Below are 50,455 nucleotides of genomic sequence, written 5' to 3' on the forward strand. Positions count from 1 at the left end.
GGCCTGAGACCGATCCAGACACCGAGCGGGACCCAGATCAAGCTCGCGACCGCAATCAGAACCACCACGCGGACAAGGGTGACGAAGCCGCCGGCAAAGGCGATCCGGACATCGGCCCACGACAGCGTCTGGCCGAGATAGGATGCGATGTCCCAAATGCTCCAGGCGCCGATAGCGGCGATCAGGGAGAACCAGCAGAAATCGATAAGCCCGCTGACAACATTCTGTTCGCCCTGGCTCTTCGCAACCGCCCTCGGCGCAGACGGCAGCCGTAGCAGAAACAATCCGTTCCATACCGCGGCAAACGGCGCGGTCACATGCTTCAAAAGACGCGTGCGACGGATCAGCGAATAGACCCAGGAACGCGGCTTCTGCTGGCCGGCGGTCTGCTCGAAGCGGAACTTGTCTGCCCAGGCGACGATGGGGCGGAAGAGCAGTTGATCGTAGAGCAGGATCACGATTGCCATCGCGAGCACGGCCCAGCCGACGGAAACGAAATCCTGTTTGTCGATGGCAAGCGCCAGCCAGGAGCCAAGGCCGGGAAGCTGCACTGTCGTATCGCCAACCGTGATCGCCTCCGAAGCAACGACGAAGAACCAGCCGCCCGACATCGACATCATCGTATTCCAGACGAGACCAGGCGCCGCAAAGGGTGCCTCCAGTCTCCAGAAGCGCTGCCAGGCGGACAGGCGGAACCCACGGCTCACTTCATCGAGATCGCGCGGCACCGTCCGCAGCGACTGATAGAAGGAAAAGGCCATGTTCCATGCCTGGCTGGTAAAGATCGCAAAGATCGAAGCACACTCGGCGCCCATCTGGCTTCCGGGAAACAGGCCCATGAAAAAAGTAACGGTGAACGTGAGGAAGCCGAGCACCGGCACCGACTGCAGGATATCGAGAGCCGGAATGATGATTTTTTCGGCGCGCCGGCTCTTCGCGGCAAGCGTTGCAACCACGAAAGTGAAGATGAGCGAGGCAACGATCGCTGCCATCATGCGCAACGTCGTGCGCAACGCATATTCAGGCAGATAGGCGGGATCGAGCGAGGTCGGCGCAGTGGAGAGGCTCGATAGCGGCGCCCGCATCTCGCCCACCCCGTGAAGAGTGAGATAGGCTGCGGCAGCGATGAAAGCGAAGGCGGCGAGATCGTAGCCATTCGGCAGGATGCGTGCACCGGCCAACGCGGCAACGGCACTGCGCTCGCGTCGATCATTGGCAAGGAAAACCATGTATAACCCCTTGAAAACAGGATGTTACCAATAGCGCGCATCCGCATTGCGCTGCATTTGCAACGCAGCGGAAGCACTTGTTTGAAGAAATGGATTAGGCCGCTCGACGACTGCCATCCTCATCGGAGATGGCATTGCCTTCGGTCGTCCAAAAGCACTCCTGCTTCCCAGTTTGGGGATTGGTGTGCCAGACGGCAATCAGGCGCGGACGTTGAAAGGGCGCGGTCCGAGCGGGCGACGGCGAAAAAGCTGGAGCACTGAGGACAGGTGCGGCGGAAAGCTTGGTTGCGAATGTGCGTTCGCGGAAAGGAATGATGTTGTTCATGGCTCACCTCCATGGTCTGCTCGTCGGCAGATCCGTGGGCGAGCCGAACAGGACAGGCTATGCCATACCGTCGGTCGCCCGGCGTTTGCCGGAAGCGGTCCAGGTTGTTGCGATAACCATCCGGACGTGGCGCGACGCCACAGCCGGACAGCGACTAGGGTAGCTGTCCATTTGCTTCTTGATCTGTTGTTTCGTTAGCCGCTGCACCATGTTGCGCAGGCAGGGCCGTCTTGTCACACCCCTCCTGGAGCGTCAATCAAGCGATGGTGCCGTGCAACTATACCAAGGTATAGGCCTTGAAATTTCGCAGCCATCGAGCTTTGCCATTCGCGGCAAAAACCATGACTTTAAAATGACTTAGGATGCTGACGGAGCTTCGGGTTCGTCAACCCTGCTGCATCGGTTTTATCGAGAATTCCCGGCGCCCCTACGGCTCCTGCATTCTGTCCATGAAGAAGGCAGCCATCCTTCGCAACCCACAACATGCCGATCTCCGATTCAAGCTGCCAGGGTCCACGAAACCAATCCCGATTTCGATGGCGACCGATGGCTGTCCCTTATCCCCGTCAAGCAGCAGTGGCATAAGGATCCCTATCGCGAAGGTTAAAAAGGGCGGGATTCTGAGGACGGTTGTCCCAGAGAATATAAATGGTGGGCCCGGAGGGACTCGAACCCCCAACCAAGCGGTTATGAGCCGCCGGCTCTAACCATTGAGCTACAGGCCCGGCACGAGAACAGGGTTCCCGCGCTCGCGGCTCCGAAGCAATGGTTCCCCGGAAGCCGACTTGGCTCTAACCCAATTTCTCTTTTCGGACAAGGGACTGCCGTAATACCTTCACAATCAATCAGCAAAAGCGAAACTCAAGGGATTATCAACCAAGGAACGAACGATGCTACGGACGAAAACCAGAGATTTTGTTCTTGCCGCTCTTGTCAGCGCCACTTTCTTCATGCCCGCGGCTGCTGCCTTTGCCGAAGATGCCAAACCGCGCGAAGCGGTTATCACGGTCACCGGCGAGGGACATGCGGCCATCGCACCTGATATGGCGGTGGTAACGCTTGCGGTCGTCCAGCAAGCAAAGACGGCGCAGGAAGCGCTCGATCAGAACAACAAGGCTATGGGTGCTGTCTTGGCGACGCTGAAAGATGGCGGCATCGCCGAGCGCGACCTGCAGACCTCGGGTTTCTCCGTCCAGCCGCAATATACCTATCCGAATGAAAAGGATGGTCACACCCAGCCGCCAGTCCTGACAGGCTATCAGGTGACGAACGGCCTGACCGTTCGGGTGCGTGATCTCTCCAAGCTCGGCGGATTGCTCGACCAGGCGATCAAGCTCGGCATCAACCAGGGCGGCGATATCCAGTTCACCAATGACAAGCCGAACGCCGTTCTTGAAGAGGCCCGCAAGAAGGCGGTCGCCGATGCGGCGGCAAAGGCGAAGACCTTGACCGATGCCGCCGGCGTCAAGCTCGGCCGCGTCATCGCAATCCATGAAGGCGGCATTGCTGCTCCGCCGCAGCCCTATATGCGCGCCATGGCTGCCGCAGCCCCGATGGACAAGGCCGTTGCGGTCGCCACCGGCGAAAACGAATACAACGCGTCGGTGAGCATCACCTACGCAATCCAGCAGTAACTAAAGCAATTCCAGGAAAAGTGCGCAGCGGTTTTCCGTCCGGAATTGCGTAAAAACGATAAGCTGGAGCGGTTCTCAGATTCCGTAAGGAAATGAACCGCTCTAAAACAAAACCGCCCTTCGCTCAGATCCATCGAGGTCGAGCAAAGGGCGGTTCCGCGGCCCCCGCCAATAAGGCGAAAAGGTCAGAAAATGAAGAACGGGCGCGCTTGGCGCCCGTTGTGTTTATCGGCGACCGAGCATCGGGCAGCCGCGAACATTGGCAAACATCATCGTATCGGGACCGCGGCGACCGAAGCCGTCGACGACGACACGACGCGGCGTTACATCCACGACACGGGCGCGGCGCAGGCCATAGCTGCGGGCGACATCCAGAGCCTCACGCGGATCGCAGCCACGGCGACGATCGAAACGCGGCGGCGGGTTGTCGTAATCCGGCGGTGGCGGCCGATGACGGCCCGGACCGACATAGATGTCCAAGTTCTGTGCGGAAGCGAAATCCGCCGTGCCGGTCAGCGCAGTAACTGCGATGGCGATGGCAACCCCCAACTTAGCCAGCAATTGTTTCATTCTGTTCTCCATAGTGCAAAAAGGCTCCTCCCTCTTGCCAGCAACATATGCCGAGCGAGTGCCCATGAGGTAAAGGCGCGATACTGAACACGCTCAGAATCGGCCATTCATCCATTACTCACGTACAATGAACGCTAAAGGTATACCAGACGTCCGATGATAGCACAGCTTGGTAAAATAAGGCCGCCTCGCTTGCCGAGGCGGCTTTGGATCTATCGAATAGATGTGGAAAACCTGGGCAATCCAGTCACCGCTATCAGCGGCGGATGAGCGGGCAACCCCGTACGTTGGCGAAAACGATCCGATCCGGACCGCGACGGCCGAAACCTTCGACAACGACACGGCGCGGCGTGATATTGTCGATGCGAGCGCGGCGCATGCCCATGTCGCGCGCCTTCTGAACGGCGAGAACCGGCGAGCACGAGCGGCCGCGATAGTGATCGTATCGTGCCTGCTGGATGCCAGGATGAAAATCATTGGCCGATGCCGTGACACCAGTCGCAGAAACGGCGCCGAGCGCGATGAGTGCGGCAATACCTGCTTTGGCGAAAAGATTGGTCATGGGTGTTTCTCCTTCGAATCCTTGCTGCGGATTGTTGCCATCCCGATATCCGGCTCGAGGCCTTTGGGATTGAGGACACGTTATGTTGGTCAAGCTGAACCGAACGCGAATTGGCCATTCAGATTGTATTCATGGCGGTTAACGATCGGTAAACGGCAGAGTTGCAGCAAATCAGGTGGAGAGATGCAGCACGATTTCGCGCCGATGCGGCCGGTCGCGGTGCTCGAAGAGATAGATGCCCTGCCATGTGCCGAGCACCAGGCGACCGGCCATGACAGGAATACCGATCGAGACTTGCGTCAATGCCGCCTTGATATGTGCCGGCATGTCGTCCGGCCCCTCCGTCGTGTGCACGATCCAGCGCATCGACGGGTCGGAAGACGGCGGCACCAGCCGGCGGAAGAACGCATTGAGGTCGGTCTTCACATCGGGATCCGCATTTTCCTGAATGAGCAGCGAACAGGATGTGTGGCGCACGAAAACGGTCAAAAGCCCCTCGCCGCCACCGGCCGCAGTCCGCGTGAATTGCGCCGCCTGATCGGTGAACTCGTAAAGCCCCTGACCACGAGTGGCCAGCGTGATGACAGTTTGCGGCATGGCTTTTCCCGACAATAGCGATGGCGATCCGCATGACCTCGGGCGCAACGGCCGCATTGTCAAGGCCGCGCAGCCTGGCGCCTATGCTTCGACAATAATGCGGAAGCCGCCATAGATCATGCGCTTGCCATCGAAGGGCATGTTCTGCATCTCGTCCTTGAGGCGGGGATCGGCCATGACTTTTTCCAGGATCTCGTCCCGGCTCTGCCGAGACTCATAGATGATCCAGGAGAAAACCACGACCTCATCTTCCGTTGCCTGCACAGCCCGTGGGAAAGACGTCAGTTCGCCATAGGGAACGTCGTCTCCAATCGCCTCGACATAGCTGAGCGCGCCATACTCCCTCCAGACCTTCCCGGCCTTGTTCGCCAGCGTTTTGTAAGCCTCGATCTTGTCTTTCGGCACGGCGACAATAAAACCATCGACATAGGACATTTCCATCTCCTTTGCTCTATGTTCGCGTCCGAAGGACGATCGACCGCGACAATATCCGACATAGAGCACGCGCTTTCTTTGGCTACCTGGCGTTTGCCCGGGCGCGCGACGGAAGCAGCGATGCAGCCTGCCGGGAGGATACGCATGCAGATTGAGTACAGGGATGACCCAAATCCCGGAAACGAGGCTCTCAACGCACTCTGGGCGAATGCATGGGATACCCGCTCCGCCCGCGATTTTTCACCGGTCCTGTCGCGAAGCCTCGCCCATGTCGGCGCATTTTCAGGCACGCGGATGATAGGTTTTGTGAATGTCGCCTGGGATGGCGGCATTCACGCCTTCATCCTCGATACCTGCGTGGATCCCGAATTTCGAAGGCAGGGCATCGCGACCGGCCTGATCGAAAGGGCGAAGATCCTGGCTCGCGACCGGGGCGCGGAATGGCTACATGTCGACTTCGAACCGCATCTTACCCATTTCTATCGACAGGCCGGCTTCGCCCCCACCGAAGCAGGGCTGATAAGGTTGCGCGATTGAGGTCGCCAAATAGTCTTTCCGGAGCATCAGGCTAGTGCGCGGACTTGCGAGAGCAGCCAGTTGCGAAACAGCGCGGCCGATGGATTTAGCAGCGCGTTTGGCGGATAGAGCAGAATGCCTGCAGTACGGAGAGAGGAGGAAGCGGCCGTTTTCTCATGAAAATCCCGCATGATTGATTGCCGGAACCTTCATTATATACCGCCAGCTTTGAGGCGCATCTGTCTATCTTGCGAGATTGTGAGGCTCACGATAGATGCAAGATGCTCATGAATTTAGCTGGGTACGATGGGTTGCGGAGTGCTTGGGCTCGACCAATCCGCTGGCGAGATCATGCAAGAATGCCGCCGATAAAGACGAATGGAAAACGCGATACACTGCATGCGGCAAGCCCGCATTTACTGCGGGAAGTCGGATTGATAGTGGCGCTACAGATCGGCCGGAGTGACCGAGCACATCCAGCCCGCTTAAATTCTGCGAACCTCGATGGGTCTCTTTGCCTTTCGGTTTGAGCGCTTGGAGGCAGGCTTTTCACACAGCGAACATTCCGCCACCCTTAGCGTCGCCCCGAGACGCCGGCTGTCACCCTCGATGCTGTCTCGCTTGGACATTTTCATCAGCAGAGAGATCAAATCGCGGCGATGAGGGACTGAGAATCCCTCGTCTGCTCTCCGACGACCAGACAGCCGCCAGCTCAGCCGCAATCGCATCGATCAGACGCGGCACATCGCTGCTTGCCGAGCCATGCAGCGCTTCGGCCACGATCAAAACGGATCGCGTATCCTCGCGCACCGCGGAAAGACCGCTTTGCCGGTTGGTCCAGCGTCGGGCATGAGCTTGTCCGGCCGTATCGGCGAAGATGACCTCACGGGGTTCCGGGTGCTCTGTCTCGCCGGAAAAGGTCAGATAGGACTCGCTGCCGTGGGCGTGGCGGACCTCAAGATCGCCCGAGACCTTTTGAAGGTCGAAAACGGCGACGGGAATGGCGAAGGCGATGGAGATGGCATTGCAGAGATCGACGAGGGGATGCAGCCGCGGCAGCGATCCCTCCTGGCGAAAGCGACGCAGCAAAGCCTCCGAAGCGCAGCGATATTGCGTGGGCTTCATTCCCATTTTCGAAAACGCGCGCCGCCAGGCCTGAATTTCCGGCATTTCACTCTCGGAGCCTTGCTCTAGCCGCTCAGCAGCGATTGCATGATAATGGGCCACGCGATCCGTGACGGCGACATCGGCGGTGATTCCTTCGGCGAACAATACGCCGGGAACCAGCTCCGGAAACTCGCCCCACATCTCGTTCGAATGACGGAAATACATAACTTCTCCTTCTGCAGTCTCGCTTGGCGTTGCAGAAAACCTCGTCATCGTCGCGCGGTCTTGAATGAAATTGCAGAGGTGTCAGCAAGCGGCCGCATAGGCGCCCGGCGAGAGGCCGAAATTGCGCACGAAAAGCCGCGTCATGTGGCTTTGATCGGCAAAGCCACAGGCAAAGGCCGCTTCCGCCAGTGGCGTGCCGACCGCGATCAACCGCCGCGCTTCCTGGATGCGGCGTTGCAGCAGATAAGCATGTGGTGTAAGCCCCGTCGCCTTGCTGAATGCGCGCAGGAACTGGAAATGGCTTAGCCCACACACGCTGGCGAGTTCAGCAAGAGTGAAAGGCGCTGCAGGATCATCGTCAATCAATTCGCGGGCGCGACCGATGGCTGCGGGAACGGTGATATCGCGCGAACTCTGCGCTCCCTCGCTCATCACGGCGGCAACAAGGGACAACAGCAGACCATCCCGCAACAATGTATCCTGCGGCGCGGATTTGCCGACCAGAAGCGAAAACAGAGCCCTGAACTTCGCAACCAGTTCGCCATTGCGAATGACGGGTGACGGAAATTCGACCTCGCCCATCCTCCCCTCGCCGATGTCCTTCAGGAGATCGGCAATAACAAGCGGATCGAAATAAAGCATCGACCAGGCCCGGCTTTCGCCAACGGGCATGCCGTCATGCACCTCGTTTGGATTGACGCTGATCACATCGCCGGCCTCGGCCTGCACCACCCCGCGCCCGCTGAGCGAAGCCTGGGCGCCGGCCTCGATGAGGCCTATGCCGAATTGATCATGCGTGTGTTTGGGAAAGCTGTGGCCCGTTTCCGCCTTAACGGCTTCGATGCCGGCCAGCGGAGTGCGGAATATCCTGAATTGGCCGGACCTCATCCGTATCGCTTCCCCAACGAGATAGCATCCCTTCTCGGGGATGCCGGTAAAGCTTAGCGCGGCGCCGTTATGGCTGGCAATCTCAATCATCCGCGACCAGACCCATTACCTTTCCGGCGTTGCGGGCTCATCCTCCTGCGCTGTCGCCAAGGCCGCCTGCGTATTGCCGGCGACCGCCGCCGGCAGCGGCGTGCCGCGCTTGCGCTCCCGCGCCAGCGTCAGCAGACCGGAAAAGATGATGAGGACGATGCCGAAAGCCATGGGCATATCGATGCTATCGTTGAACAGCAGATAGCCGAAAACGATCGCCCAGAGCATTTGGCTGTACTGCGGCGGCGCAACCAGATTGGCCGGCGCCATATGCGCCGCATTCATCAGCAGCACGTTGCCAAGCGCGCCCAGCAGGCCGTAGCTCGCGAGAAAGATCCATTGCGTCGCGGTCGGCGCCATGACTTCCGAAAGCATGAGAAAGCCGCTGACAACCAGCGTGCCGAACAGGCCCGCGCCATAGAGCGAGATGCGTTTTTCCTTCGACCCCAGCGCGCGGTTGATGACGATCGAAATCGCGGCGGCAAGGCCACCTATCGCTGCACAGAAATGACCGATCGAAAGCTCGCGAAAGCCTGGACGAAGGACGATCAGCACGCCGACGAAACCGAGAATGACCGCCGTCCAGCGCTGCCAGCGCACATCTTCCTTGAGAAAGATCACCGAGAGGATCGTCACGAAGGACGGCAGCAGGAACAGCAGCGCAAAGGCTTCCGCCATCGGCAGCTTGGTGAAGGCGATGACGGAGCAGATCGCGCCGGTCGCGCCGCAGATGAAGCGCAGCAGCCATAAGGGGCGGTTCGATGTCTTCACCACATCGAGCCAGCCGTCCTCACGCCTCTTCAGGAACGGCACAGCGGCAAAGCCGAACAACGCGCCGATGAAGGCGACCTGATAGGAAGGAACCACGCCATGCAGGATCTTGATCGAGGCATCGCTGAAGGCAAAGACGGCATAGGCGGAAAATGCCACAAGGACGCCACGCAAGGCAGAGCGGCCGGCGGCCGCAGAACTGGAATCGGCTGTAATCGAGGACATCGGAATCGTAGAAAAATGCGACGGGAGGACACTGAATCAGTGAGATGCAGGCAATTGTATGATGAAATAGGCTGAATTTCGATTGGGCTGAAAATAAACTATTGTTTCAGGCGAGTGCTCGCGGCGACCGCCGAGCTTCAATTTCCAGCGAAGCCCAATTTCTCCAGCTGGCTCGGGGAAACATGTCCCCTGAGCGTGTAAGAGAATGCAACGACCTTCAGTGCATCACTATCTACTTCACAAGTTAGTGCCACTCTCTGAAAGCCTTTGGGAGTATCTATGACAACACCGTCGCCAACTAAGCTAGTGTCAGAAATCATGGCCGGCGATAGCGCAGAGTTTGCGAAGCTTGTAGCCCTCAGGTCGTAACCGAATTGCAGCTTCTCCTCGGACCGGCAGAGATAAAGCACTCGCTGCCGCCGCGGCATCTTCTTCCAAGCATCGTAATCACTCTTCGAAAGACGTGCCATCTCCGCACCAGAATAGAGCTTCTTGGCCTGAATGGCCCTTTTCAGCGCAACCGATTTCGGCGGTTGCGGCTCGGTGACCAATGCTGCGCCGCCGGTCGAACTGCCTTGACTGCTCGAAGCGGACTGGCTCTGAGAGCTTTGTTGCGCGGGCGAAGGCTTTACGGCCGGAACGACAATCTGCGGCGCCACGTTCGCCTCATCCTTGGCCTGCTCGGCAAGCGGCTGCTGCTGCAGATCGGCTGTCGGAGCCTGTGCTGCCTGTTGCGCCTGCGGACTGTTTGGATCAGTCGATGGGGCCTGCGGTTGCTGCACCTGTGAATCCGAAGGCTCATTGGTCGCCAAGACATCGGGTGCGGTGGAGAAGGCTTTGGCGGTGGGGTCGCTTGCAGGCTTGGCCGCTTTTGCTTGCTGGTCCTTGACGTCAGCCTGCTGCTGCGCCGCCTGCGCCTGCTGCGCTTGGGTGGCCTGGGCTTTTGCAGCAGCGTCCACCGCGGCCTTTGCCTCCGCCTGTTGCTCTGCCGAATTGTCGTTCGGCTGTTCCGAAGCCTTGGTCTGTTGCGTGGTGTTTGCGTCCTTCTGATCGCCCTTCATATCCGGAAGGGGCGTCTCCGTGGCGGAGGGTTGCTGCTCCGCCTTCTCAACGGGCTTGGCGGAGCCTGCGTCGTCAGCTTTGGGAGCTGGCTTCTCCGCCTGCTCTACCGGCTTATCGGCTTTGGCCTCCGCAGATTTGGATGCGGGCTTTTCTGCCTGCTCCTTCCCCTGAGGATCAGATTGCTTCGGCGGCTGCTCGTCCGATTTCTTTCCCCGAGGCTGCTGCGGGTCGTCCTTCGCTTCGGCCGTCTGCTGCGCCGGTTTGTCGTCAGGCTTTTGCGTTGGCTTCGGAGGCTGGTCGGGCTTCTCGTTCGCCTTCGTCGCAAGCTCCTGTTTTTCCTCCGGCTGCGGCACCAACTCGACATTGACACTTTGCTCGGGCTTCGCCTGCGGCGGTGCCGGCAGCAGCGGCAACAGGAAAATGGCGGCAAACAGGACATGCAGAAGGATCGACAGGACAAAGCCCGGCCGCATCTCCCTATCCCGTTTTTCCGCAACCTTTTCCATCGTTCAGCGGATGGCTCGCGAAGAGAAAGCAATCAAGAAGGCATAGCGCATCGATTCATTCGATCCTTAGCGGCAAACAGATCAGCGGACTTTCAGGTCACCGACATATGGTATCCGACAACATGCCAGGAAAGGGGCAGCTGTCGAAATCGAACTTGTCAGGCCGCGGAACGATCCGCAATGGCGCAAAAACAAACCTGCGTGATCGCATGGCGCGAAAACGAGTGCATCCACCATTAGAAGAACTCGTCCAATAGCTGATAATAACCTATCTTCTCTGCCTGCGGCTCAAAATCGCCATAGGCACTTAGAAACTCGGCAAGCAGATCGCTGCCGAAATTGCGTTCGATACTGCTGCAGGCGAGCGCAATATCCTGATGACGATCGGCAATTCCGAGGCGACCGCAATCGATATAACCGCTGAAGCCCGCGCCATCGGCGATGAAATTCGGAAGGCAGGCATCGCCATGGGTGACGACGAGATCGTCCGTCACAGGCCTTTTCTCCTCGAGTTCGCCGAAAAGATCCTGCCCCGACCGTCCCAACCGGGTCTCATCGAAATCATCCTCATCGACGCAGCCGGCAAGCAGGCGCGCCCTTGCCTCGCCAATTCTGTTCGCCAATCGATGATCGAAAGGGCACGCAGCGATGTCGATCGCGTGCAAACGTCGCAACGCATGCGCCAGAAGACGGACACGTTCGGCCGGCGATATCAGCTCCGCGCTGACGAGATCGCTGCCGGGAAGCGCGCTCATCAAAAGCCATTCGCGCTCGTCGTCCCTCTCATGAGCAATGATTTCCGGACAGGCAAAACCCTGAGAATTCAACCATCGCAGCCTCGCAACCTCGCCGGCCAGCTCGCCCAAAGGGTCCACAAGCTCGGTCTTGAGATAGACCGGCGCGCGTCCATCAGCCTCAAGCCGGAAAACGTGCGCCGAGGAACGCCCGAGCGCATCCTGCCGCCATTCATAACCGGCCAGCATATCGCGCAGCCGGCCGAGGATGGCGATTTCCATGAATTGCGGCTTGCTTGCCATGATCCAACCCTGCTGTCGATATCTGTCAACGAAAAGCCCGGCTCGCTTTCGCGAACCGGGCCTTGTCTCTTATACGGCCGATAGCGACTTGCGCCAGGCCTCAGCTGTCGAGGAAGCTTCTGAGCTTGCGGCTGCGGCTCGGATGCTTGAGCTTGCGCAGCGCCTTGGCCTCGATCTGACGGATACGTTCGCGCGTAACCGAGAACTGCTGGCCGACTTCTTCGAGCGTATGGTCGGTGTTCATGCCGATGCCGAAGCGCATGCGCAGCACGCGCTCTTCGCGCGGCGTCAGCGACGCCAGAACGCGCGTCGTCGTTTCGCGCAGATTCGCCTGGATGGCGGCGTCGATCGGCAGAAGCGCGTTCTTGTCCTCGATGAAATCGCCGAGGTGCGAATCCTCTTCGTCACCGACAGGCGTTTCGAGCGAGATCGGCTCCTTGGCGATCTTCAGCACCTTGCGCACTTTTTCGAGCGGCATGGCAAGCTTTTCAGCCAGTTCTTCCGGCGTCGGCTCGCGGCCGATCTCGTGCAGCATCTGGCGCGAGGTACGGACGATCTTGTTGATCGTTTCGATCATGTGCACCGGAATGCGGATCGTGCGCGCCTGGTCGGCGATCGACCGGGTGATCGCCTGACGAATCCACCAGGTGGCGTAGGTCGAGAACTTGTAACCACGGCGATATTCGAACTTATCGACCGCCTTCATCAGGCCGATATTGCCTTCCTGAATGAGGTCGAGGAACTGCAGGCCGCGGTTGGTGTACTTCTTGGCGATGGAGATGACGAGGCGCAGGTTGGCTTCGACCATTTCCTTCTTGGCAATACGCGCTTCGCGCTCGCCCTTCTGAACCATGTGAACGATGCGGCGGAATTCCGAGATGGAAATGCCGGTTTCGGTCGCAAGGTTCTGGATTTCCTGGCGGATGTCGCGGATCGTCGTGTTTTCGCTCTTGGCGAATTCCTTCCAGCCGCGAGCGGCCAGATTGCCGATCGACTTCATCCAGTTCGGATCGAGTTCGGCACCTTGATACTGCTCAAGGAAGCTGTCGCGCTTGACGCCATAGGATTCGGCAAGGCGCAACAGGCGGCCCTCGTTCTGCACGAGACGCTTGTTGATGTCGTAGAGCTGCTCGACGAGAGCGTCGATGCGGTTCTGGTTCAGCGACAGAGACTTGACCGACTTGACCAGCTCATCCTTCAGCTCCTTGTAGCGGCGCTCCTGCGCCGACGACAGCGTGCCGGAAGCCGACAGACGCTGCTCGACCTGCTGGTCCTGCAGCTTGCGCAGCTTCTTGTAGGTTTCGGCGATGGTGTCGAGCGTCGTCATCACCTGCGGGCGAAGCTCGGCTTCCATGGCTGCCAGGGAGAGGCTGGATTCGTCTTCGTCCTCTTCCTCTTCCTCGATCGGCAGGCCCTCGCCGCCGACATTGGTGATGTCGTCGTCGGAGCCGCCACCGCGGCCGCGACGGGCCTTTTCCTTTTCCTCGGCAGCCTTGCGGTCGGCCTCGATCTTCTCGGGACTCTGGAACTGCGGGGCAGCCTTGGCTTCAGGGCCGGAATAGGTGGTTTCGAGGTCGATGATCTCGCGCAGCAGTGTGGTGCCTTCGTTGAGTTCGTCGCGCCAGATAATCAGCGCCTGGAACGTCAACGGGCTCTCACAGAGGCCACCGATCATGGTCTCGCGACCAGCCTCGATGCGCTTGGCAATCGCGATTTCGCCTTCGCGCGACAGAAGCTCGACGGAGCCCATTTCGCGCAGATACATGCGCACCGGGTCGTCCGTACGGTCGGTCGGCTCTTTCTTCTTGGCGGTCGCCAGAGCGGAACCCGTCGAAGGAGCGAGTTCGCCGCCTTCGCTCTCATCGTCGCCGCCGGCATCATCATCGTCGTTCGAGGCAGCACCGGCCTCTTCGACATCCTCATCCTCGATGACGTTGATGCCCATGTCCGAAAGCATGGCCATCGTGTCTTCGATCTGCTCGGATGTCACTTCTTCGGACGGAAGAACGGCGTTGAGCTCGTCCATCGTCACATAGCCGCGCTTCTTCGCGGCCTTGATCATCTTCTTGACCGCGTCATCGGAAAGATCGAGAAGCGGGCCGTCGGAGGTGCCGTCGCGTTCGACTTCAGCTTCTTCGTTCTCTTTGACCTTTGTTGCCATCTCTATATCGTCGCTTTCCCTGACGCTGCAAACTTACATGCGGTAGAACATTTCAATCGAGCCGGCGCGCCCTGCGCCAGCCACGACTCACCGACAAACACCTACGGAATGATCTTTAATGCCCGATTAACCACGATCGCCGCTACCGGAGTGCAAAGCTGGATTGCGTCTAGGTTTCCGGCCATGGTATCAGGTGATCCGCTCGATCCAGTCTTACCGTTCTTTCCGAAGTCAAACGGTGATTCCCAGAATTTTAGTCCTCGTCAAGCTTTTCCAGCAAAAAAGCCCGTTAAATACGCGAAAAAGCCTTATCCACAGGCTCAACACGTCATAATCAATTGTTTCCCGTATTTAGGAAGTCCCCACGCGATGACAAGAGGATACTAAAGAAACCTGCGCGTTTACGGCGCCGGCATGCATGACCGATGCCGTAAAGCGACAGTTCCGATCAATTCCAGTCCATGACGACCTTGCCGGAATTGCCGGAGCGCATGGCTTCGAAACCATCGCGGAACTCATCGATGCCGATACGGTGCGTGATGACCGGAGAGACGTCGAGGCCGCCCTGCACGAAGGCGATCATCTTGTACCAGGTCTCGAACATCTCGCGGCCATAGATGCCCTTCAGGTTCAGCATCTTGAAGATGACCTTGTTCCAGTCGATCTCGAAGCCGGCCGGCGCGATGCCGAGAATGGCAATCTTGCCGCCGTTGTTCATCTTGTCGATCATGTCGCGGAACGCCGGTGCGGCGCCCGACATTTCCAGGCCGACGTCGAAGCCCTCGGTCATGCCGATGGACTTCATGACATCGGCGAGGTTCTCCTTGGAGGCGTCGACGACGTGATCGATGCCGACCTTGCGGGCAAGCGCCAACCGCGTCGGATTGATGTCGGTGATCACGACCTTGCGCGCGCCGGAGCGCTTGGCAACCATCGCCCCCATGATTCCGATCGGTCCTGCACCGGTGACAAGCACATCCTCACCAACCAGGTCGAAGGAAAGTGCCGTGTGCACCGCATTGCCGAACGGGTCGAAGATCGCGGCGATTTCATCCGGAATATCGTCCGGGATTGGTACGACGTTGGATTCGGGAATGCAGACGAATTCGCCGAAGGAGCCGGGGCGGTTGACGCCGACGCCGAGCGTGTTGCGGCAGAGATGGCCCCTGCCCGCCCGGCAGTTGCGACATTTGCCGCAGACGATGTGCCCTTCGCCAGAAACGCGCTCGCCGACGTGATACTTCGTCACCGCTGAGCCGATCTCGGCGATCTCGCCGCAGAATTCGTGACCGACGACCATCGGCACCGGAATGGTCTTCTGCGCCCATTGATCCCAGTTCCAAATGTGGACATCCGTCCCGCAAATCGCCGACTTCTTGACCCGGATCAGGACATCGTTCGGCCCGACCTCCGGAACCGGAACATGCTCCATCCACAGCCCGACCTCAGGCTTGGCTTTGACCAAAGCTTTCATCATGTTCGACATGATCGGTTCTCTCCAACCAATTCAAATGATTCCAAGTTCTTTTCCGGCTTCCGCAAAGGCCGCAATCGCCTTTTCGACATCGGCCTTCGAATGGGCGGCCGACATCTGCGTGCGGATACGCGCCTGGCCCTTGGGCACGACGGGGAAGGAAAATCCGATGACGTAGACGCCCTTCTTCAGCATCAGCGCCGCCATATCCTGCGCCAGCTTGGCATCGCCGAGCATGACTGGGATGATCGGATGATCGGCGCCGGCAAGCGTGAAACCGAGCTTCGTCATTTCGCTGCGGAAGAGCTCGGCATTGCTCTTGAGCCGCGCCCGCAAGGCGTCGCCGTTCTCGATCAGATCGAAAACCTTCAGCGATGCAGCCGCGATGACCGGCGCCAGCGTATTGGAGAAGAGATAGGGACGCGAACGCTGCCGCAGCCAATCGACGACCTCGCCTTTGGCGGAGGTATAGCCGCCCGAAGCGCCGCCGAGCGCCTTGCCGAGCGTGCCGGTGATGATATCGATCCGGCCCTCGACGCCGCAATGCTCCGCGGAGCCTCGGCCGTGGGCACCAACAAAGCCGACGGCATGGCTATCGTCCACCATGACCATCGCGCCGTATTTCTCTGCCAGATCGCAGACGCCGCCAAGATTGGCGATGATGCCATCCATGGAGAATACGCCGTCGGTCGCGATCAGCTTGAAGCGGCTGCCTTCGGCCTTCTTCAGCTCTTCTTCCAGCGCCGCCATATCGTTGTTGGCGTAACGGAAACGCTTGGCTTTCGAGAGCCGCACGCCGTCGATGATCGAGGCATGGTTGAGCGCATCCGAGATGATGGCGTCTTCCTCGGAAAGCAGCGTCTCGAACAACCCGCCATTGGCATCGAAGCAGGAGGAATAGAGGATCGTATCTTCCATGCCGAGGAAGGCGGAAATCCGCGCCTCGAGCTGCTTGTGCTCCTCCTGTGTGCCGCAGATGAAGCGAACGGAGGCCATGCCGTAACCGTAGCGATCGAGCGCCTTTTTCCCGGTCTCGGCGAGTTCCTCATTGTCGGCCAGGCCGAGATAGTTGTTGGCGCAGAAATTGAGCACGCGCGCGCCGTCGGCGACGGCGATTTCTCCGGCTTGTTTGGATGTGATCACGCGCTCGGACTTGTAAAGACCGGCTTCCTTCAAGCCGGCTAGCTCGCTGCGCAGATGGGATAGAAATTCTGAGGTCATTGTCGCATTCCGTTACTGATCATGGCGGAAACAGGCCGAGAGATAACACAGGATTAGCACACCTGCCGCATTCATCCGCGGCAAAAATGTATGAAGCCATGACGCTGGCGCGACACACCGCCACACGGCTCGAATACCGTTACCGCGATGGCGCCTCAACGGAGCATTCGCGACAATTCGCGCCTGCTGCTATTGCAAAAATTACTTGACTGAGTCCATTATTTATCCAAACGCATCACAGCGACTTGGTCCCCGGATGAGGATATCATGAGCATATTTGAGAGATTTTCGCTGAAAGGGCGGGTTGCCCTGGTCACGGGCGGCGGCCGCGGCCTGGGATTCGAGATGGCCCAGGCACTTGCCGATGCCGGCGCTCACGTCATCATCAATGGGCGAACCACAGCCACGTTGAACGCGGCGGTCAAAACTATCCGAGAGAGAGGCGGTTCCGCCGAAGCTGCCGCCTTCGACATTGCCGATCGTGAGGCGCAGCGTGCGGCGATGGCCGATATCGAAAGCAATCACGGCCGGCTCGACATATTGATCAACAATGTCGGGGCCCGCGACAGACGCCAGCTGGCAGATTTCGACGACGAGGCGATCCTCACTTTGCTCAATACGGATCTTGCCGCTTCGATCATGCTCTCCCGCGATGCCGCCCGCCTTATGAAACGACACAATCACGGGCGCCTGATCTCGGTCACATCCATCAGCGGCCAAGTCGTCATGCCCGGCGACTGCGTCTATCCCGCAGCCAAGCAGGGGCTGACAGGCTTGATGCGCGGCATGGCCGTGGAATTTGGGCCTTACGGCATCACCAGCAATGCCATCGCTCCAGGCTGGTTCGCAACGGAAACGAATGCCGCGATGGCCGCGAATGAAGAGCTGATCCCCTTCGTGCGCCAGCGCATCCCGGTCCAGCGCTGGGGGCGGCCGGACGAGATTGCCGGTGCCGCACTGTTCCTCGCCAGCGACGCCGCGTCTTTCGTCAACGGCCATGTTCTGACTGTCGACGGCGGTATGACCGTGCGCATGTAAGGCCGATATCGCAGCGCCTTCATATTCGCCCGCGAGATATCACCGACCGGTAAAATCCGAAATCACGGCGAGGAACGCGTCCCCATAGCGCTCCAGCTTCGCCTGCCCGACGCCCGAGATCCCAAGGAGAGCCTTGTGGTTCTTCGGCCGCTCGGTCGCAAAGGCAATCAGGGTCGTGTCCGGGAAAACGACATAAGGCGGCACTCCAAGCTCCTTGGCGATCCTTGTGCGTTCGGCGCGCAGCGCATCGAATAGCGCTTGTGCTTCGCCGGCAAGACCGTGTGCCTGCTTCTCCAGGCGTCCCGCCTTTTTGCCGCGCCGCCCACTCTCCGGCCGATCCTTGCGAAAGAGAACCTGCCGCTCGCGCTTGAAGACCGCCCTTGCCTCTTCCTCGAGTTTCATCGCGCCAAAGGCCGTATGATCCACGCTGATGAGGCCGCTTGCCAGCAATTGCCGGAAGATCGACTGCCAGGTGCGGGTGGGGATATCCTTTCCGGCACCGAAAACGGGCATATCGACATGGCCGAAACGCTCCGTCTTCTCGTTGACCGTGCCGATCAGCACGTCGATGACGTGACCGGTGCCGAAACGCTCGCCTGTGCGATAAACTGCCGCCAGCGCCTTGATCGCCGCTTCCGTGCCGTCCCAGGTCTCGACCGGCTTCAGGCAGGTATCGCAATTGCCACAACCGCCACCATGCGCCTCGCCGAAATGGGCAAGGATGGCCTGCCGCCGGCAGCCGGCCGTTTCGCAGATGGCAAGCAGCGCATTGAGCTTTCCCCGCTCCACCCGCTTGATCTCATCAGCCGCATTGCCCTCATCGATCATGCGCCGCCGCTGGATGACGTCGGCCATGCCGTAGGCCATCCACACCTCGGACGGTAGGCCATCACGCCCGGCGCGGCCCGTCTCCTGATAATAGGCTTCGACCGAGCCCGGCAGATCGAGATGGGCGACGTAACGCACATTCGGCTTGTCGATGCCCATGCCGAAGGCGACGGTCGCCACGAGACACAGGTCCTCCTCTTTCAGAAAAGCATCCTGGTTGGCGTCGCGGAGTGATCGATCCATGCCGGCATGGTAGGGTAGCGCACGGACGCCCTGCCCGTTCAGCCATTCCGCCGTGTCCTCGACCTTGGCACGCGAAAGGCAATAAACGATGCCGCTATCGCCGCGATGGCCATCGAGAAAGCGCAGCAATTGCTGGCGCGGCTGATCGCGTTCGACAATCTCATAGGCGATATTCGGCCGGTCGAAGCTGGTGGTGAAGACCTTGGCACCGTCAAGAGCCAGCCGCTCGATGATGTCGTCGCGGGTATGAGGATCGGCCGTCGCCGTCAGCGCGATGCGCGGCACGCCGGGAAAGAGTTCGGCAAGCTTGCCGAGATCCCGATATTCCGGCCTGAAATCATGTCCCCACTGTGAAACGCAATGCGCCTCGTCGATCGCAAAGAGCGCAATCTTCGCCCTGGCGATCATCTGCTGGAAGCCATCGGTCAGGATGCGCTCGGGCGTAACATAGAGCATATCGAGCGTGCCGTTGGAGACGGCGCGATAGACATCGCTCGCCTCCTCGCGCGACAGCGACGAGTTCAAGGCCGCGGCACGTATGCCGAGCTGCTTCATCGCCTCCACCTGATCCCGCATCAGGGCGATCAGCGGGGAGACGACGATGCCGACACCGGCACGGCAAAGCGCCGGGATCTGGAAACACAGAGACTTGCCAGCCCCGGTCGGAAACAGCACGACGGCATCGCCACCGGAGACGACGTGCTCGACCACCTGCTGCTGCTTGCCGCGAAAGGCGGAGTAGCCATAGACCGATTTCAGCACATCGAGCGGCGCAGCCCTGCCAGAGCGCGCGCCGAACAAGGCGTCATCGGTGGAAAATCGCGATTCCGGTCTATCCGGCTGTGACATTCATTCCCTACTTTCCCGCAGCGCTTTTGACACGGCCCGAGAGAACGCCGAAGCCATCGATGATCGCCTCCTGGTTTTCCAGCCGCACCGCTTCGAGCTGCACTTCCTGCAAGGCGCGCATCAGCTGCTCGATAAGCTCGCCGTCGCCATCTTCCGTCGCCTCGGCAATCGCACCCTGCAATTCGATCTTGTGCCACCGAAGGGCCTTGGAGCGTTTGTGAAGCGCAAGCGCCTGACGGTAGCCTTCGCGAGCATCCTCCATCGCGGCTGCCTCGGTTGCCGTCCATAGCCGGGCATTGCGAACCTGCTGCTCGAGGTTTTTCAGCAGCGAGCCAAAGTCCTGCTCTTCCAGCTGTTCGACCAGCCGCTCACGGGTGAGCTGAGGCCCGACCATGGCTGCGGCGATACCGAGCACGGCCGACCAGAGGCGCTGCAATTCGCGGCTTTCGTAATCGATCGCAGCGATCTCGTCATACTCGTCCTGCAACAGCAGCGGATGATTGACGATGGTCAGCGCCAGGACGCTTTCGCGCAGGCTCGGAATATCCTGATGTCCCTTGATCATGGCCGAGCGTGTCAGGCGATCGGATGCCGTCGTGCTGACTGCCGCCCGGTCGCGACCTTGCCCGCCACGGCCGCCGAAGGAACGGGCATTGCCCTCCCGAGAAAAGCCGCGCCCCTGCTGATTGCCGCCGCGCTGGAACTGCGGCTGGAAGAGCCCGTTCAGCCGCTCGCGCATGCTCTGTTGATAGTGGCGCCGAACATCCTCGTCGACGATGACGGATACGATGCGCCGCAGCCGTGCCTCGAGCTCCGCGCGCGCCTCCGGCGTCTCGAATGTGCCGCTGCCGGCCTCTCTTCCCCAGAGCAGATCGGCAAGCGGCTTTGCCTGTGCCAGAACCTTGTCGAAAGGCGCGCGCCCGTCGTGGCGCACGAGATCGTCCGGATCCTTGCCATCGGGCAGCAGCGCGAAACGGACGGTGCGGCCCGGCTTGATATGCGGCAAGGCCAGATCGGCGGCGCGATTGGCGGCGCGCATACCCGCGCCATCGCCATCGAAGCAGAGCACCGGCTCCGGCGTCATCTTCCAAAGAAGATCCAGCTGGTTTTCCGTCAGCGCCGTACCCAGCGGCGCAACGGCGTTCTCGACGCCGGCCTGATGCAGGGCGATAACATCCATATAGCCTTCGACGGCAATGATAGTTCCGGCGCCATCGGCACCCTGAGCAGCGCGGCGGGCACGGGTGAAATTGTAGAGCACGTTGCCCTTGTGAAAGAGCTCGGTCTCGTTGGAATTGAGGTATTTCGCCGGCGCGTCCGGCGACATGGCGCGTCCGCCGAAGGCGATCACCTTCTCGCGCGATGACAGGATCGGAAACATGATGCGGTCGCGAAAGCGATCATAGGAGACCGGCACATTCTCATGCACGACGAGGCCACAAGCCTCCATCTGCTCCTTGAGCACGCCCTTGCTGGCAAGATGCTCTTTCAACGCATTGCGGCTGTCGGGCGAATATCCCAGGCGGAAGGTCTCGATGGTGCGGCCGCTGAGGCCACGGTCGCGTAGATAGGCTCGCGCCCGCGCGCCATTGGCAGTCTGAAGCTGGTCCTGAAAGAACTGGGTCGCCATCTCCATGACATCGAGCAGCGACGTGCGTTCCTTCTCCCTCTTCGCCTCCATCGGATCGGCAACCGGCATAGGCACGCCGGCCATGTCGGCGATCTGCTGCACGGCCTCGGGGAAACTCAAGCCCTCCAGCTCGGTAAGAAAGCGGAAATGGTCGCCAGTCACGCCGCAGCCGAAGCAATGATAGCGCCCCTTGCGATCCTCGCAGTGGAAGCTTGGCGACTTCTCGCCATGGAAGGGGCAGCAGGCCCAGTAATCTCCGCGCGGCACGTTGGTCTTGCGCCGATCCCAGGTCACGCGACGACCGATCACGTCTGAAATCAGAACGCGGTCGCGAATCTCGTCGAGAAACGTATTGGAAAATCGCATGGCTACCTCTGGCTCGCCCCCATATAAACAGGAATGATCCGCATTGCCACGACGACTGGAGAGCCACGCACGTGTATTCACAGTCCTTTGCAGGCTATTACAACCTATCTCTTCTAATCACAACTTCGTGAACTCGCCATCGCAATCAAGGCGCAGACATCAGCGCCGCAAGCCGCTTTCAGCGTCTGCCAAGCCAGTAGATGCGTTGCCCTCAGCCAGCCGACCGGGACATTCGCCCGAATGGAAAAACAGTTTCTCTTTTAGAAAAGAGGCGAAAAAGCAAAGACTTGCACATCTTGAGGTGGATAGATGGCTGTGGACGGCGGGCGCGCAACAATCGCTGGATGCAGCGCAGATCGGACGTAGCGGCTCCTTCCGGTGGCGCATTTATGGTATGGTTTGTAAGCCGAACATTATTTTTTTGTAATTTGATTGTTGATGTGCAGCGCAATAGCGTTCTTCTCACGGGGCGAGACAAGCCGGCGAAGAAATTGCTTCGCGACGCGACATGCCGAGACGCCCCGACGGACGGGAAGCCAAAAGGTACATGGCTTTCAGTTTAGGAAAGGGAGTAAGCATTCTTATCGTACCGTTAGCCGCAGCGGCCATCTGCTACAGCAACTGATAGCTAGGCCACGACGACTAACGGCAGTGATGACAAGAATGCAGTTTACGCTGGCGCGGGATACCAGCAGCCGGCGAACATGAGGATACCTGCCCTTGCGGCAGGCGTTAAGGTTCAAATGCCCGGACTGCCGTAGCAGACGTTGGCTCTGCCGCGGAATTCAGGATTTTCAGTTAGATTCAGCAGATACTCAGGTGGGGCACCATCCCTACCCCCGGCGCCGCCCCACCTGAGTGCCTTTGCAATAGACGTTTGATTTTTGGGCCCCACCCTGCGTCATCAAACGCCTGCAAAGCGCAAGAAGGCAGGAGCTCCCCCAGCTCCTGCCTTCTCTAATTTGCGGCAATGACAACGACGAACATCCTTCATGTGGGATATCGTGTCATTTGCCCGTCGCCATCTTGACGTAGTCGATACGATCTATATTTTTTTAGAATATTAAGATATACAATCTTGACGTTCATTCTCTTCGGACAATCTGGAATTTTGTTCAGTTCATCGGAGACGGCTGCATGTCTTTATCCGCAAAAGAACTTGCTCAAGACCCCAATTTTTTCGCTGAACTCCTGAATTATACGCGAGAGATCCTCGCCACGTACAATCAGAACCAGCGAATATGCTCCGTCTTCGCTTCGCAGCAGCGCTGGCTGATGGCGCTCGCCGGTTTCGGATTATACTATGGCGGCATCGACGGAGAGCCGCCGGGCCTCCATGCGAACCGCTTCGCCACCTATGTTGTCGAGCACGAGATCGCCAGCCACAACACCGCGCTGAGTTTCTTGCAGCAAATGCTGGCCGAAGGTTTTTTGCGCTATCTGCCTGTCGCGACGGATCGCCGCGCGCGGCCAATGGAGCCGACCGAAGAAGCCGTCCAGCAGCTGACGAAATGGTTGACCATCCATCTCTCGGTGCTGGACCGGCTGGACGGCGGCCGGCGCAGCGCCACGTTCGCCAAACGCCCTGAGCTCATTGCCGCCTTGCAGCCCGCCATTTCGGCCGGCATCGTCAACAGCGACGATCTACGCCATCCGGGAGATACGTTCGATCTGTTCACATGGGTCAATTCCGGTGGCGTCATCATGGATTATCTGATTTCGCGCGTCGGGCTGGTCGACACGGCAACTCAAAGAGTTGTGGTCGGGCGAATTGCCTTCACCGACATTTGTCGCCGCTTTCTCATTTCCAGAACACATGCAAAGAGGCTGATGATCAGAGCCGCGAGAATGCAAAGCATCGGATGGACGGGCTCTTCGGGACGAAGCCAGCTTTGGCTTTCATACGGTTTCATCCAGGAATACCGGAACTATCAGGCGGAGAAATTCGCCATCATGGACGCCGCCTGGAGAAGCGCCTTCGGCTCGCCGCAAATCCGCGCGCCGAAGGCGAAACAGGTTTTTACTTCAGCAGTTCCTTGAGAATACCCGAAGCCTTGGCGAAATCCATCTGCCCGGCATAGCGCTCGCGCAGAGCAGCCACGCACTTGCCCATATCCTTCAGACCCTGTGCGCCGAGTTCGGCAACGATTGCAACGCAGATCTCGCGCACCTTCTCTTCGGAAAGCTGCTCGGGCATGAAGCCCTGAATGACGCCGATCTCCTCGCGCTCCTTGCTGGCCAGCTCGGGACGGCCGCCCTCGACATAGATCTTCTCCGACTCTTCCCGCTGCTTGATCATCTTGGCGAGCAACTGCAGGATTTCGTCCTCGCTCGCCGGCTCCTTGCCGAGACCGCGATTGGCGATGTCCTTGTCCTTGATAGCGGCAAGGATGAGACGCACGGTCGAAAGCCTCGCCGCATCCTTGGCCTTCATGGCGTCCTTCTGGGCGTTGGAAAGGGTTTCGCGGATCATCTGTGTAACTCCTTGAAGCAGGCCGGCGACGATCGCCCGCCCCCTTATTTCATCTTGCCTGTCTCATAGACCATCAGCGCCGATCAATGCAATTGCGTGCAGCCTGCCAAAACGAGGCAAATTCCCTGACGCGAAAGCAAAAGCGTGCATTGACCGGTTCGCCTTGTTTAGCTATGTCCATCACCTGCACATTAGATCGATATGAAGATCTCAAGCCGCGACCTCGGTCGCCGGCTGTACCTTGCTACAAACATGGCGGAAGCCACGGCCTCTTCAAGGTCGCGCATGACGCCGGAAACGGGATGACTATGACCGCCACAGCCCCATGGACCACCGAAAAGCCGACTGCTCTTCTCGTTCTCGCCGATGGCACCGTCATCGAAGGCAAGGGCATCGGCGCGACCGGCAAGGTCCAGGCCGAAGTCTGCTTCAACACGGCGCTGACGGGTTACGAGGAGATCCTGACCGATCCTTCCTACCTTGGCCAGATCGTCACCTTCACCTTCCCGCACATCGGTAATGTCGGCACGAACGAGGAAGACATCGAAGACCTGACGCCGGCTGCACGCCACGGCGCGGTCGGCGTGATCTTCAAAGCCGACATCACCGATCCATCGAACTACCGCGCCGCCAAGCATCTCGACCAATGGCTGAAAGCTCGCGGCATCATCGGCCTCAGCGGCATCGACACCCGCGCCCTCACCGCTTGGATCCGCGAAAACGGCATGCCGAACGGCGTGATCGCCCATGATCCGAACGGCGTCTTCGACATCGAGCAGCTGAAGGCGGATGCGAAGGCCTGGAGCGGCCTAGAAGGCCTCGACCTCGCGAAGGTCGCCTCCTCCGGCCAGTCTTCGCAGTGGTCGCAGACCCCTTGGATCTGGAACGAAGGCTACGGCGAACTCGGCGCAACCGACGCCAAGTACCATGTCGTCTGCCTCGACTACGGCGTCAAGCGCAACATCCTGCGTCTCTTCGCCGGCCTCGATTGCAAGGTCACGGTATTGCCGGCAACCGCTTCGACCGACGAAGTGCTCGGCCTCAAGCCGGATGGCATCTTCCTTTCCAACGGCCCCGGCGACCCGGCTGCGACCGGCGAATATGCCGTACCGGTCATCAAGGACCTGCTGAAGACCGAAATCCCGCTGTTCGGCATTTGCCTCGGCCACCAGATGCTCGGCCTCGCGCTCGGCGCCAAGACCGCGAAGATGCACCAGGGACATCACGGCGCCAACCATCCGGTCAAGGACTATACGACGGGCAAGGTCGAGATCGTTTCGATGAACCACGGTTTCGCAGTCGACTCGAGCTCGCTGCCGGAAGGCGTTGAGGAGACTCACGTTTCGCTCTTCGACGGCAGCAATTGCGGCCTGCGCGTCGCCGGCAAGCCGGTCTTCTCGGTGCAGCATCACCCGGAAGCATCTCCCGGCCCGCAGGACAGCCACTATCTCTTCCGCCGCTTTGTCAATCTGGTGCGCGAGAAGAAGGGCGAATCGGCCCTGGCGGAACGCGCCTGACAACGTCGATCACTTAATCGCATGAGAAAAGCCCCGGATTGATAACCAATCCGGGGCTTTTCTCTTTGTGCGTCAAGTTGGGAAGTCTCCTCGTCACATCGGTTCAGCTTGCTGAAACTTGGAGCAATTCCAGGAAAAGTGCATAGCGGTTTTCCGTCCGGAATTGCTTGAAAACAAAAGGATAGAGCGTTTTCGCGCTTCGAAGAAAAGCGGAAAGGCTCTAGGCCTGCAGACGGCGCTGCTTGACCACCTCAAGCTCACTCATCAGGATTTCCTCGAGAAACTCGAAGTCGGATTGTCCGAACTCAACGAGGCCGAACCTCAGCTTGTAGCCCCAGTTTCGGTCCTGAGTGAAATCGAGCCAGCCCAACAGAGGACGAAGCGGCTGCTCGGGCGCGTCCAGCCAATCCACATCCTTGCGATAGGCTTTTCCGCAGCCCATCTCGGCAAGATAAGGCTCGCCCTCACGGACAAAACCGATGGCGGTAAAGTTCTGGAAGCCGTCTCTTTCGCCCATTTTGACAGATGGGGAGTAGTAGACGATGCCGTCGCCCGGTTTGATACGCTTCAAAGGGGCTCGCTTGCCGTGGTTCACCTGCATGAAGCCATGCTTGCGCCCAAGGCGTACATGCTCGGCGCTAGCCACTGCCAGCCAATAGGATCTCCGCTCCGGCTCAGGCCGCCGGGACGATGTATTGGCGTGCGGGAAAAGGCGCACCGTAGCGCCTTGCTGGATGGTGTCTTCCCGCGGGAAAAGCGCGGCATCGGTACGATCGCTTGCTTTGAATGTCATGGTCGTCTCCCGTCTTTGGTATGAGACAAATATAGACGACCATGCTGTCAATTTTTGTCAGCAGTCTTGCGAACTGACAACAGACTTTCCGATGTCAGGCGGCGGCCTTCTCCGAACGCACCAGAATGTAGAAGCGCGTGCACAGCATCGCGGCCGCCGAGCCTAGGCCGAGCAGGAAGCCGAACCATATGCCGATGCCGCCGAATTGGAGCGGGAATGCCAGCAGCCAAGCCAGGAAGAAGCCGATCGGCCAATAGGCGATCAACGCCATGATCATCGGCACGCGAGCATCCTTCAGGCCGCGCAGCAGGCCGCTGGCGATCGACTGCAGCCCATCGACCAACTGGAACAGACCCGCCACGACGATCAGCGGCGCCGCATAGGCAAGCACCTTCGGCGCATCGGCGGAGGTGACATCCAGGAACCAGCTTCCGAACCATGTCGGCATGGTCGCGAACAGGATACTGCCGAGGAGCGAGATGCAGCTCGAAACGACAAGTACGACGATCGCCGCACGCTTCAGACCAAGATGATCGCCCTGCCCGTGCGCGACACCGACCCGCACCGTCGCGGCCTGGCTGAGCCCAAGCGGGATCATGAAGGCAATCGACGCCCATTGCAGCGCAATACCATGCGCTGCAAGCTCGATCGTGCCGATCTGCCCCATCAGCAACGACGCTGCCGTGAACAGGCTGACTTCGGCGAGAACTGTGACGCTGATCGGGAAACCGAGGCGGATCACGTCCCACAAGGCATGCCAATCGGGGCGCCAGAAGCGGACGAAAATCTCATAGCGGCGCGTATCCTCATGGGCTTGAACATAAGCGACGATGAAGAAGAAGCCGGCCGTCTGCACCGCGACCGACACGATTGCCGCACCGTGCAGCCCCATCGCCGGCAGGCCGAAATGGCCGAGCACGAGGATGTAGGCAAGCACCGCATTCATGACGAGCATGGCAATGGTGACCTTGAGGATGATACCGGCGCGACCGATGGCGCTCACCAAGGCGCGGATGACATTGTAGAGCAGCCCGGGCAACAGGGCGAAATGGCCGATATCGATATAGCCGCTGGCCAGCCGCGCTACATCCGGCTTCTGCCCGGCCGCCAAAAGGATCTGCTCGGAATAGAAGAAGGCAGGCTGCGCGATGAGCCAATAGGCCGTCACGACCCACAGGCCCATGCGCAGGGCTCGGCGAACCGAAGCCACATCCCCTTGACCATAGGCCTGCGCCACCAGCGGCACCACGGCAATGGAGAAGCCCGAACCGAAAATAAGAATCGTGAACAGGAACTGAGCGGCGAGCACCATGGCAGCGAGTTGCTCGGCACCGAGCCGGCCAACGATCATCACGTCTGTGGTGTTGATGCCGAGCTGCGCCAATTGCGCGCCAATCAGCGGTATGCCGAGCGCAAGAGTTGCACGAATATGTGCAGACCACGAATTATTATTGTCATGCGCGAGCGGGCGCGCAGCGAACGGCATATCCATCACGAAAACTCGATCTTTTGAAACGCGCAAACCGCCCTACCAATGCGTGCGCGAGCTTGCGGCATTATCGCAACTTAGGGCGAAAAGCCAGCCGACAAGACCGAAGTGCTAAAGAATTCATCATATCATCAAAATATCTGATGAAATTCTAGGCTGCCTCTCCGGCTTCCGATTGTGCAACCGTCGTCGGCACGGTCTTGCGGACCTTCGTCAGCAGCACCACGAGAGATATGGCAATCAGAATTGCGCTCATGATGAATGGCGCGCCGGCAAAGACCACAGGTGCCGTCGGCGCAGTATAGTAGCTGAATAGATACGGGAACAACAAAGGCCCGACAATTGCCGTGATACTCGTCAGGCTGCCAAGCGCCCCCTGTAGCTCGCCCTGCGCCGAAGGCGGAACCTTGCTGGCGGCGATGGAGCGAAGCGGCGCATCTGCGACATTTTCGATAACGGTCAGGACAACAACCGCATAGACCATCCAGCCCTGCCAAGCGAAAGCGTAGCCCATCAGGCCGAGGCAGGAGAACGCGAGCCCAAGCAACGCAGTCTTCCACTCACCGAGCAAGGGCACCAGTCGAGGCAGGACGAGGCCCATGACGATCGCCGCGCCGATACCGTATACGCCAAGGGAAAAGCCGATTTCTCCTTCGCTCCAATTATAGCGATAGGAGGTGACGAAAGCCCAAACCGCCGGATAGACGCCATGCGCCAGCCAGTTCAGGAACATCACGACGCAGACCCAGCCGATGCCATGATAACGCCGTATCTGCCTGAGCGCGCCGAGCGGATTGGCGCGCCGAATGTCGAACGGCCGGCGATTCCTAGCGTCCAGCGTTTCCGGCAGTAGGAAATAGGCGCCTACGAAATTCAAAAATGCCAAAACAGCAGCGCCGTAGAAGGGAACGCGCGGACCGAATTCGCCGAGAAAACCGCCGATGACCGGCCCAAGCACGAAGCCGACGCCGAAAGCCATGCCGATCAGGCCGAAATTCTTCGCCCGGTTCTCGTCATTGCTGATATCGGCGATGTAGGCCGAGCAGGTCGAGAAGCTCGCGCCGCTGATACCGGCGAGAATGCGGCCGACGAACAGCATCCAGTAGGAACCGGCGATTGCGCAGATGAAATTGTCGATCGCAAACGTCAGCACCGAAGCGAGCAGCAGCGGACGGCGACCGAAGCGATCGCTCAGATTGCCGATCAGTGGCGAAAACAGAAACTGCATTGCGGCGTAGGCCAGCAGCAGCCAGCCGCCTTCCGTGGCCGCGGCGCTGACGGACGCGCCGGTCAACTCTTCCAGATATTTCGGCATGACCGGCATGATGATCGCAATGCCGATGACGTCGAGGAAGAGGATGAGGAAGACGAGGAACAAGCCGCGCCGTGCAAATTTCTGATCGATCATGGAGTTGCCTTTTAGGGCTCCGTCTCCATGAAAGAGACAGAACGTGAACGAAAAACGAGGATGTTCCCTTACATAAAGATTTTAGCCGAAACAATCCGTGAACGCTTCAATCTTATTGATTTATCGACGGGTTTTTTTGATCTTTGGGCCCGCGGCGTCTATCTGTCGCGGCTGCGCCGCTGCTCGAGATTGAGGAAATCGACGAAGGCCCGCAGCGACGCCGGCATGTGTCTACGGTTGGCATAGTAAAGAAACGGGCCGGAAAACGCCGTGTCCCACTCTTCAAGGATCGGCACCAATTCACCTCTGGCGATCTGCGGCGCGAGGAACTCCCGAAAGGTTCGGATGATACCGAGGCCGGCAACGGCCGCACTGCGCTCGATCTCGATCGAATTCGTGGCAACGACCATCGAGGGAGCGATGAAGATCGTCTCTCCGTTCCTTTCGAACTCCCAGGGCGCGATCGATCCGCTCAGGAACCGATGGCGGATGCAGCGATGCTCAAGTATGTCGCGTGGATGCTGCGGGGCGCCGTTTGTGGCGAGATAGGCCGGTGCGGCCGCGGTGATGTAATGTTGTTGACGCGGCCCGATCGGCACGGCGATCATGTCCTTTTCCAGCCTCTCGTCGTAGCGAACTCCCGCATCATATCCGGCCGCCACCACATCGATGAAACTGTCTTCGGCGACGACTTCGACGGAGATTGCTGGGTATTGCTTCAGAAAACGACTAATAATATCGGGCATGACGACGATGGCGGCGACGGTCGGCACATTCAGCCGTAAAGTCCCGCCGACGCTGTCGCGGAAGCTGTTGATATCATCGAGCGCCACGGCGATCTCGCTCATGGCGGGCGTCAGGCGCTCCATCAATCGCTCCCCCGCCTCCGTCGGCGTCACGCTTCGGGTCGTGCGATTGAGCAGCCGAACCGCCAGTCGCTCCTCCAGCCGGCGGACGGCCTCGCTCAAGGACGAGGCGGAAACGCCACGCTTGCGAGCCGCTTCACGAAAGCTGCGCTCACGAGCAACGGCAGTGAAGGCGACGAGATCGGCCAGCGGCAAGTCATCCATTGTGCGAAATTCCAAACAACCCGTTTTGATTTACCTGGATTATCGCACAGGGATCAATGGAGTAAAACAGTGTCGACATAGGCTTCTGCAGATGAGTGCGCGCCTGCGCGAGGGAGAATGACGATGGAAAAGCATCAATTGGGAAAGACCGGACCGAAGGTATCGGCCCTGGGGCTCGGCTGCATGGGGATGTCGGGCATGTATGGCCCGTCCGATCGCGCCGAGAGCATCGCCACCATCCATGCGGCGCTCGATGCCGGCATCAACCTGCTGGATACAGGCGATTTCTATGGCATGGGCCATAATGAGATGCTGATCAGCGAAGCCATCAAGGGATTGAGGCGGGACGATTTCCTGCTCAGCGTCAAGTTCGGCGCCCTGCGCGATCCCGCCGGCGCCTGGCTCGGCTACGATGCCCGGCCGGCCGCGATCAAGAACTTTGTCGCCTATTCGCTGCAGCGTCTCGGTGTCGATCACATCGACATCTACCGCCCTGCCCGCCTCGACCCGAAGGTGCCGATCGAAGACCAGATCGGCGCGATATCGGATCTCATAAAGGCAGGCTACATCAGGCATATCGGCCTGTCGGAAGTGGGTGCGGATACCATCCGCCGCGCAGCCGCCGTCCACCCGATCGTCGATCTGCAGATCGAATATTCGCTGATGTCGCGCGGCATCGAGGATAAGATCCTGCCGACCTGCCGCGAACTCGGCATCGGCATCACCGCCTATGGCGTCCTCTCGCGCGGCCTCATCAGCGGCCATTGGCAGACGGACAGTGCACAGAAAGGCGATTTCCGCGCCATGAGCCCACGTTTTCAAGTTGGAAATGTCGAAAAGAACCTGGAGCTGGTGGAGGCCCTGCGAAAGATCGCGAAGACGAAAGGCGCCAGCGTCGCCCAGATCGCAATCGCCTGGGTCGCAGCCCAGGGCAAGGAGATCGTCCCGATCATAGGCGCTCGCCGTCGTGACCGCCTCACGGAAGCGTTGGGTGCGTTGTCGGTCAAATTGTCGGAAGCCGATATGGCTGCGATCGAACGTGCGATCCCCAAAGATGCCGCCGCCGGCGGCCGCTATCCCGAAGCGCAGCTCTCGCATCTCGACAGCGAGAGGTAGCAAGTTGAACACGCTGCCCGCTCGCCGGTGTTCCGGGAGCGGGCAAGCAAGATCAGACCGGATTGTTCAGCGTATCGCAATCGCTGAGCTTGCCGGAATCGAAGCCCTTCTTGAACCACTTCACACGCTGCGCCGAGGTGCCATGGTTGAAGCTGTCGGGAACGACATAGCCCTGCGTACGCTTCTGCAGCGTATCGTCGCCGATCTGCTGGGCGGCGTTCAGCGCCTCCTCAAGATCGCCGGCCTGCAATATGCCCTTCTGCTGCGTGAACTTGCCCCAGATGCCGGCAAAGCAATCGGCCTGCAGCTCGATGCGCACTGACATCTTGTTGGCGTCCACCTCGCTCATGGTGCGGCGGGCCTGATTGAACTTCGGCAGGATGCCGAGCTGATCCTGAACATGGTGGCCGACTTCATGCGCCACGACATAGGCCTGCGCGAAATCACCGGCCGCACCGAACTGATCCTTCATCTGCTTGAAGAAGGCCATGTCGAGATAGACTTTCTGATCGCTCGGACAATAGAAGGGGCCGGTCGCGGCCGAAGCCTGTCCGCAAGCCGAAGGGAAGCTGCCGGAGAACAGCACCAATTTCGGGTCCGTGTAGGTCTTCCCCATCGACTTGAAGATGCCCGTCCAGGTATCCTCGGTATCGGCGAGAACCGTCGCAACGAACTGCTTCATCTCGTCATTGGCCGGCTGGCCGCCGCTGCCACTCGAGGTACTCTGCTGATATCCGGAGCCGCCGCCCTCCAGCACACCGGTCTGCTGCAGCAGGCCTATGACATCGACGCCCATGGCTCTCAGGATCAGGAAGATCACGGCAAGGACGATGATGGTGCGAAAGCTCAAACCGCCTCCGCCTATGCCGCCGCCGGGAAAACGAAAGCCACCGCCCCCCGTACCGCCCCCGATCGGCGATGAGCCGCGTTCGTCCTCGATATTGTCGGATTGCCGACGCCCCTTCCAATCCATAGTGCACCTCCTGGCGATGCCTAAAATCAAAGTCCCTTGAGGCATTTATATATCCAGGAAGGCGGACAAAGCCAGTTGGCTATCGACAGAAGATCAGGTTAAGCGGCGGCGGTGCCACAATTCTTTGGACACAGCCCATAGAAGAACGAGCGCAATAGCTGCCAGGACAGCAAAGGGTGCAATTTCGTCGCCGGTAAAAACTATCTTGTTCATCATGCGGCCTGGAATGAACGTAAATATCCCAGCGCCGACGATCCCGCCGAAATAGAGGCCTCTGACGATCCGTTTATGTGCCTTGATATTGTGATTGCGGGCATTGACGATGGCTCCCCAGCAACCGAAGAGAACGTATAGCGAGAGCAGATGAATGGGGCTGAAGCCGTAGAACATGTTGATCTGGTGAATGAAGAAGCTCGACAGCGCCGTGATCACCATCAGGCACAGCCATATCTTGCCGAGCAGGCGATGCCCGGGCGTGCCCTTGGGTCTCAGCAGAAGATAAGCGCCAAGCAAGGCAGCCGGAACGACCGCCGCAACGTGGACCTGAATTGCGATCGGGGCATTAAGAAGCGGCTCGAAAGTCATGGTGGGGATCCGGTTGAGTTTGCCGAGCCTTTCCGCGATATTGTTGTTCTCTCAATCGAAATTGCGCGGAAAAACGGGAAAAATTCGTGGATCACACCTTTCTGCAATCCACGCTTCGCGAATTGCAGGTCGCCTGGCGCTCGCCGCGGCTCTGGGCAACCTTCGTTATCGTCGTCCTGATCTTCGCCGTAACCGGCCCCTACGGCACGTTTGCGCAGCTGAGGCCTGGAGCGCGGCTTGGCTATTGGCTCGTCCTTCATGCCATGGCCTGGTCCATAGCAATCCTTTTCTCGGTTGTGGCCGAAGTCCTCCTGCGCAAATGGATCTCGAGCATGTTCGCCCGGATGATGACGGGATCGATCATTGCCGCGCTGCCGATCGGCTTCGGCATCTCGCTCGTCGATCTGGCATTCTTCGGTACCGCGCCCACCGTGACGGGCAGCTTGCATCAATCGCTCACGTCAATACCGCTTTGCCTGCTTTTCTGTTTCCTCGCCTATATGACGATGCACCAGCAGATCGCGATTGCAGCCGAAGCACCAAACGACGAGAAGCTGGCGCCTGACCCCATAAAGACATCCGAGATAAAGGCGCTGCCCGCGCAAGCACCGATCCTGTCGCGCCTGAAGCCGGAAAATCGGGGAGCGCTCGTAAGGCTCGCCGTGCGGGATCATTATACCGAGGTTGTCACCAGCCGCGGCCGCGAACTCGTCCTCTTGCGCTTTGGCGATGCACTGATGGAACTTGGCGACACCGAAGGCATGCGCCTGCATCGATCACACTGGATAGCAACATGCCATGTCGCCGGGTTGAGACGCGATAACGGCAAGCTTTTCGTCGTTGCGCGTGACGGCACCGAAATGCCCGTGAGCCGCTCCTATGCCGAGGCGGTCCGCCGCCGTTTCGGCTAGCGGAGGCAAAGCATGCAGGATTCATGTCGATTCCGCGATTTATGGGGTTCCGTTTGCAAATACATTTGCCTATAAGCCGCTTCTAGCCTGAAAAGACTTGCCCATGCGCCCCGGCCGGTGATCTCCCACCCTGGCCGGTTTTTCGCGCAACCAAAAAACGGATGTGAGCCCATGCCGAAGCGCCAAGATATCAAATCGATCCTCATCATCGGCGCAGGGCCGATCGTCATCGGACAGGCTTGCGAATTCGACTATTCCGGCACGCAGGCCTGTAAGGCACTCCGAGAGGAAGGCTACCGCGTCATCCTCGTCAACTCCAATCCGGCGACGATCATGACCGACCCGGGCCTGGCGGATGCGACCTATGTCGAGCCGATCACCCCCGAAGTCGTCGCCAAGATCATCGCCAAGGAGCGCCCGGACGCGCTGCTGCCGACCATGGGCGGCCAAACGGCACTCAACACCGCGCTGTCGCTGAAGCGCATGGGCGTACTCGACCGCTACAATGTCGAGATGATCGGCGCCAAGCCCGCCGCCATCGACATGGCCGAAGATCGCGCCCTCTTCCGCGAAGCCATGGCCCGTATCGGCCTGGAAACGCCGCGTTCGATGCTGGCAAACGCCACCGACATCAAGGATGCCGACCGCAAGACCCACGAGGCCGAGCGCACCAAGCTCAAGGCTTCGCTCTCCGGCGCTGAGCTCGACAAGGCGCTCGACGCGCTGGAAAACCAGTGGAACCTTGGCGAGAGCGACCGCAAGCAGCGCTACATGAGCCATGCCATCGCGGTCGCCGCGCAGGCGCTCGATCACGTCGGCCTGCCCGCCATTATCCGCCCGTCGTTCACGCTCGGCGGCACCGGCGGCGGCATCGCCTACAATCGCTCGGAATTCTTCGAGATCGTCGGCGGCGGCCTCGATGCCTCCCCTACCACGGAAGTGCTGATCGAAGAATCGGTTCTCGGCTGGAAGGAATTCGAGATGGAGGTCGTCCGCGACAAGGCGGACAATTGCATCATCATCTGCTCCATCGAAAACATCGACCCGATGGGCGTTCATACCGGCGACTCGATCACCGTCGCTCCGGCGCTGACGCTGACGGACAAAGAATACCAAATCATGCGTAACGCCTCGATCGCGGTTCTGCGCGAGATCGGCGTCGAAACCGGCGGCTCGAACGTGCAGTTCGCCGTCAATCCGCAGGATGGCCGCCTCGTCGTCATCGAAATGAACCCGCGCGTGTCGCGCTCCTCCGCCCTCGCCTCCAAGGCGACCGGCTTCCCGATCGCCAAGGTCGCGGCCAAGCTCGCCGTCGGCTACACGCTGGACGAACTCGAAAACGACATCACCGGCGGCGCAACCCCGGCCTCCTTCGAGCCGTCGATCGACTATGTCGTCACCAAGATCCCGCGCTTCGCCTTCGAGAAGTTCCCGGGTGCTTCCCCGGTTCTGACCACGGCGATGAAGTCGGTCGGCGAAGTCATGGCGATCGGCCGCACCTTTGCCGAATCGCTGCAGAAGGCGCTGCGCGGTCTGGAAACCGGCCTGACCGGCCTCGACGAGATCGAAATTCCCGGCACCGAGGAAGGCGAAGGTAGCCGCAACGCCATCCGCGCCGCCATCGGCACGCCGACGCCGGATCGCCTGCGCATGGTCGCCCAAGCGCTGCGCCTTGGCTTGAGCCCGGAAGAGGTGCACGAAGGCTGCAAGATCGACCCTTGGTTCATCGCTCAATTCAAGGCCATCGTCGACATGGAAGCCCGCATCCGCGAGCACGGCCTGCCGACCGACGAAGTCAATCTGCGCATGCTGAAGGCCATGGGCTTCTCCGACGCCCGCCTCGCGACCTTGACCGGCAAGCGCCCGAAGGAAGTGGCCGAACTTCGCAATTCGCTGAACGTGCGCCCGGTCTTTAAGCGCATCGACACCTGCGCGGCCGAATTCGCCTCGCCGACCGCTTACATGTACTCGACCTACGAGACGCCTTTCGTCGGCGCCGCTCGTTCCGAAGCCCAGGTCTCCGACCGCAAGAAGGTCGTCATTCTCGGCGGTGGCCCGAACCGTATCGGCCAGGGCATCGAGTTCGACTATTGCTGCTGCCATGCCGCCTTCGCGCTGAAGGATGCTGGCTATGAAGCCATCATGATCAACTGCAACCCGGAAACGGTTTCGACCGACTACGACACCTCGGACCGGCTCTATTTCGAGCCGCTGACGGCCGAGGACGTGATTGAAATCCTGAAGATCGAGCAGCAAAACGGCGAAGTGGTCGGCGTCATCGTCCAGTTCGGCGGTCAGACGCCGCTGAAGCTGGCCGAAGCTCTGGAAAAGAACGGCATCCCGATCCTCGGCACCGCGCCGGACGCGATCGACCTTGCCGAAGACCGCGACCGCTTCCAGAAGCTCTTGATGAAGCTCGACCTCAATCAGCCGAACAACGGTATCGCCTATTCGGTCGAGCAGGCACGCCTCGTCGCCTCCGAAATCGGCTTCCCGCTGGTCGTGCGCCCGTCCTACGTTCTCGGCGGCCGCGCCATGCAGATCCTCCATTCGGAAGGCCAGTTGCAGACCTATCTGCTCGACACGGTCCCCGAGCTGGTGCCGGAAGACATCAAGCAGCGCTATCCGAACGACAAGACCGGTCAGATCAACACGCTACTCGGCAAGAACCCGCTCCTGTTCGACAGCTACCTCGCCAATGCCATCGAAGTCGACGTCGATTGCTTGTCCGACGGCACGGACGTCTATGTCGCCGGCATCATGGAGCACATCGAGGAAGCCGGCATCCATTCGGGCGACTCCGCCTGCTCGCTGCCGCCGCGCACGCTCTCGCCCGCGATGCTCGACGAGCTGGAACGCCAGGCAAAGGCCATGGCCAGGGCGTTGAATGTCGGCGGCCTGATGAACGTGCAGTTCGCCATCAAGGACGACACGGTCTACGTGCTTGAAGTCAACCCGCGCGCCTCGCGCACGGTGCCCTTCGTCGCCAAAACCATCGGCGCGCCGATCGCCAAAATCGCCGCCCGTGTCATGGCCGGCGAAAAGCTGGATGCGACCTTTGCCGCCTACGGTGAAAAGCCGGATCCGCGCAAGCTGAAGCACATTGCCGTCAAGGAAGCCGTCTTCCCCTTCGCGCGCTTCCCCGGCGTCGACATTCTGCTCGGACCGGAAATGCGCTCGACCGGCGAAGTCATCGGCCTGGATACCGATTTTGCGCTGGCCTTCGCCAAGTCGCAGCTCGGCGCCGGCGTCGAACTGCCGCGTGACGGGACGGTCTTCGTTTCGGTCCGCGACGACGACAAGCCGCGTGTCCTGCCCGCCATCCGCATGCTGGCGGAACTGGGCTTCAAGGTACTCGCAACCGGCGGAACTCAGCGCTTCCTCGCCGAAAACCGCATCGAGGCCACCAAGATCAACAAGGTGCTTGAGGGACGTCCGCATATCGAGGACGCCATCCGCAACCGCCAGGTCCAGCTCGTTATCAACACGACCGACAGCAATAAAGCGATCTCGGATTCGAAATCGCTTCGCCGGGCGACGCTGATGCAGAAGGTACCCTACTACACCACGATGGCCGGTGCCGAAGCCGCAGCCATGGCGATCAAGGCGCTGAAGGCCGGAAACCTCGAGGTTCAGCCTCTACAGAACTACTTCCAATAGGTGGGATTTGTCGGGACGGATGTGAGCAGCGATAGCCGGCTCACATCCGCCGCGGCTTCATGAGGCCAGTACGACGATCATGAGTGCCACCCCCTCACCAAGAACAGGCGATCTGGCTTCAACGGAAGCGAGTGGGGAGCAGCACTCTTTTGAGCATCGAATCTTCTGGAAATCGGCTGTCGCAATCTGCTATAGATGACAAAATGATGGCTCTACTGGTTCCGAAGCACCCCTTCGGAACCTGTTTTCTTTTGTGTGTGCGGAAGAGCAGCGCAGGGACTGAAGGATAAGGAAAATGGTTGAAAAGGTACCGATGACGCAGAACGGGTTCGTCAAGCTGCAGGAAGAACTGCGCTGGCGTCAGCAGGAAGAGCGCCCGCGAATCATCGAGGCAATTGCGGAAGCTCGCGCCCATGGCGATCTCTCCGAAAACGCCGAGTACCATGCCGCCAAGGAAGCACAGAGCCACAATGAAGGCCGCATCGGCGAGCTGGAAGACCTGACAGCACGCGCCGAAGTCATCGACCTCACCAAGATGTCTGGCTCGAAGATCAAGTTCGGCGCCAAGGTGAAGCTCGTCGACGAAGATACCGAGGAAGAAAAGATCTATCAGATCGTCGGCGATCAGGAAGCCGACGTGAAGGCCGGCCGTATCTCCATCTCCTCGCCGATCGCACGCGCTCTCATCGGCAAGGAAGTCGGCGATTCCATCGAGGTCAATGCGCCAGGCGGCGCCAAGGCGTACGAAATCCTCTCCATCACCTGGGGCTGATTGCCGGTGCGCGATCGTGATTCAGCGCATGCCTCCGATCTCCGCGAGATCGAGATCATCGCGACGAATTTCAAACGCCGGTTGTCCGGCGTTACCTCGACGATCGTGCAGCTCATCCCCAAGCAGATCGAGCTTGGCTATCATATAGCTACGCTCGGCCCTGGCCTGCCGGAGGATCTGCCCAAGCTCGGCTGGCGCAGGCTCCCAGGCCTCTGGATAAAGCCCCGCCGGCATCGCAAGCGCGTCTGGCACGCCCGCCGCAACAACGAGATGCTGGTGGGCCTGCTGCTGCGCTCCGTCCTGCGCATGCCCCTGAAGCTGGTCTTCACTTCGGCGGCGCAGCGACACCACAGCGCCTATACGCGCTGGCTCATCCGCCATATGGACGCCGTCATCGCCACCAGCACGCGCTCCGGCAGTTTCTTGCTGGTGCCGCACACTGTCATCCAGCATGGCGTCGATCTCAATCGCTTTCATCCGCCGGAAACCCCTGACGATCGGATGGCCGCCACCGGCCTACCCGGCACCTATTTGATCGGTTGCTTCGGTCGTGTCCGGCATCAAAAAGGCACCGATCTTTTCGTCAAGGCGATGATAGAGCTTCTGCCGCGCTATCCGGATTGGACGGCGATTGTCTGCGGCCGGGTCACGGCTGAACATCGCGGCTTCGGCGAAGAACTGGAAAAAATGGTCACCGCCGCCGGCCTTTCCGACCGCATCCGCTTTATGGGCGAAGTCGATGACATCAAGCCGTGGTATCGCCGCGCGACCCTTTACGTCGCCCCTTCCCGCAACGAAGGTTTCGGGCTGACGCCGCTCGAAGCCATGGCGTCGCGCACCGCAGTCGTCGCCTCCGATGCCGGTGCCTATGCGGAGATGATCGTTCCGGGTGAAACCGGCGCCGTCGTCCCTGCCGGGGACGGTGAAGCCCTGACCAGAGCTATCGGCTTCTACCTGGCCAATCCCGAGGAAGCACTGCGCCAGGGCGACAATGCCGTCCGCCATGTGCGCAGCGAATTTGCCTTGGAAAAGGAAGCGACTGCCATCGGAGACGTCTATCGGCAGCTGCTTGCCACAAACCGCTGAAGCAGCAGGTTGACGCCGAGGTCAAGCAACATGCGTCACGCCCTCAGCGCGAACCTGTCATCGTAGCCGAAATCATATTTCAACAACGCCGAAACCGGCGAATAGTTGACGAGCGAAACGCCACGCTCGACGGCCATTTTACGGGCGAGCACAAAATGCTCGACGATGCGCCCCTCGGCCCGCGCAATGCCTGAGAAAGCGGTATTCCCGCTGGTTTCGTAGAAACGAGGCTCCCGGGCGTTCGAGATATCGATGCCCAGAAAACCGATCGTTCGATGCGCGCAATATAAGGCAAATTGCAGCGTCGATACCGCGACGGACCCACCAACGAAAACGCCGCGATCCGGCACGAGCGAAAGACCGGTGGAACCCGCCGCGTCCATCTGCACATATGGAAGCTTCTTGAGGTCTTCGAGCGAGCGGCGCCGAGCGCCATAAGGCCGGCGGATGTCATCGATCAAAATGACCGTCTTGTCCCCCAGCCAGCCTCTGTCGATCTCGCAAAGTGCACGCAACACGGAAACGGAAAATAGACAGAGCGAACCGGGGGCGATTTTCTCGCGCATCATGTGGTTGTGTCGCCAGACGAAACGTTCGTCTTCGATTGCAACCGCCAGCGGCTCACTGATCCGCTCCCCTGCCAGCCTTATAGCGCCGTTCAGAAGGATAGCAGTATCGGATTCGACGCCGCTGAGATCGCAATCGCGAATGGACGGTCCTGAGCCGACAATGTAGATCATCTCGCCGGACCGTTCGCGCAACCGGTCCATTCCGACAAGACTGGCAACGTTGGCGCCGCGATAGCGCACGTAGCCCCTATCCTCTTTGCGAACGATGCTCAGCCCGGGAAACCAATCCTGGACATGGGCCAGCGAGCCGCCCAAGAACACGCGGGTGCCGGACTTGATCAGCGATCGATGCCAGGGCCGGTGCATCATCTGCCTAGAGCTCTACCAAACCCAGCTTCTTGACTTGTCGGATAGTCAACATCGTGCGCACCGTATCGACATGCTCGTTTGCCGTCAGAACCTCGATGACGAAATCCTGGAATCGGGTGAGGTTCTCTGCGACGCAGTGTAGCAGAAAATCGCTGTCGCCGGAGACCATCCATGCCTGCCGCACCAGCGGCCACGCCGCTGTCGCGCTGGCGAAAGCCTTGAGATTGGCTTCCGACTGGTGCTTGAGGCCGACCATGCAGAACGCCACGAGATCGAAGCCCAGCTTCGGGCTGTTCAACATGGCGTGATAGCCTTCGATGACGCCGGCTTCCTCAAGCTTGCGCACCCGGCGCAGGCATGGCGGCGCGGAAATGCCAACCCGATCCGCGAGTTCGACGTTGGTCATGCGTCCGTCCCGCTGGAGTTCCCGCAGAATCTTGATATCGATGGCATCGAGCTCAGCGCGAAGCACTTTCATCGCCTTTCTTTAATTCCCCCTCGCCAGCTTCTATATAAGGCACGAAAATTCGCAAGAAAGTTTCTCTTGGGTAACCGATTCTTACACAAAGCAGATTTGCTCTGTTAGTAATGCAAGGCTGCCCTTGAATAAATGCATAAGGCAATCATAAATGTAGCGGCGGATCGCGAAATCGCCTGCTTTGCGCGTTTGAAGCCACGGTTTCCCGTTCGCTGAATTGAAAGGACTGACTATGCCTGCCCGCCACACGAAGGTACTCATCATCGGCTCCGGCCCAGCCGGCTATACCGCCGCTGTTTATGCCGCGCGCGCGATGCTGCAGCCGGTTCTGATCGCCGGTATGGAACAGGGCGGCCAGTTGATGATCACGACGGATGTTGAAAACTATCCGGGCTTTGCCGATCCCATTCAGGGTCCATGGCTGATGGAGCAGATGCTGCAGCAGGCCCAGCATGTCGGGGCCGAGATCGTCAATGATCTCGTGACCGAAGTCGATACCAATCAGCGCCCCTTCGTCGCCCGCACCGACAGCGGCCAGGTCTGGACCGCCGATACGCTCATCATCGCCACCGGCGCCAAGGCGAAGTGGCTGGGCATCGAGAGCGAACAGCATTTTCAGGGCTTCGGCGTTTCCGCCTGCGCCACCTGCGACGGCTTCTTCTATCGCAACAAGGACGTGATCGTGGTCGGCGGCGGCAACAGCGCCGTTGAGGAAGCGCTCTATTTGTCTAATATCGCCAAGTCGGTGACCGTAGTGCATCGCCGCGATATCTTCCGCTCGGAAAAGATCCTGCAGGAACGCCTGTTCGCCAAGGCAAATGTCAAGGTTCTCTGGAACACCGAAGTTGCCGAGATCACCGGCACTCCGGCCAAGCCGCCAATGCCCCCGTCGGTCACGGGCGCTCGCCTGCGTGACGTGCGCACCGGCACCATCACGGACATGCCGATCGACGGTGTTTTCGTCGCCATCGGCCATGCGCCGGCGACCGAACTCTTCAAGGGCAAGTTGAAGCTCAAGGATAATGGCTATCTCTGGACCGCCGCCGATTCGACCGCGACCAGCGTCGACGGCATCTATGCTGCCGGCGATGTGACCGACGATACGTTCCGACAGGCGATCACGGCAGCGGGGATGGGCTGCATGGCGGCGCTTGAGGCGGAACGCTACTTGACCGGGCATATGCCCGTCGCCGTGGCTGCGGAGTGATGCAGCCGATGAGGGGAAGCGGCATGCCATTGGATTGGGACAAGCTGCGTATTTTTCACGCAGCTGCCGAAGCGGGCTCGTTCACGCATGCGGCGGATAAATTGCATCTATCCCAATCCGCCATCAGCCGACAGGTCAGCGCTCTCGAGCAGGATGTCGGCATCAAGCTTTTCCATCGCCATGCGCGCGGGCTGATCCTGACCGAACAGGGCGAGCTGCTTTATCGCACCGCCCATGACGTTCTGCTGAAGCTCGAAACGGTCAAGATGCAATTGACCGAAACGACCGACAAGCCGAGCGGCAAGCTACGCGTGACGACGACCGTCGGTCTCGGCCAGGGCTGGCTGACCGACAAGATCCAGGAATTCCTGCAGCTCTATCCGGATATGCAGATCCAGCTCATCCTCGACAACGAGGAGCTGGACGTGAACATGCGCCACGCAGACTGCGCCATTCGTCTGCGGCAGCCGCAGCAATCGGACCTGATCCAGCGCAAGCTCTTCACCGTGCATATGCACGTCTATGCGGCCCCCTCCTACATCAATCGCCATGGCGAGCCGCAATCGGTGGAGGATCTGGACGAGCATCGCATCATCAGCTTTGGTGAGCCGGCACCGAACTACCTGCTCGATGTCAATTGGCTTGAGATTGCCGGCAGGTCGTCCGACAACAAGCGCATACCGCATCTGCAGATCAACAGTCAGACCTCGATCAAGCGCGCCTGTTTGCTCGGCATCGGCATAGCAGTGTTGCCCGACTACATCGTCGGCCGCGACCCGGGACTCATCCAGCTTGCGATCAACGCGGACGTGCCGTCCTTCGACACGTATTTCTGCTACCCTGACGAGATGAAAAACGCAGCAAAGCTCAAGGTTTTTCGTGATTTCATTGTGGCGAAGGCCCGTAACTGGAACTTCTAGACAAAGATAAGCCACTGATAATAAACTGTTTTTGCGCCAAATATATCAGCCGCGCACATAATGCATAGCTGATATGCACAAAGCAGAGTTGAAGCCTGCCTATTTAACTACCATATCGCACTCAGCTGATGCACACGGTGGCTTTTCCTCCCAGTTCCACCGCATTGGCTGTTCCCCTCTGGAGGTTTTTAACCTTCATACCTATAGGGCCCTGGTTTACTCCGGCGGCCCTTTTTTTTGCCCTTTTTCAGCCAACCCTCCAAACGCATAACTGCCATGCACAAAAAAGCATTGCGCACTGCACAAATTAGCATCATAACGCACACAGCTGATGCACACGGTGGCTTTTCCTCCCAGTTCCACCGCATTGGCTGTTCCCCTCTGGAGGTTTTGACCTTCACACCTATAAGGGCCCTGGTTTATACCGGTGGCCCTCTTTTTTTGCCTATTTTCTAAGCACGCTTACTGTCTGTCATGCAGAAAATAATATTTTGCGCCGGTCTTGATATATCGAAAAACATCGATACATAAATCGCAATTATTCGATATTCATCCAGTGAAGATCATGGACAAGAGCGAAATCCTCAAAGCCCTGGCCCACCCGGCAAGGCTCGAAATCCTGAACCACCTCAAGGATCCGCAGACCCACTTCCCGACACAGGAACATCCGCTGGAGCTTGGCGTTTGTGCCAGTCAGTTCGAGCGCTGCGGCCTGTCGCAATCCACAGTGTCGGCCCATCTCAGCACGTTACACCGGGCCGGCCTGGTGACGACGAGGCGCCTGGGTCAGTGGATTTTCTACAAGCGCAACGAGGAGACCATCGCGGCATTCCTCGAAGCCATGCAGAAGGAACTCTGAACATGCCTCTTGCACGCCTCGTTCTCGCACTCAGCTCCTTCGCCACCTCACATCCCAAGGATGAGGCCCTCGCCTCCTCCTGATCCCTCTCCTCTCCTCCTCCCGCCCCCAAAGAAAGGACGAACCATGACCAAACTGTTCGAACCGACGAAGCTAGGCGACATCTCGCTTGCCAACCGCATCGTCATGGCACCGCTGACACGCAATCGCTCCCCGAATGCCGTGCCGAACGAGCTGAACGTCAAGTACTATGCTCAGCGCGCCACCGCCGGCCTGATCATTACGGAAGCGACCGCAATCACCCATCAGGGTCAGGGCTATGCCAACGTGCCGGGCCTTTACACCAAGGAAGCGCTCGACGGCTGGAGGAAGGTGACGGACGCCGTGCACGCCAATGGCGGCAAGATCGTCGTACAGATGTGGCATGTCGGCCGCATCTCTCACACCACTCTGCAGCCGAACGGCGGCAAGCCGGTATCCTCGACTTCCAAGCGCGCTGAGAATTCGAAGACCTATCTGGTCAACAGCGACGGCACCGGCGGCTTTGCAGACGTCTCCGAACCGCGCGCGCTCGAAACCTCGGAAATCCCCGGCATCGTCGAGGACTATCGCAAGGCCGCCCGCGCTGCGATCGACGCCGGCTTCGATGGCATCGAGATCCACGGCGCCAACGGCTACCTGCTCGATCAGTTCCTGCGCAGCGATGTCAATGATCGTACCGACCAGTATGGCGGCTCGATCGAAAATCGCGCCCGCTTTCTCTTCGAGGTGGTCGATGCCATTACCAAGGAAATCGGTGCGGGCCGCACGGCAATCCGCATTTCGCCGGTCACGCCATCCGGCGATGCCAGCGACGCAGCTCCGCAGCCGCTGTTCACCTATGTCGTCGAAGGCCTAGCGAAGTACGGCCTCGCCTATATCCATGTCGTCGAAGGCCAGACCGGCGGCAAGCGCGACTTCCTGCCCTTCGACTATGAAGCCCTGCATGCAGCCTATAAGGCCGCAGGCGGCAAGGCCGGCTGGATGGTGAACAACGCCTATACCCGCGAGATGGCGATCGAAGCCGTCGAAAGCGGCAAGGCCGATGTCGTCGCTTTCGGCAAGCCCTTCATCTCCAACCCGGATTTCGTCCGCCGCCTGGAGGAAGACGCGCCGCTGGCCCAATGGGATCAGGCAACGCTCTATGGCGGAGGCGCCAAGGGCTATGCCGATTATCCGACGCTGGACGAAGCTGCTTAAGCCCCTGCCGAGACGGATCTCGTCACCAGCCGCCATGCACCAGGCGCTGGCTGCAATGCCGACAAAAAAAGCCCCGCAACGAAATGTTGCGGGGTTTCTCTGTTCAGGTAGTTGAAAATCGGCAAGGCACAACCGAATTAACTGGCATATGCGCTTCAAGCGCCCATCCCGACCTGCAATAAAGCCGAAACATGTTTGATCCTTATGTCGACCGTTGGTCGCTGATGCCGGACGGTGACCCCATCATCACCCATTCCAGCCATCTGCTGCCCGTCCTCTGGCGAGGCAAAGCCGCCATGCTCAAGATCGCTTTGGATGTCGATGAGAAGTTCGGCAATCGAGTGTTGCGCTGGTGGGACGGCGACGGCACCGCTTTCGTCTACGAGCATGACGACGCTGCTGCCCTTATGGAGCGTGCGACCGGAGAAGGCGCGCTGCTCACCATGGCGATGGAAGGCGAGGACGACGAGGCAAGTCGGATCATGTGCCGCACAGCGGCGAGGCTGCATTCCCCGAGGGCGAAGCCGCTGCCATCGGATCTGGTGCCTCTGGATCGCTGGTTCCGGGAACTCGAACCGGCGGCCCGCATCCATGGCGGCATGCTTGCCGCCTGCTCGGAGGTCGCCCAGCACCTGCTCGCAGATCAGCGCGACCAGACCGTATTGCACGGCGATATCCACCACGAGAACATTCTCGACTTCGGCCCCCGCGGCTGGCTCGCCATCGATCCCAAGCGAGTCCATGGCGAGCGCGGCTTCGATTTCGCCAATATCTTCTGCAATCCCGAGCTGCCCACCGTCATCAAGCCGGGCCGCCTGCAGCGGCAATTGCCGATCGTCTGCGCTCAAGCAGGCCTTGAGCCGAAACGCCTGCTGCAATGGATCATCGCCTATGCTGGCCTTTCGGCAGCATGGTTTCTGAGCGACGGCGATACGAAGAATGCGGATTCCGATCTCACCGTCGCAGGCATTGCCTTTGCCGAACTCAATGCCTGACCAGCGGCTCATGCCGCCGGCAGGCAGCCGATTGCTGCAAGACTTGCCCTCACCGCCTCGTCCATCGGCGTATGCGGCTCCTCACCGAGTGCAGCCAGCAGCTTGTCGTTTCTCATTTCCAACGGCACGTCCCAAAGATAGCTCATCTCCCGCAGTTCGCGCATGAAGGGAACGAAGGGGGCTGCCAAAGGCACGATCCACCAGGGAAACGCCTTGACCTTGATCGAACGTCCGAGCGCGCGCCGCACGGCATCGATCATTCGGGTGCCATCTCCGTCCCAATGGCCGCGCATGTGATATGCGGCGAAGACCGGCAGTTCATCGCCTTTCTCGATCAGCCGGATCATCGTCTCGGCAACGTCAGGCAGATAAGCCCATTGATGGCCGACGCCACGCTTGCCGGGATAGGTCACCGAGCTGATCAACTTGCCCGGCGTCACCATGGCCTGCGAGAACCAGCTGTTGGCGCGGGAGTCGCCGAAGAAATCTCCGGCACGAACGATGATAACAGGCGTGCCATCCTGCTCCGCGGCCGCTTTCAGGCGCCGTTCCATCTGCACGCGGATGGCGCCTTTGCGGGTCTTCGGCCGCTGTGCGCTATCCTCGGTGACATTGGGAAAGACATCGGGGCCGAAATTATAGACCGTACCCGGCAGCACGATCCGCGCACCGACCGCCTTTGCCGCCGCGATCGTATTGTCCAGCATCGGCAAAACGAGCTGCCCCCAGTTGCGGTAGCCGGGCGGGTTGACCGCATGCACGATGACATCGGCTCCATCGGCTGCCTTCAGGACATCCTCGGCCTGCATGGCGTCGCCCTGGACCCAATCAAAGTAAGGCTGGCGGCGAGAGGCTTCGGCAGCATTACGCCCCAAAGCTCTAATGCGCCAGCCGCGAAGGGCAAGCCCCTGAGCAACGGCACCACCAATGCCGCCGGTCGCGCCGAGTATCAAAGCTGTTTTTGCATTTTCTGTCTGGTTGCTCATGGTCATCTCCATCGGGTTCGATGGACTGACTATGCCTAGCGATCTCGATAAACGAAATTGCCAAAAAATCTGCAGATGATATACATAAATGTATGGTATCATCATCTGAACCAAGTTGGGATTTCTACCGCACCTTTCTCGCCGTGCTCGAACACGGCTCACTGTCGGCGGCAGCCCGTGAACTCGGGCTGACGCAGCCGACGGTCGGCCGGCATATCGATGCATTGGAGGAATCTGTCGGGGCCGAACTGTTCACCCGTTCGCAACAGGGCCTATTGCCGACCGATGCCGCCCTCGTCCTGAAACCCTATGCGGAGACGCTGGCCAGCACGACCGCTGCCCTGCTGCGGGCGGCCTCCGGTTCGAAGGACAAGGTCAGCGGTACGGTGCGCATCAGTGCCAGTGAAGTCATCGGAACAGAAGTATTACCGCCGATCCTCGCTGACCTGCAGGCTAAATATCCCGAACTGGTCGTGGAATTATCGGCTTCGGATGCGGTGGAGGATCTGCTGCAGCGCGAGGCCGATATTGCCGTGCGCATGGTCGCGCCGGCGCAAGAAGCCTTGCTGGCCCGGCATATCGGCGTCATCTCACTCGGCCTCTTTGCCCATCGAAGCTACATCGCACGGCACGGCAAGCCGGAAACGGTCGAGCAACTGCGCCTGCATAAGCTGATCGGCTTCGATCGTCAGACGGCCTACATCAGAATGATGATGAAACGTTACCCGTTCCTCGACGGCGTCCGTCTCAGCTTTCGCTCCGATCACAGCACCGCCCTGCAGAATGCCCTGCGCGCAGGCATCGGCATCGGCTTCTATCAAACGCCTTTGGCGAGACGCGACGCAAACCTCGTACACCTGCTGCCCGAAGTCGAGGTAGCGATCGACACTTGGGTCGTCATGCACGAGAACCTCAAGACGTCTCCGCGTTGCCGCGTGACGTTCGACGCTCTCGTTACGGGATTGCTGGACTATGTCAGGGGAAGCGAAACGGAGGATCAATCATGATCGCTGGAGCGGCGGAGCCGGTGCCGCATAACACAAGCTGGCCCGTGGACTTCGAGCGCATCCGCGAAAAACTTGCACAATTGCCCACGCCCTACCTCATGACGATAGATCATATCAGCAGAACACCCCTTCCCGGCCTAGCCGAGAAGCGTCACTTCATCGACGCGATCATCGAAAAGACAATCGGCCGCGGCGGGCCTAAAACATGCCACGCAAAAGCGTGCGGTGGCTTTGCGACAACGGCAGGCAAGAGATCAAAGACCTGAGCGCGCAAGACGCGAGTCCAAACGATCGCGACGCGCTTCAGGCGCCGGGAGCCGTGTCGATCGGTGGGAAATGCACCTGACCGTCGATGACTTCCGTTTCCGGTCGGTCGCCGCCATCGGCATATTCCTCATGCCATTTGCCGCTCTCGTCCTGCCAGCTGATTTCGGCCGAGTCGCCTTCAACCTGCTGTTCGGCCGCCACGATTCTGGCTGCCTCCACCGCCTCGGAATGTGTCGGAAACGCTTCCGAATAAACATCACGGAAACGATAAGCCCATCCACCGTCATGCGGCACGATTTCGTAAACGACCTTGACCATTCAAACCTCCTTCTCATCTGCCAAGACCTTTGGGTCCGGATGTTACCGGCAAGGTCGCGTGCATCTGAGACGGATTTCGAGTATGCCGCGACGTTTGTGGGTTGGGCAGACACCTATTCACGCAGTATTCCATTAAACGACACAGACTGCAAATCGTGCTCTGCCATTGCACGCTTGATGTGCGAAATCATTGATTTAGAGTGCAACCGTGAATCGGCATGAAGGTGGGGAAAGTGATTACGGCAAACTGGTTCAGGCAGGAAAAAGCCCTCTTGGTGGCAGTGGCGATTGCGGTCGTTACCTATGCTGGCGAGCATTCCATACTGGAAATGGGACAGGCGGCATCGATGGCCGCGGCAGCGGCATTGATCGCAACGATTGTATTGGTCTCCATGCGCGTTGCTCACCATGCAGAGACGCTTGCTGTGAAAGTCGGAGACCCCTACGGCACGATGATCCTGACCCTCTCGGCCGTCGCCGTGGAAGTCATCATCCTTGCCATCATGATGAGCGGCGAGAGCTCGCCGACGCTCGTACGCGACACGATCTACGCTGCTGTCATGCTCGATATCAACGGCATCCTCGGCCTCGCCGCGCTTCTCGGCGGGCTGAAGCATGGCGAACAGCCCTATAACGACGATTCCAGCAGGACCTACGGCGTGATGATCCTAACCGCCATGGGCATCTCGATGATCGTGCCGGAATTCATTCCCAGCGTGAAATGGCACTATTATTCCGCCTTCACCATCTTCGCGATGATCGCGCTCTACGCGCTGTTCCTGCGCATGCAGGTGGGCAGGCACAGCTATTTCTTCAGCTACAGCTATCCGCGCACGGAAAAGAAGCTCTCGGCATCCGAGGAACATCACGCGGAAGAGCCCACCACGACATCGATCGCGACGATCCTGATCGGCGTCGTCCTGATCGGCGTGCTGGCGGAATTCATGTCCGCTTTCATGGATACCGGCCTGAGAGGCACGGGCGCGCCGCCCGCCATCGCCGCAATCGTCGTGGCCGCCATCTCCGCAGCACCGGAAATTCTGACGGCCTTGCGCGCCGCGCTCAGAAACCGCATGCAGGCGACGGTGAACATCGCCTTGGGCGCCTCACTATCGACAGTCATTCTGACCGTGCCCGTCATGGAGGCGATCGCGCTCTATACCGGCCAACCCTTCATGATGGCTATGTCGCCGGTGCAGACCGTTATGGTGATGATCACGCTGATAGTCGCCGCCATCAACCTCAACGACGGCGAAACCAACGCCATCGAAGGCATGACCCATTTCATTCTCTTTGCCACCTTCATCATGCTGACGGTGCTCGGCCTTTGATTCCAATTTCAAGGACCTACGCCGACAGGCGGACTCAAATTGCGAAGCGCTTGAATCAGTTGATGAGCTTGAAGCCTGCAGTCTGAATGCAAAAAAGCCCGCCATTTCTGGCGGGCTCAGACTGCTGACAAACCTCTGGCTTTGGCCGGAGGTTTTTGATTCAATGGGACATGTTGAAGAAACCTGCTGCCGAACAGACGGCTCTCGAGATGGTGACGCTCGACAGCCTGGTGCCGAAAGATCATCTGCTTCGCAAGATCGATGCGGTGATCGACTTTACTTTCATCCATGATCGCGTTGCGGGATTGTATTGCGCCGACAACGGCCGGCCGCCGCTCGATCCGACATTGATGTTCAAGGCGCTGTTCATCGGTTATCTTTTCGGCATCCGCTCGGAACGTCAGCTGGTGCGCGAGATCGAGGTCAATGTCGCCTATCGTTGGTTTCTTCGGATGAAGCTGACGGATG

General features: G+C 59.5%; 46 protein-coding genes and 1 tRNA gene (1 of these 47 running past the window's edge). 19 read left to right on the top strand and 28 right to left on the bottom strand.

The window, feature by feature from the left end; translation table 11 throughout:
- The 3 genes from GA0061102_RS16620 to GA0061102_RS16630 all read right to left on the bottom strand — a co-directional run.
- Window positions 1-1,229: the 5' portion of an ABC transporter permease gene (locus tag GA0061102_RS16620; protein ID WP_092850954.1), read on the bottom strand. The gene continues 532 nt to the left of window position 1, outside the view; 1,229 of the gene's 1,761 nt are visible here — the first part of the coding sequence; its start codon is at window positions 1,227-1,229; its stop codon lies beyond the left edge, outside the window.
- A 94-nt stretch (window positions 1,230-1,323) separates the two neighbouring features.
- Window positions 1,324-1,554 (bottom strand): hypothetical protein, encoded by a 231-nt coding sequence (locus GA0061102_RS16625; protein WP_092850958.1) that lies wholly within the window; start codon window positions 1,552-1,554, stop codon window positions 1,324-1,326.
- A gap of 649 nt (window positions 1,555-2,203) precedes the next feature.
- Window positions 2,204-2,279 (bottom strand) — tRNA-Ile (locus GA0061102_RS16630).
- A 165-nt stretch (window positions 2,280-2,444) separates the two neighbouring features.
- Between GA0061102_RS16630 and GA0061102_RS16635 the strand changes: the two genes are divergently transcribed.
- Entirely contained in the window at window positions 2,445-3,188 is a 744-nt protein-coding gene (locus GA0061102_RS16635) for an SIMPL domain-containing protein (RefSeq protein WP_092850964.1), read from the top strand.
- A gap of 225 nt (window positions 3,189-3,413) precedes the next feature.
- On the opposite strand, the gene GA0061102_RS16640 is transcribed toward GA0061102_RS16635, so the two are convergent.
- The 4 genes from GA0061102_RS16640 to GA0061102_RS16655 form a co-directional block, all read right to left on the bottom strand.
- Complete coding sequence (locus tag GA0061102_RS16640; RefSeq protein WP_092850968.1) at window positions 3,414-3,758, bottom strand: hypothetical protein; 345 nt, start codon at window positions 3,756-3,758, stop codon at window positions 3,414-3,416.
- Window positions 3,759-4,014: 256 nt separating this feature from the next.
- Window positions 4,015-4,320 (bottom strand): hypothetical protein, encoded by a 306-nt coding sequence (locus GA0061102_RS16645; protein WP_092850970.1) that lies wholly within the window; start codon window positions 4,318-4,320, stop codon window positions 4,015-4,017.
- Between the two features lie 171 nt (window positions 4,321-4,491).
- Window positions 4,492-4,917 carry a secondary thiamine-phosphate synthase enzyme YjbQ gene (locus tag GA0061102_RS16650; protein WP_092850971.1) on the bottom strand — a complete coding sequence of 142 codons (426 nt, stop codon included), beginning with the start codon at window positions 4,915-4,917 and terminating at the stop codon, window positions 4,492-4,494.
- Window positions 4,918-4,998: 81 nt separating this feature from the next.
- Entirely contained in the window at window positions 4,999-5,352 is a 354-nt protein-coding gene (locus GA0061102_RS16655; protein WP_092850973.1) for a DUF1428 domain-containing protein, read from the bottom strand.
- Window positions 5,353-5,496: 144 nt separating this feature from the next.
- On the opposite strand from GA0061102_RS16655, the gene GA0061102_RS16660 reads away from it, so the two are divergent.
- Entirely contained in the window at window positions 5,497-5,889 is a 393-nt protein-coding gene (locus GA0061102_RS16660) for a GNAT family N-acetyltransferase (RefSeq protein WP_092850978.1), read from the top strand.
- A 579-nt stretch (window positions 5,890-6,468) separates the two neighbouring features.
- Here GA0061102_RS16660 and GA0061102_RS16665 read toward each other — a convergent pair.
- The 8 genes from GA0061102_RS16665 to GA0061102_RS16700 all read right to left on the bottom strand — a co-directional run bounded on the left by GA0061102_RS16665 (window position 6,469) and on the right by GA0061102_RS16700 (window position 16,635).
- On the bottom strand, window positions 6,469-7,200 hold the full coding sequence (locus GA0061102_RS16665) for a B3/B4 domain-containing protein (RefSeq protein ID WP_092850980.1): 732 nt from the start codon (window positions 7,198-7,200) through the stop codon (window positions 6,469-6,471).
- 81 nt (window positions 7,201-7,281) lie between these two features.
- Complete coding sequence (locus GA0061102_RS16670; RefSeq protein WP_092851088.1) at window positions 7,282-8,088, bottom strand: AraC family transcriptional regulator; 807 nt, start codon at window positions 8,086-8,088, stop codon at window positions 7,282-7,284.
- A gap of 105 nt (window positions 8,089-8,193) precedes the next feature.
- Window positions 8,194-9,174 carry a DMT family transporter gene (locus GA0061102_RS16675; protein WP_092850981.1) on the bottom strand — a complete coding sequence of 327 codons (981 nt, stop codon included), beginning with the start codon at window positions 9,172-9,174 and terminating at the stop codon, window positions 8,194-8,196.
- A gap of 137 nt (window positions 9,175-9,311) precedes the next feature.
- Entirely contained in the window at window positions 9,312-10,649 is a 1,338-nt protein-coding gene (locus tag GA0061102_RS16680) for a DUF930 domain-containing protein (protein ID WP_245298033.1), read from the bottom strand.
- A gap of 329 nt (window positions 10,650-10,978) precedes the next feature.
- Entirely contained in the window at window positions 10,979-11,779 is an 801-nt protein-coding gene (locus GA0061102_RS16685) for an APH(3')-II family aminoglycoside O-phosphotransferase (protein ID WP_208858658.1), read from the bottom strand.
- Window positions 11,780-11,879: 100 nt separating this feature from the next.
- Window positions 11,880-13,940: an RNA polymerase sigma factor RpoD gene (gene rpoD / locus GA0061102_RS16690; RefSeq protein ID WP_092850985.1), complete on the bottom strand. Its 2,061-nt coding sequence runs from the start codon at window positions 13,938-13,940 to the stop codon at window positions 11,880-11,882.
- 448 nt (window positions 13,941-14,388) lie between these two features.
- Window positions 14,389-15,426, bottom strand: coding sequence for an L-threonine 3-dehydrogenase (gene tdh / locus GA0061102_RS16695; RefSeq protein ID WP_092850990.1), 1,038 nt, complete (start codon window positions 15,424-15,426; stop codon window positions 14,389-14,391).
- A 21-nt stretch (window positions 15,427-15,447) separates the two neighbouring features.
- Window positions 15,448-16,635, bottom strand: coding sequence for a glycine C-acetyltransferase (locus GA0061102_RS16700; protein ID WP_092850992.1), 1,188 nt, complete (start codon window positions 16,633-16,635; stop codon window positions 15,448-15,450).
- A 267-nt stretch (window positions 16,636-16,902) separates the two neighbouring features.
- On the opposite strand from GA0061102_RS16700, the gene GA0061102_RS16705 reads away from it, so the two are divergent.
- On the top strand, window positions 16,903-17,673 hold the full coding sequence (locus GA0061102_RS16705) for an SDR family oxidoreductase (RefSeq protein ID WP_092850997.1): 771 nt from the start codon (window positions 16,903-16,905) through the stop codon (window positions 17,671-17,673).
- A gap of 39 nt (window positions 17,674-17,712) precedes the next feature.
- Here the strand turns inward: GA0061102_RS16705 and recQ are convergent, their stop codons facing one another.
- The gene (gene recQ, locus GA0061102_RS16710) at window positions 17,713-19,593 is read right to left on the bottom strand and encodes a DNA helicase RecQ (protein WP_092851001.1); all 1,881 of its coding nucleotides are present in this window, start codon (window positions 19,591-19,593) and stop codon (window positions 17,713-17,715) included.
- A gap of 7 nt (window positions 19,594-19,600) precedes the next feature.
- On the bottom strand, window positions 19,601-21,589 hold the full coding sequence (gene dnaG / locus GA0061102_RS16715) for a DNA primase (RefSeq protein WP_092851005.1): 1,989 nt from the start codon (window positions 21,587-21,589) through the stop codon (window positions 19,601-19,603).
- Window positions 21,590-22,726: 1,137 nt separating this feature from the next.
- Here dnaG and GA0061102_RS16720 point away from each other — a divergent pair.
- Complete coding sequence (locus GA0061102_RS16720; RefSeq protein WP_167667997.1) at window positions 22,727-23,629, top strand: hypothetical protein; 903 nt, start codon at window positions 22,727-22,729, stop codon at window positions 23,627-23,629.
- Here the strand turns inward: GA0061102_RS16720 and GA0061102_RS16725 are convergent.
- Window positions 23,610-24,062: a GatB/YqeY domain-containing protein gene (locus GA0061102_RS16725; RefSeq protein WP_092851007.1), complete on the bottom strand. Its 453-nt coding sequence runs from the start codon at window positions 24,060-24,062 to the stop codon at window positions 23,610-23,612. The genes GA0061102_RS16720 and GA0061102_RS16725 overlap by 20 nt on opposite strands.
- A gap of 308 nt (window positions 24,063-24,370) precedes the next feature.
- Between GA0061102_RS16725 and carA the strand changes: the two genes are divergently transcribed.
- Complete coding sequence (carA, locus tag GA0061102_RS16730; protein ID WP_092851011.1) at window positions 24,371-25,579, top strand: glutamine-hydrolyzing carbamoyl-phosphate synthase small subunit; 1,209 nt, start codon at window positions 24,371-24,373, stop codon at window positions 25,577-25,579.
- Between the two features lie 220 nt (window positions 25,580-25,799).
- Here the strand turns inward: carA and GA0061102_RS16735 are convergent, their stop codons facing one another.
- From GA0061102_RS16735 to GA0061102_RS16750, 4 genes are all read right to left on the bottom strand, one after another.
- Window positions 25,800-26,372: an EVE domain-containing protein gene (locus GA0061102_RS16735; RefSeq protein WP_092851015.1), complete on the bottom strand. Its 573-nt coding sequence runs from the start codon at window positions 26,370-26,372 to the stop codon at window positions 25,800-25,802.
- A 94-nt stretch (window positions 26,373-26,466) separates the two neighbouring features.
- Complete coding sequence (locus tag GA0061102_RS16740; RefSeq protein ID WP_092851020.1) at window positions 26,467-27,864, bottom strand: MATE family efflux transporter; 1,398 nt, start codon at window positions 27,862-27,864, stop codon at window positions 26,467-26,469.
- 148 nt (window positions 27,865-28,012) lie between these two features.
- A complete protein-coding gene (locus tag GA0061102_RS16745; RefSeq protein WP_092851025.1) occupies window positions 28,013-29,269 on the bottom strand; it encodes a TCR/Tet family MFS transporter in 1,257 nt (418 codons plus the stop codon).
- Window positions 29,270-29,427: 158 nt separating this feature from the next.
- Window positions 29,428-30,339, bottom strand: coding sequence for a LysR family transcriptional regulator (locus GA0061102_RS16750; RefSeq protein ID WP_092851027.1), 912 nt, complete (start codon window positions 30,337-30,339; stop codon window positions 29,428-29,430).
- Between the two features lie 123 nt (window positions 30,340-30,462).
- Here GA0061102_RS16750 and GA0061102_RS16755 point away from each other — a divergent pair, with 123 nt between their 5' ends.
- Window positions 30,463-31,455 carry an aldo/keto reductase gene (locus tag GA0061102_RS16755; protein ID WP_092851029.1) on the top strand — a complete coding sequence of 331 codons (993 nt, stop codon included), beginning with the start codon at window positions 30,463-30,465 and terminating at the stop codon, window positions 31,453-31,455.
- A gap of 52 nt (window positions 31,456-31,507) precedes the next feature.
- On the opposite strand, the gene ypfJ is transcribed toward GA0061102_RS16755, so the two are convergent.
- Both ypfJ and GA0061102_RS16765 read right to left on the bottom strand, forming a co-directional pair.
- Window positions 31,508-32,428 (bottom strand): KPN_02809 family neutral zinc metallopeptidase, encoded by a 921-nt coding sequence (ypfJ, locus tag GA0061102_RS16760; protein ID WP_092851031.1) that lies wholly within the window; start codon window positions 32,426-32,428, stop codon window positions 31,508-31,510.
- Window positions 32,429-32,521: 93 nt separating this feature from the next.
- The gene (locus tag GA0061102_RS16765; protein WP_092851033.1) at window positions 32,522-33,013 is read right to left on the bottom strand and encodes a DUF2306 domain-containing protein; all 492 of its coding nucleotides are present in this window, start codon (window positions 33,011-33,013) and stop codon (window positions 32,522-32,524) included.
- 86 nt (window positions 33,014-33,099) lie between these two features.
- Here GA0061102_RS16765 and GA0061102_RS16770 point away from each other — a divergent pair, with 86 nt between their 5' ends.
- The 4 genes from GA0061102_RS16770 to GA0061102_RS16785 all read left to right on the top strand — a co-directional run bounded on the left by GA0061102_RS16770 (window position 33,100) and on the right by GA0061102_RS16785 (window position 39,442).
- A complete protein-coding gene (locus tag GA0061102_RS16770) occupies window positions 33,100-33,924 on the top strand; it encodes a LytTR family DNA-binding domain-containing protein (RefSeq protein WP_092851036.1) in 825 nt (274 codons plus the stop codon).
- A gap of 171 nt (window positions 33,925-34,095) precedes the next feature.
- Window positions 34,096-37,584, top strand: a complete 3,489-nt coding sequence (gene carB / locus GA0061102_RS16775) for a carbamoyl-phosphate synthase large subunit (RefSeq protein WP_092851038.1) — start codon at window positions 34,096-34,098, stop codon at window positions 37,582-37,584.
- Between the two features lie 295 nt (window positions 37,585-37,879).
- Window positions 37,880-38,356: a transcription elongation factor GreA gene (gene greA, locus GA0061102_RS16780; RefSeq protein WP_092851041.1), complete on the top strand. Its 477-nt coding sequence runs from the start codon at window positions 37,880-37,882 to the stop codon at window positions 38,354-38,356.
- A gap of 6 nt (window positions 38,357-38,362) precedes the next feature.
- On the top strand, window positions 38,363-39,442 hold the full coding sequence (locus GA0061102_RS16785; RefSeq protein ID WP_092851098.1) for a glycosyltransferase family 4 protein: 1,080 nt from the start codon (window positions 38,363-38,365) through the stop codon (window positions 39,440-39,442).
- 35 nt (window positions 39,443-39,477) lie between these two features.
- Here GA0061102_RS16785 and GA0061102_RS16790 read toward each other — a convergent pair whose 3' ends face one another.
- Both GA0061102_RS16790 and GA0061102_RS16795 read right to left on the bottom strand, forming a co-directional pair.
- A complete protein-coding gene (locus GA0061102_RS16790; RefSeq protein WP_092851043.1) occupies window positions 39,478-40,380 on the bottom strand; it encodes a glycosyl transferase in 903 nt (300 codons plus the stop codon).
- A gap of 4 nt (window positions 40,381-40,384) precedes the next feature.
- Window positions 40,385-40,852 carry an Lrp/AsnC family transcriptional regulator gene (locus GA0061102_RS16795; protein WP_034476732.1) on the bottom strand — a complete coding sequence of 156 codons (468 nt, stop codon included), beginning with the start codon at window positions 40,850-40,852 and terminating at the stop codon, window positions 40,385-40,387.
- A gap of 238 nt (window positions 40,853-41,090) precedes the next feature.
- Here GA0061102_RS16795 and trxB point away from each other — a divergent pair, with 238 nt between their 5' ends.
- From trxB to GA0061102_RS16820, 5 genes are all read left to right on the top strand, one after another.
- A complete protein-coding gene (trxB, locus tag GA0061102_RS16800) occupies window positions 41,091-42,065 on the top strand; it encodes a thioredoxin-disulfide reductase (RefSeq protein ID WP_092851045.1) in 975 nt (324 codons plus the stop codon).
- A gap of 23 nt (window positions 42,066-42,088) precedes the next feature.
- Complete coding sequence (locus GA0061102_RS16805) at window positions 42,089-42,985, top strand: LysR family transcriptional regulator VtlR (protein WP_004116399.1); 897 nt, start codon at window positions 42,089-42,091, stop codon at window positions 42,983-42,985.
- A gap of 565 nt (window positions 42,986-43,550) precedes the next feature.
- Window positions 43,551-43,844, top strand: coding sequence for an ArsR/SmtB family transcription factor (locus tag GA0061102_RS16810; RefSeq protein ID WP_092851100.1), 294 nt, complete (start codon window positions 43,551-43,553; stop codon window positions 43,842-43,844).
- 126 nt (window positions 43,845-43,970) lie between these two features.
- Complete coding sequence (locus GA0061102_RS16815) at window positions 43,971-45,083, top strand: alkene reductase (RefSeq protein ID WP_092851049.1); 1,113 nt, start codon at window positions 43,971-43,973, stop codon at window positions 45,081-45,083.
- Between the two features lie 191 nt (window positions 45,084-45,274).
- The gene (locus GA0061102_RS16820; protein ID WP_092851053.1) at window positions 45,275-46,078 is read left to right on the top strand and encodes an aminoglycoside phosphotransferase family protein; all 804 of its coding nucleotides are present in this window, start codon (window positions 45,275-45,277) and stop codon (window positions 46,076-46,078) included.
- Between the two features lie 8 nt (window positions 46,079-46,086).
- On the opposite strand, the gene GA0061102_RS16825 is transcribed toward GA0061102_RS16820, so the two are convergent.
- Window positions 46,087-47,064 (bottom strand): NAD-dependent epimerase/dehydratase family protein, encoded by a 978-nt coding sequence (locus tag GA0061102_RS16825; protein ID WP_245298034.1) that lies wholly within the window; start codon window positions 47,062-47,064, stop codon window positions 46,087-46,089.
- Window positions 47,065-47,156: 92 nt separating this feature from the next.
- Here GA0061102_RS16825 and GA0061102_RS16830 point away from each other — a divergent pair, with 92 nt between their 5' ends.
- Together GA0061102_RS16830 and GA0061102_RS16835 are read left to right on the top strand one after the other, a co-directional pair.
- Window positions 47,157-48,071 carry a LysR family transcriptional regulator gene (locus GA0061102_RS16830; RefSeq protein ID WP_092851059.1) on the top strand — a complete coding sequence of 305 codons (915 nt, stop codon included), beginning with the start codon at window positions 47,157-47,159 and terminating at the stop codon, window positions 48,069-48,071.
- A complete protein-coding gene (locus GA0061102_RS16835) occupies window positions 48,068-48,337 on the top strand; it encodes a GrpB family protein (RefSeq protein WP_092851063.1) in 270 nt (89 codons plus the stop codon). The genes GA0061102_RS16830 and GA0061102_RS16835 overlap by 4 nt, the downstream gene beginning before the upstream one ends.
- A 37-nt stretch (window positions 48,338-48,374) precedes the next feature.
- Here the strand turns inward: GA0061102_RS16835 and GA0061102_RS16840 are convergent, their stop codons facing one another.
- Complete coding sequence (locus GA0061102_RS16840; protein ID WP_092851067.1) at window positions 48,375-48,656, bottom strand: DUF2188 domain-containing protein; 282 nt, start codon at window positions 48,654-48,656, stop codon at window positions 48,375-48,377.
- 218 nt (window positions 48,657-48,874) lie between these two features.
- Here GA0061102_RS16840 and GA0061102_RS16845 point away from each other — a divergent pair, with 218 nt between their 5' ends.
- On the top strand, window positions 48,875-49,987 hold the full coding sequence (locus GA0061102_RS16845; RefSeq protein ID WP_425348537.1) for a calcium:cation antiporter: 1,113 nt from the start codon (window positions 48,875-48,877) through the stop codon (window positions 49,985-49,987).
- A gap of 170 nt (window positions 49,988-50,157) precedes the next feature.
- Window positions 50,158-50,455, top strand: a 298-nt coding sequence (locus GA0061102_RS16850; RefSeq protein ID WP_139115066.1) for a transposase, incomplete at its 3' end; no start/stop codon positions are given.

The sequence above is a fragment of the Martinezella miluonensis genome (genome assembly GCF_900094545.1).
GTDB lineage: Bacteria > Pseudomonadota > Alphaproteobacteria > Rhizobiales > Rhizobiaceae > Rhizobium > Rhizobium miluonense.

Coding starts and splice junctions, on each gene's coding strand:
- GA0061102_RS16625 (WP_092850958.1), bottom strand. CDS start 1,554: ATGAACAACATCATTCCTTTCCGCGAACGCACATTCGCAACCAAGCTT.
- GA0061102_RS16635 (WP_092850964.1), top strand. CDS start 2,445: ATGCTACGGACGAAAACCAGAGATTTTGTTCTTGCCGCTCTTGTCAGC.
- GA0061102_RS16640 (WP_092850968.1), bottom strand. CDS start 3,758: ATGAAACAATTGCTGGCTAAGTTGGGGGTTGCCATCGCCATCGCAGTT.
- GA0061102_RS16645 (WP_092850970.1), bottom strand. CDS start 4,320: ATGACCAATCTTTTCGCCAAAGCAGGTATTGCCGCACTCATCGCGCTC.
- GA0061102_RS16650 (WP_092850971.1), bottom strand. CDS start 4,917: ATGCCGCAAACTGTCATCACGCTGGCCACTCGTGGTCAGGGGCTTTAC.
- GA0061102_RS16655 (WP_092850973.1), bottom strand. CDS start 5,352: ATGTCCTATGTCGATGGTTTTATTGTCGCCGTGCCGAAAGACAAGATC.
- GA0061102_RS16660 (WP_092850978.1), top strand. CDS start 5,497: ATGCAGATTGAGTACAGGGATGACCCAAATCCCGGAAACGAGGCTCTC.
- GA0061102_RS16665 (WP_092850980.1), bottom strand. CDS start 7,200: ATGTATTTCCGTCATTCGAACGAGATGTGGGGCGAGTTTCCGGAGCTG.
- GA0061102_RS16670 (WP_092851088.1), bottom strand. CDS start 8,088: ATGAGGTCCGGCCAATTCAGGATATTCCGCACTCCGCTGGCCGGCATC.
- GA0061102_RS16675 (WP_092850981.1), bottom strand. CDS start 9,174: ATGTCCTCGATTACAGCCGATTCCAGTTCTGCGGCCGCCGGCCGCTCT.
- GA0061102_RS16685 (WP_208858658.1), bottom strand. CDS start 11,779: ATGGCAAGCAAGCCGCAATTCATGGAAATCGCCATCCTCGGCCGGCTG.
- rpoD (WP_092850985.1), bottom strand. CDS start 13,940: ATGGCAACAAAGGTCAAAGAGAACGAAGAAGCTGAAGTCGAACGCGAC.
- tdh (WP_092850990.1), bottom strand. CDS start 15,426: ATGTCGAACATGATGAAAGCTTTGGTCAAAGCCAAGCCTGAGGTCGGG.
- GA0061102_RS16700 (WP_092850992.1), bottom strand. CDS start 16,635: ATGACCTCAGAATTTCTATCCCATCTGCGCAGCGAGCTAGCCGGCTTG.
- GA0061102_RS16705 (WP_092850997.1), top strand. CDS start 16,903: ATGAGCATATTTGAGAGATTTTCGCTGAAAGGGCGGGTTGCCCTGGTC.
- recQ (WP_092851001.1), bottom strand. CDS start 19,593: ATGTCACAGCCGGATAGACCGGAATCGCGATTTTCCACCGATGACGCC.
- dnaG (WP_092851005.1), bottom strand. CDS start 21,589: ATGCGATTTTCCAATACGTTTCTCGACGAGATTCGCGACCGCGTTCTG.
- GA0061102_RS16720 (WP_167667997.1), top strand. CDS start 22,727: ATGTCTTTATCCGCAAAAGAACTTGCTCAAGACCCCAATTTTTTCGCT.
- GA0061102_RS16725 (WP_092851007.1), bottom strand. CDS start 24,062: ATGATCCGCGAAACCCTTTCCAACGCCCAGAAGGACGCCATGAAGGCC.
- carA (WP_092851011.1), top strand. CDS start 24,371: ATGACCGCCACAGCCCCATGGACCACCGAAAAGCCGACTGCTCTTCTC.
- GA0061102_RS16735 (WP_092851015.1), bottom strand. CDS start 26,372: ATGACATTCAAAGCAAGCGATCGTACCGATGCCGCGCTTTTCCCGCGG.
- GA0061102_RS16740 (WP_092851020.1), bottom strand. CDS start 27,864: ATGGATATGCCGTTCGCTGCGCGCCCGCTCGCGCATGACAATAATAAT.
- GA0061102_RS16745 (WP_092851025.1), bottom strand. CDS start 29,269: ATGATCGATCAGAAATTTGCACGGCGCGGCTTGTTCCTCGTCTTCCTC.
- GA0061102_RS16750 (WP_092851027.1), bottom strand. CDS start 30,339: ATGGATGACTTGCCGCTGGCCGATCTCGTCGCCTTCACTGCCGTTGCT.
- GA0061102_RS16755 (WP_092851029.1), top strand. CDS start 30,463: ATGGAAAAGCATCAATTGGGAAAGACCGGACCGAAGGTATCGGCCCTG.
- ypfJ (WP_092851031.1), bottom strand. CDS start 32,428: ATGGATTGGAAGGGGCGTCGGCAATCCGACAATATCGAGGACGAACGC.
- GA0061102_RS16765 (WP_092851033.1), bottom strand. CDS start 33,013: ATGACTTTCGAGCCGCTTCTTAATGCCCCGATCGCAATTCAGGTCCAC.
- carB (WP_092851038.1), top strand. CDS start 34,096: ATGCCGAAGCGCCAAGATATCAAATCGATCCTCATCATCGGCGCAGGG.
- greA (WP_092851041.1), top strand. CDS start 37,880: ATGGTTGAAAAGGTACCGATGACGCAGAACGGGTTCGTCAAGCTGCAG.
- GA0061102_RS16790 (WP_092851043.1), bottom strand. CDS start 40,380: ATGATGCACCGGCCCTGGCATCGATCGCTGATCAAGTCCGGCACCCGC.
- trxB (WP_092851045.1), top strand. CDS start 41,091: ATGCCTGCCCGCCACACGAAGGTACTCATCATCGGCTCCGGCCCAGCC.
- GA0061102_RS16805 (WP_004116399.1), top strand. CDS start 42,089: ATGCCATTGGATTGGGACAAGCTGCGTATTTTTCACGCAGCTGCCGAA.
- GA0061102_RS16810 (WP_092851100.1), top strand. CDS start 43,551: ATGGACAAGAGCGAAATCCTCAAAGCCCTGGCCCACCCGGCAAGGCTC.
- GA0061102_RS16815 (WP_092851049.1), top strand. CDS start 43,971: ATGACCAAACTGTTCGAACCGACGAAGCTAGGCGACATCTCGCTTGCC.
- GA0061102_RS16820 (WP_092851053.1), top strand. CDS start 45,275: ATGTTTGATCCTTATGTCGACCGTTGGTCGCTGATGCCGGACGGTGAC.
- GA0061102_RS16825 (WP_245298034.1), bottom strand. CDS start 47,064: ATGAGCAACCAGACAGAAAATGCAAAAACAGCTTTGATACTCGGCGCG.
- GA0061102_RS16830 (WP_092851059.1), top strand. CDS start 47,157: ATGGTATCATCATCTGAACCAAGTTGGGATTTCTACCGCACCTTTCTC.
- GA0061102_RS16835 (WP_092851063.1), top strand. CDS start 48,068: ATGATCGCTGGAGCGGCGGAGCCGGTGCCGCATAACACAAGCTGGCCC.
- GA0061102_RS16840 (WP_092851067.1), bottom strand. CDS start 48,656: ATGGTCAAGGTCGTTTACGAAATCGTGCCGCATGACGGTGGATGGGCT.
- GA0061102_RS16845 (WP_425348537.1), top strand. CDS start 48,875: ATGAAGGTGGGGAAAGTGATTACGGCAAACTGGTTCAGGCAGGAAAAA.